This is a genomic window from Paenibacillus sp. FSL W8-1187 (assembly GCF_037965485.1).
Classification (GTDB): domain Bacteria; phylum Bacillota; class Bacilli; order Paenibacillales; family Paenibacillaceae; genus Paenibacillus_O; species Paenibacillus_O pasadenensis.
Genome location: NZ_CP150181.1, coordinates 4,345,646 through 4,401,404, shown reverse-complemented (window position 1 = coordinate 4,401,404; position 55,759 = coordinate 4,345,646). Strand labels below are relative to the sequence as shown.

At 63.3% G+C, this 55,759-nt stretch carries 55 protein-coding genes and 5 tRNA genes (2 of these 60 cut by a window edge); 51 read left to right on the top strand and 9 right to left on the bottom strand.

Features of this window, described 5'->3' with window-relative positions; all coding sequences use genetic code 11:
* Together NYE40_RS19055 and NYE40_RS19050 are read left to right on the top strand one after the other, a co-directional pair.
* Positions 1 to 536, top strand: the 3' portion of a protein-coding gene (locus NYE40_RS19055; protein ID WP_339278792.1) for a UDP-glucose--hexose-1-phosphate uridylyltransferase. 1,120 nt of this gene lie to the left of the window's left edge; only the last 536 of its 1,656 coding nucleotides appear in the window; its start codon lies off the left edge, out of view; its stop codon occupies positions 534 to 536.
* 357 nt (positions 537 to 893) lie between these two features.
* On the top strand, positions 894 to 1,328 hold the full coding sequence (locus NYE40_RS19050) for a hypothetical protein (protein ID WP_228551670.1): 435 nt from the start codon (positions 894 to 896) through the stop codon (positions 1,326 to 1,328).
* Positions 1,329 to 1,459: 131 nt separating this feature from the next.
* Here NYE40_RS19050 and NYE40_RS19045 read toward each other — a convergent pair whose 3' ends face one another.
* Entirely contained in the window at positions 1,460 to 1,690 is a 231-nt protein-coding gene (locus NYE40_RS19045; RefSeq protein ID WP_028598517.1) for a DUF1128 domain-containing protein, read from the bottom strand.
* A 178-nt stretch (positions 1,691 to 1,868) separates the two neighbouring features.
* Here NYE40_RS19045 and yyaC point away from each other — a divergent pair, with 178 nt between their 5' ends.
* The 8 genes from yyaC (at position 1,869) to NYE40_RS19005 (ending at position 11,475) form a co-directional block, all read left to right on the top strand.
* Complete coding sequence (gene yyaC, locus NYE40_RS19040; RefSeq protein WP_052333134.1) at positions 1,869 to 2,453, top strand: spore protease YyaC; 585 nt, start codon at positions 1,869 to 1,871, stop codon at positions 2,451 to 2,453.
* 37 nt (positions 2,454 to 2,490) lie between these two features.
* A complete protein-coding gene (locus tag NYE40_RS19035) occupies positions 2,491 to 3,321 on the top strand; it encodes an alpha/beta hydrolase (protein ID WP_028598516.1) in 831 nt (276 codons plus the stop codon).
* Positions 3,322 to 3,372: 51 nt separating this feature from the next.
* Positions 3,373 to 4,020: a DUF6483 family protein gene (locus tag NYE40_RS19030; RefSeq protein ID WP_028598515.1), complete on the top strand. Its 648-nt coding sequence runs from the start codon at positions 3,373 to 3,375 to the stop codon at positions 4,018 to 4,020.
* A 111-nt stretch (positions 4,021 to 4,131) separates the two neighbouring features.
* Positions 4,132 to 5,337 (top strand): SAM-dependent methyltransferase, encoded by a 1,206-nt coding sequence (locus tag NYE40_RS19025; RefSeq protein WP_028598514.1) that lies wholly within the window; start codon positions 4,132 to 4,134, stop codon positions 5,335 to 5,337.
* Positions 5,338 to 5,421: 84 nt separating this feature from the next.
* Entirely contained in the window at positions 5,422 to 7,152 is a 1,731-nt protein-coding gene (locus tag NYE40_RS19020) for a GGDEF domain-containing protein (RefSeq protein WP_084137059.1), read from the top strand.
* A gap of 125 nt (positions 7,153 to 7,277) precedes the next feature.
* Complete coding sequence (locus tag NYE40_RS19015; RefSeq protein WP_028598512.1) at positions 7,278 to 8,360, top strand: HD-GYP domain-containing protein; 1,083 nt, start codon at positions 7,278 to 7,280, stop codon at positions 8,358 to 8,360.
* Positions 8,361 to 8,390: 30 nt separating this feature from the next.
* Positions 8,391 to 9,305 carry a hypothetical protein gene (locus tag NYE40_RS19010; RefSeq protein ID WP_028598511.1) on the top strand — a complete coding sequence of 305 codons (915 nt, stop codon included), beginning with the start codon at positions 8,391 to 8,393 and terminating at the stop codon, positions 9,303 to 9,305.
* Positions 9,306 to 9,849: 544 nt separating this feature from the next.
* Entirely contained in the window at positions 9,850 to 11,475 is a 1,626-nt protein-coding gene (locus tag NYE40_RS19005) for an O-antigen ligase family protein (protein WP_028598510.1), read from the top strand.
* A 48-nt stretch (positions 11,476 to 11,523) separates the two neighbouring features.
* Here NYE40_RS19005 and NYE40_RS19000 read toward each other — a convergent pair whose 3' ends face one another.
* Positions 11,524 to 11,835 carry a hypothetical protein gene (locus NYE40_RS19000; protein WP_028598509.1) on the bottom strand — a complete coding sequence of 104 codons (312 nt, stop codon included), beginning with the start codon at positions 11,833 to 11,835 and terminating at the stop codon, positions 11,524 to 11,526.
* Between the two features lie 148 nt (positions 11,836 to 11,983).
* Positions 11,984 to 12,448 carry a cupredoxin domain-containing protein gene (locus NYE40_RS18995; RefSeq protein WP_028598508.1) on the bottom strand — a complete coding sequence of 155 codons (465 nt, stop codon included), beginning with the start codon at positions 12,446 to 12,448 and terminating at the stop codon, positions 11,984 to 11,986.
* A gap of 178 nt (positions 12,449 to 12,626) precedes the next feature.
* On the opposite strand from NYE40_RS18995, the gene NYE40_RS18990 reads away from it, so the two are divergent.
* The 4 genes from NYE40_RS18990 (at position 12,627) to NYE40_RS18975 (ending at position 16,832) form a co-directional block, all read left to right on the top strand.
* Positions 12,627 to 13,235 (top strand): DedA family protein, encoded by a 609-nt coding sequence (locus NYE40_RS18990; RefSeq protein ID WP_028598507.1) that lies wholly within the window; start codon positions 12,627 to 12,629, stop codon positions 13,233 to 13,235.
* A gap of 66 nt (positions 13,236 to 13,301) precedes the next feature.
* A complete protein-coding gene (locus tag NYE40_RS18985; RefSeq protein ID WP_028598506.1) occupies positions 13,302 to 13,868 on the top strand; it encodes a thioredoxin family protein in 567 nt (188 codons plus the stop codon).
* 8 nt (positions 13,869 to 13,876) lie between these two features.
* A complete protein-coding gene (locus NYE40_RS18980; protein ID WP_052333135.1) occupies positions 13,877 to 14,512 on the top strand; it encodes an MBL fold metallo-hydrolase in 636 nt (211 codons plus the stop codon).
* 73 nt (positions 14,513 to 14,585) lie between these two features.
* The gene (locus tag NYE40_RS18975) at positions 14,586 to 16,832 is read left to right on the top strand and encodes a Tex family protein (RefSeq protein WP_339278791.1); all 2,247 of its coding nucleotides are present in this window, start codon (positions 14,586 to 14,588) and stop codon (positions 16,830 to 16,832) included.
* Positions 16,833 to 16,922: 90 nt separating this feature from the next.
* Here NYE40_RS18975 and cmpA read toward each other — a convergent pair whose 3' ends face one another.
* A complete protein-coding gene (gene cmpA, locus NYE40_RS18970; RefSeq protein ID WP_101808076.1) occupies positions 16,923 to 17,069 on the bottom strand; it encodes a cortex morphogenetic protein CmpA in 147 nt (48 codons plus the stop codon).
* Between the two features lie 73 nt (positions 17,070 to 17,142).
* Entirely contained in the window at positions 17,143 to 17,496 is a 354-nt protein-coding gene (locus NYE40_RS18965; RefSeq protein WP_028598503.1) for a hypothetical protein, read from the bottom strand.
* Positions 17,497 to 17,592: 96 nt separating this feature from the next.
* Between NYE40_RS18965 and NYE40_RS18960 the strand changes: the two genes are divergently transcribed.
* The 6 genes from NYE40_RS18960 to NYE40_RS18935 all read left to right on the top strand — a co-directional run bounded on the left by NYE40_RS18960 (position 17,593) and on the right by NYE40_RS18935 (position 18,708).
* Complete coding sequence (locus tag NYE40_RS18960; RefSeq protein WP_028598502.1) at positions 17,593 to 18,069, top strand: SprT family protein; 477 nt, start codon at positions 17,593 to 17,595, stop codon at positions 18,067 to 18,069.
* 31 nt (positions 18,070 to 18,100) lie between these two features.
* Positions 18,101 to 18,176, top strand: a tRNA-Asn gene (locus NYE40_RS18955).
* A 5-nt stretch (positions 18,177 to 18,181) separates the two neighbouring features.
* Positions 18,182 to 18,272, top strand: a tRNA-Ser gene (locus NYE40_RS18950).
* 161 nt (positions 18,273 to 18,433) lie between these two features.
* Positions 18,434 to 18,508: transfer RNA gene (locus NYE40_RS18945), tRNA-Glu, on the top strand.
* A gap of 9 nt (positions 18,509 to 18,517) precedes the next feature.
* Positions 18,518 to 18,593, top strand: a tRNA-Lys gene (locus NYE40_RS18940).
* 29 nt (positions 18,594 to 18,622) lie between these two features.
* A tRNA-Leu gene (locus NYE40_RS18935) sits at positions 18,623 to 18,708 on the top strand.
* 130 nt (positions 18,709 to 18,838) lie between these two features.
* Here the strand turns inward: NYE40_RS18935 and NYE40_RS18930 are convergent.
* The gene (locus NYE40_RS18930) at positions 18,839 to 19,267 is read right to left on the bottom strand and encodes a DUF4183 domain-containing protein (RefSeq protein WP_028600464.1); all 429 of its coding nucleotides are present in this window, start codon (positions 19,265 to 19,267) and stop codon (positions 18,839 to 18,841) included.
* Positions 19,268 to 19,493: 226 nt separating this feature from the next.
* Here NYE40_RS18930 and NYE40_RS18925 point away from each other — a divergent pair, with 226 nt between their 5' ends.
* From NYE40_RS18925 to NYE40_RS18865, 13 genes are all read left to right on the top strand, one after another.
* Positions 19,494 to 19,736 (top strand): hypothetical protein, encoded by a 243-nt coding sequence (locus NYE40_RS18925; RefSeq protein ID WP_244912728.1) that lies wholly within the window; start codon positions 19,494 to 19,496, stop codon positions 19,734 to 19,736.
* A 481-nt stretch (positions 19,737 to 20,217) separates the two neighbouring features.
* Positions 20,218 to 21,174 (top strand): ABC transporter permease subunit, encoded by a 957-nt coding sequence (locus tag NYE40_RS18920; RefSeq protein WP_028600466.1) that lies wholly within the window; start codon positions 20,218 to 20,220, stop codon positions 21,172 to 21,174.
* 51 nt (positions 21,175 to 21,225) lie between these two features.
* Positions 21,226 to 22,113: a carbohydrate ABC transporter permease gene (locus NYE40_RS18915; protein ID WP_339280077.1), complete on the top strand. Its 888-nt coding sequence runs from the start codon at positions 21,226 to 21,228 to the stop codon at positions 22,111 to 22,113.
* Positions 22,114 to 22,240: 127 nt separating this feature from the next.
* Complete coding sequence (locus tag NYE40_RS18910; protein WP_339278790.1) at positions 22,241 to 23,944, top strand: extracellular solute-binding protein; 1,704 nt, start codon at positions 22,241 to 22,243, stop codon at positions 23,942 to 23,944.
* A gap of 115 nt (positions 23,945 to 24,059) precedes the next feature.
* Positions 24,060 to 24,848: a response regulator gene (locus NYE40_RS18905; RefSeq protein WP_339278789.1), complete on the top strand. Its 789-nt coding sequence runs from the start codon at positions 24,060 to 24,062 to the stop codon at positions 24,846 to 24,848.
* Between the two features lie 8 nt (positions 24,849 to 24,856).
* Entirely contained in the window at positions 24,857 to 26,671 is a 1,815-nt protein-coding gene (locus NYE40_RS18900; RefSeq protein WP_339278788.1) for a sensor histidine kinase, read from the top strand.
* 81 nt (positions 26,672 to 26,752) lie between these two features.
* Entirely contained in the window at positions 26,753 to 27,823 is a 1,071-nt protein-coding gene (locus NYE40_RS18895; RefSeq protein WP_028600470.1) for a M42 family metallopeptidase, read from the top strand.
* A gap of 541 nt (positions 27,824 to 28,364) precedes the next feature.
* Entirely contained in the window at positions 28,365 to 30,125 is a 1,761-nt protein-coding gene (locus NYE40_RS18890) for an ABC transporter substrate-binding protein (RefSeq protein ID WP_339278787.1), read from the top strand.
* Positions 30,126 to 30,338: 213 nt separating this feature from the next.
* Positions 30,339 to 31,307 (top strand): ABC transporter permease, encoded by a 969-nt coding sequence (locus NYE40_RS18885; RefSeq protein WP_153784158.1) that lies wholly within the window; start codon positions 30,339 to 30,341, stop codon positions 31,305 to 31,307.
* Positions 31,304 to 32,275 carry an ABC transporter permease gene (locus NYE40_RS18880; protein WP_153784157.1) on the top strand — a complete coding sequence of 324 codons (972 nt, stop codon included), beginning with the start codon at positions 31,304 to 31,306 and terminating at the stop codon, positions 32,273 to 32,275. Before NYE40_RS18885 ends, NYE40_RS18880 begins: the two co-directional genes overlap by 4 nt.
* Complete coding sequence (locus tag NYE40_RS18875) at positions 32,242 to 33,279, top strand: ABC transporter ATP-binding protein (RefSeq protein WP_339278786.1); 1,038 nt, start codon at positions 32,242 to 32,244, stop codon at positions 33,277 to 33,279. The genes NYE40_RS18880 and NYE40_RS18875 overlap by 34 nt, the downstream gene beginning before the upstream one ends.
* Positions 33,276 to 34,304 carry a dipeptide ABC transporter ATP-binding protein gene (locus tag NYE40_RS18870; RefSeq protein ID WP_339278785.1) on the top strand — a complete coding sequence of 343 codons (1,029 nt, stop codon included), beginning with the start codon at positions 33,276 to 33,278 and terminating at the stop codon, positions 34,302 to 34,304. Before NYE40_RS18875 ends, NYE40_RS18870 begins: the two co-directional genes overlap by 4 nt.
* A 189-nt stretch (positions 34,305 to 34,493) precedes the next feature.
* Positions 34,494 to 34,895 (top strand): DUF2500 domain-containing protein, encoded by a 402-nt coding sequence (locus NYE40_RS18865; RefSeq protein ID WP_180968393.1) that lies wholly within the window; start codon positions 34,494 to 34,496, stop codon positions 34,893 to 34,895.
* A gap of 301 nt (positions 34,896 to 35,196) precedes the next feature.
* On the opposite strand, the gene NYE40_RS18860 is transcribed toward NYE40_RS18865, so the two are convergent.
* From NYE40_RS18860 to NYE40_RS18850, 3 genes are all read right to left on the bottom strand, one after another.
* Positions 35,197 to 36,183 carry a lipoate--protein ligase gene (locus NYE40_RS18860; RefSeq protein ID WP_101808069.1) on the bottom strand — a complete coding sequence of 329 codons (987 nt, stop codon included), beginning with the start codon at positions 36,181 to 36,183 and terminating at the stop codon, positions 35,197 to 35,199.
* A gap of 138 nt (positions 36,184 to 36,321) precedes the next feature.
* On the bottom strand, positions 36,322 to 36,552 hold the full coding sequence (locus NYE40_RS18855; protein ID WP_028600476.1) for a hypothetical protein: 231 nt from the start codon (positions 36,550 to 36,552) through the stop codon (positions 36,322 to 36,324).
* 292 nt (positions 36,553 to 36,844) lie between these two features.
* Positions 36,845 to 37,741, bottom strand: coding sequence for a phosphatidylinositol-specific phospholipase C/glycerophosphodiester phosphodiesterase family protein (locus NYE40_RS18850; protein WP_052333601.1), 897 nt, complete (start codon positions 37,739 to 37,741; stop codon positions 36,845 to 36,847).
* Positions 37,742 to 37,902: 161 nt separating this feature from the next.
* Here NYE40_RS18850 and NYE40_RS18845 point away from each other — a divergent pair, with 161 nt between their 5' ends.
* From NYE40_RS18845 to NYE40_RS18760, 18 genes are all read left to right on the top strand, one after another.
* Entirely contained in the window at positions 37,903 to 38,340 is a 438-nt protein-coding gene (locus NYE40_RS18845) for a GtrA family protein (RefSeq protein ID WP_101808068.1), read from the top strand.
* A 479-nt stretch (positions 38,341 to 38,819) separates the two neighbouring features.
* The gene (locus NYE40_RS18840) at positions 38,820 to 39,122 is read left to right on the top strand and encodes a hypothetical protein (protein ID WP_101808067.1); all 303 of its coding nucleotides are present in this window, start codon (positions 38,820 to 38,822) and stop codon (positions 39,120 to 39,122) included.
* Between the two features lie 115 nt (positions 39,123 to 39,237).
* Positions 39,238 to 40,011 carry a Wzz/FepE/Etk N-terminal domain-containing protein gene (locus NYE40_RS18835; RefSeq protein ID WP_043111925.1) on the top strand — a complete coding sequence of 258 codons (774 nt, stop codon included), beginning with the start codon at positions 39,238 to 39,240 and terminating at the stop codon, positions 40,009 to 40,011.
* Positions 39,992 to 40,690, top strand: coding sequence for a CpsD/CapB family tyrosine-protein kinase (locus tag NYE40_RS18830; RefSeq protein ID WP_028600479.1), 699 nt, complete (start codon positions 39,992 to 39,994; stop codon positions 40,688 to 40,690). The genes NYE40_RS18835 and NYE40_RS18830 overlap by 20 nt, the downstream gene beginning before the upstream one ends.
* 92 nt (positions 40,691 to 40,782) lie before the next feature.
* Positions 40,783 to 41,697, top strand: coding sequence for a UTP--glucose-1-phosphate uridylyltransferase GalU (gene galU / locus NYE40_RS18825; protein ID WP_043111928.1), 915 nt, complete (start codon positions 40,783 to 40,785; stop codon positions 41,695 to 41,697).
* Between the two features lies 1 nt (position 41,698).
* Positions 41,699 to 42,598 (top strand): glycosyltransferase, encoded by a 900-nt coding sequence (locus tag NYE40_RS18820; protein ID WP_028600480.1) that lies wholly within the window; start codon positions 41,699 to 41,701, stop codon positions 42,596 to 42,598.
* Positions 42,599 to 42,690: 92 nt separating this feature from the next.
* Positions 42,691 to 44,115: an oligosaccharide flippase family protein gene (locus NYE40_RS18815; protein WP_101808066.1), complete on the top strand. Its 1,425-nt coding sequence runs from the start codon at positions 42,691 to 42,693 to the stop codon at positions 44,113 to 44,115.
* A gap of 5 nt (positions 44,116 to 44,120) precedes the next feature.
* Positions 44,121 to 45,110: a polysaccharide pyruvyl transferase family protein gene (locus NYE40_RS18810; RefSeq protein WP_101808065.1), complete on the top strand. Its 990-nt coding sequence runs from the start codon at positions 44,121 to 44,123 to the stop codon at positions 45,108 to 45,110.
* A 104-nt stretch (positions 45,111 to 45,214) separates the two neighbouring features.
* Complete coding sequence (locus NYE40_RS18805) at positions 45,215 to 45,862, top strand: sugar transferase (protein ID WP_052333616.1); 648 nt, start codon at positions 45,215 to 45,217, stop codon at positions 45,860 to 45,862.
* Between the two features lie 28 nt (positions 45,863 to 45,890).
* Positions 45,891 to 46,823, top strand: a complete 933-nt coding sequence (locus NYE40_RS18800) for a GDP-L-fucose synthase (protein WP_339278784.1) — start codon at positions 45,891 to 45,893, stop codon at positions 46,821 to 46,823.
* A gap of 43 nt (positions 46,824 to 46,866) precedes the next feature.
* Entirely contained in the window at positions 46,867 to 47,862 is a 996-nt protein-coding gene (gene gmd, locus NYE40_RS18795; protein ID WP_339278783.1) for a GDP-mannose 4,6-dehydratase, read from the top strand.
* A gap of 4 nt (positions 47,863 to 47,866) precedes the next feature.
* Positions 47,867 to 49,240 (top strand): hypothetical protein, encoded by a 1,374-nt coding sequence (locus NYE40_RS18790; RefSeq protein WP_339278782.1) that lies wholly within the window; start codon positions 47,867 to 47,869, stop codon positions 49,238 to 49,240.
* Positions 49,241 to 49,256: 16 nt separating this feature from the next.
* Entirely contained in the window at positions 49,257 to 50,405 is a 1,149-nt protein-coding gene (locus NYE40_RS18785) for a glycosyltransferase (RefSeq protein WP_052333604.1), read from the top strand.
* Between the two features lie 27 nt (positions 50,406 to 50,432).
* Positions 50,433 to 51,653 (top strand): glycosyltransferase, encoded by a 1,221-nt coding sequence (locus NYE40_RS18780; protein ID WP_339278781.1) that lies wholly within the window; start codon positions 50,433 to 50,435, stop codon positions 51,651 to 51,653.
* A complete protein-coding gene (locus NYE40_RS18775) occupies positions 51,650 to 52,306 on the top strand; it encodes a WcaF family extracellular polysaccharide biosynthesis acetyltransferase (protein ID WP_101808063.1) in 657 nt (218 codons plus the stop codon). Before NYE40_RS18780 ends, NYE40_RS18775 begins: the two co-directional genes overlap by 4 nt.
* Positions 52,307 to 52,375: 69 nt before the next feature.
* Complete coding sequence (locus tag NYE40_RS18770; protein WP_339278780.1) at positions 52,376 to 53,746, top strand: glycosyltransferase family 4 protein; 1,371 nt, start codon at positions 52,376 to 52,378, stop codon at positions 53,744 to 53,746.
* Positions 53,746 to 55,122: a sugar phosphate nucleotidyltransferase gene (locus NYE40_RS18765; protein WP_339280076.1), complete on the top strand. Its 1,377-nt coding sequence runs from the start codon at positions 53,746 to 53,748 to the stop codon at positions 55,120 to 55,122. Before NYE40_RS18770 ends, NYE40_RS18765 begins: the two co-directional genes overlap by 1 nt.
* Before the next feature lie 97 nt (positions 55,123 to 55,219).
* Positions 55,220 to 55,759, top strand: partial view of a hypothetical protein gene (locus NYE40_RS18760; protein WP_339278779.1) — the 5' end (the start) only. The gene runs 672 nt beyond the window's last position; 540 of the gene's 1,212 nt are visible here — the first part of the coding sequence; it begins with the start codon at positions 55,220 to 55,222; its stop codon lies off the right edge, out of view.

Sequence of the window (55,759 nt, the reverse complement as noted above, 5' to 3'; positions counted from 1 at the left end):
AGGCGGAGGTGCTGGCGTCCAGCGTCCAGAACGGCGAGCGGGTGCCGCACAACACGATCACCCCGGTCGCCCGCAGAGGAGCGGACGGCTCCTACGAGCTCGACCTCGTGCTGCGCAACAATCGCACGAGCGAGCGGCATCCGGAGGGCATTTTCCATCCTCATCGCGAGCTGCATCATCTCAAAAAGGAGAACATCGGCCTGATCGAGGTGATGGGACTGGCCGTGCTGCCCGGCCGGCTGAAGCAGGAGATGGAGCTGCTCGCCTCCTGTCTGGACGGCTCGGCCTCGTGGGAGCAGGCGCTGGCGGAAGGACCGCCGACGATGGGGCAGCATTGGCTCTGGCTGGAGGAGCTGCAGGCTTCGGCCGGCGGCGCGGCGCTGGAGCGCGGAGAGGCGCTGCGGCTCGTGGAGGCTTCGGCTGGCGACAAGTTCCTGCAGGTGCTACGGGATGCGGGAGTGTACAAGCAGACCGGAGAAGGACGGGAAGCGTTCGGACGCTTCCTGGCCTCGGCCGGCCTCGTGCCGGCTGGTTGACCGAAGCGGCGGCGCAGGGTCGGAGCCGGAGCAAAAGCATCAGGACGAAGCCCGGGGGCGGGAGAGCCTCCGGGCTTCGTCTTTTTTGCATTCCGATCGAGGCGCATTCTGTCGAATCTGCATGAATGTGAACAAAATTTCTGGTCGAAATTTACCGATGTTCATAGATTGATCAAAAATGGCGTCATCAAGAGGTCGATTGTAAAAATAAATTAAAAAATCAATTGTAGAACGTTCGTTTCTATGGTATTTTTTTATATATAAACGTTAATAAATTGACTATTATCACGTTCGACATGTTAATGTGGAGGGGAAGCGAAAACGATGCAAATTATGCCGCTTGAGGATTTTCTGAAATTGGACTCGGACGAACAGGTCGAGAAGCTGAAGCGCTGGAAGGCGGACTACACGCTCAAGGATATCCGCGAAGCCTGGAACTTCAAGCATTCCGCCCAGTACTACATGCTGCTCAAGAAGCTGCGCATCTACGAGCGCGTCGTCAACAAATCGGACAAGTTCTACCCGGACCAGCTGAACGGCAGCCAGGCTCCGGCGGGAGAGCGGACGAGCTTCTCCTACCCGGCCCGCGAGCAGAAGCTGCCGGCCGATCAGTTCGGCTACCAGCTGAACGTGACGCTGACGGGACCGGAGCTCGCCGACAAGCTGGAGCGCCTCGCGGCCTTCCTGCGCGGCGAGCAGAAGAGCGTATCCGTACGCCTCTCCGTGGAAGCGGCTGCCGAGGAGGCCGGCGCCTCCGAAGAGGGCCAGGAAGAAGAGCAGACGGCCGTCTAAGCCGGATCGCATCGCGCCATGAAACGCCAAACAAGGTACCCGCTGCTGCGCGCGGGTACCTTGTTTTGATGTCGGGCCTTTCCGGCGCGGGGCCGGATGAAGGGCGGGGACGGCGCTGCCGGCGCCGGCCGTCAGCCGACTCTGCGGAGCTTGCCGAGCTCGGAGACGAGCGCCTCCACCTCGGAGATGCTGAACGACGGCTTGGAGGCGACGACCTCGTACAGGTCGCGGATGTCCTCGTAGCGGTCGATGGAGAAGGAAGAGGCCTGCATCGCGGCGGCCGTCGCCATGCGGAGCTTCTCCTTGATCGCCTCGATCATGAATTCGACGTTTTGCTGGGTAGGCTCGTTGAGATCTGGCATAGGTTCCTCCTGTGGACTTGCTCTGCTTTCGGTCCATTGTATCATGAATGCCGGCCGCTCGCCGAGAGCTCGTTGAATCTGCTCCCGCACATCCGTTACAATGAAGCGAGACGGGCGGGTCAGGGAGCGGACGGCGGCATCAGGCGGCGCTCACCCCGCGTTAATGAGGGTGCGGATAATGAATCGTGAACCAAAAACGAACCGGATGGAAGATTCGGCCAAATGGGCTCGCGTGGACAAGGCCGGGCTGCAGACGTTTTTCGAGGCGGTGGCGGCCAAGTTCCCGGCTCGGGAGGACGTCGTTTTCCTCTGCATCGGCAGCGACCGCTCCACGGGAGATTCGCTCGGGCCGCTGGCCGGCTCGCTGCTGGCGGAGCTCGGCTTTCCGCGCGTGCTGGGCACGCTGGAGCATCCTTGCGACTCGGAGCAGGTCGGGCCGATCCTCGCGACGCTGCAGGAGGCGAGCTGCGTCGTAGCGATCGACGCCTGCCTCGGGAGGGCCGAGTCGACCGGACTGTATCTGGTGCGCAGCGGGCCGCTGCAGCCGGGCCAGGCGATCGGCCAGCATCTGCCGCCGGTCGGCGATTACAGCGTGGCGGCGGTCGTCAACACGCAGGGACATAAGCCGTATTGGATCATTCAGACGACGAGCCTGTACCGGGTGCTCGGCATGGCCCGCACGATCGCGGATGCGGCGGCGGCGGCCTGGCCGGGGGAGGACCGCGCGCCGGCAGGTTTGATGCCCGGCTCGCCGCGGCAATAAGGACGACTACATGCACGACGAAAGGATGAGGATGTCGATGTCGAACCGAACGCTCGCCAACCGCAGGCTTACGCTTCAAGGAGGCGCCGATCTGGCCTACCGCGACAACGGAAGAGGCGGCGAGGCCGGAACCGCGCTTGTGCTGCTGCACGGATTTTGCGGCAGCTCCGCCTATTGGGAGCCGCTGCTGCCGCTGCTCGAGCCGCATGGAAGGGTCATCGCGCTCGATCTGCGCGGGCATGGCCAGTCATCCGCCGCCGGCGAGGACATCATCGGCATGGAGACGCTCGCCGACGATGTCGCGGAGCTGCTGGAGTCGCTTGAGGTTGGCCCGGCGGTCGTGCTCGGCCATTCGATGGGAGGCTACGCCGCGCTCGCGCTGGCCGAGCGGCATCCGCAGCTGCTCGCAGGACTCGGCCTGATCCACTCGACGCCGCTGCCGGACAGCCCCGAAGCCCGCGAGGGCCGGGACAAGGCCGCGGCCGCGCTGGCTGCGGACGGCATCGTGCCGTTCGTGGACGGGCTCGTGCCGAAGCTGTTCGCGCCCGGAGCGGACGGCAGCCTGCTGGACAAGGCCAAGGAGATCGGCTACGGCACGGCCGCGTCCGCAGCCGCCGCGGCGGCGCGCGGCATGAAGGCTCGCCCCGACCGCAGCTCCGTGCTGCAGTCGCTGGAAGCGCCGCTGCTGCTCGTCGCGGGCAGCGAGGACGGCGTCGTGCCGCCGGCCAAGGCATTTGCCGCCGAGGCGCCCCGGACGCGCAAGGAAACGCTGGACGGAGCGGGACATATGAGCATGATGGAGCAGCCGGAGCGGCTGGCCGGACTTATCCGGGACTGGCTCGGCTTCTTGCCGGGGCAGAGCCGCTAGCGGGCGGTCCGGCCGGCAGTCGTCGCGAGGCATCATCGGAGGAGGGATCGCATGTTCCAGAGGGATTACATCATGCGGATGATCGAGGGCATGGCGCAAGTATCGGCGACGATCCTCGGCCTGCGCAAGGCCGGCAAGCAGGAGGAGGCGCTGCAGGTCGTCGAGGAGCTGCTCGACCGGCAGTTCGGCATGAACGGCAGGCTGCTCAAAAGCTTGTCCGAGGACGATCTCGTCCGCATGCTGTCCCGTTCCGGCGATCCGGACCCGTCCCTGCTGCTCGGACTCGGGCTGCTGCTGCGGGAAGAAGCGTCCGTACAGGACGACCTCGGCCACGAAAGCGCCGCGTTCCATACGCGGCTGAGGGCGCTGCATCTGCTGCTGCGAGCCTCTTCGTACGGCGCGGAGCCGAGCCCGGACGGCGACGCCGAGCGGCTGCTCGGGGAGCTGTCCGCCTATGAGCTGCCCCCGGACAGCAAGCGCCGGATCGCCGCTTGGCGCGAGGAGCAGGGGCGGTACGATCGCGCCGAGGATTTGTGGTACGAGCTGCACGAGGACGGCCGGCTGGAGCCGGGCGAGCTCGGTCGTTTTTACGGCCGGCTGCAGCATCTGACGGATGAGAGCCTGGAGCGGGGCGGACTGAGCCGCCAGGAGCTGCTGGAGGCGGCGAAGCCTTGGCTCGCCGAGACCGGCAAGGAATAGAATGCGACCGAGCGCCGGCAAGCGGCGCGGACGGCGGAAGCGGCCCCAGCCGGCAGATGCGGCTCGGGGCCTTGCTTTTCGCTGCGGGAACGAAAGGAGCCGAATGCAGGGATGATGAAAGAAGAGTGGGAACAGGCGCTGGAGGAGGCGGTCGGACAGGAGGCGCTGCTGCAGGCGACGTTCAGCGGAGCGAAGGGCTCGGCCGAGGAAGAAGGCGGCCTGCCTCCTCGCACGGTCGTGCGGCCGGTGCGGCTGAAGGCGGGACTGCGCTACCAGTTCGAAAAGCACTACCCGACGAAGGTGCTGCATGAGAACGTCGAGCCCGGCGACGCCGCCGGCCGCATGGCCGGACTGCTGCGCGCCGGCTACCGGCAGGCGCTCGTCAAGACCAAGGAGGCCGATCTGCAGGTCTTGATCTCCAAAAAAGGAAAAGCCGCGCTGCTGCGCAAGCCGCCGACCGGCAAGGCGGCGGCCGACGCTCCGTCGCATGACCGGATGAAGAAGCGGGTGCTGACGGAGGGCGAGGCGCCGGCGTTCCTGCAGGAGCTGGGCATCCTGACCCGCGAGGGCAAGGTGAAGGCGGACAAGCAGGACAAGTACCGCCAGATCAACCGTTTCCTCGAGATGGTGCAGGACGTGGCGGCAGAGCTGCCGACGGGGCGCGAGCTGACGATCGTCGACTTCGGCTGCGGCAAATCGTATCTCACGTTCGCCCTCTACCATCTGCTGGCCGTCGAGCAGAAGCGGCCGCTGCGCGTCATCGGGCTCGATCTGAAGGAGGATGTCATCTCGTTCTGCTCGGCGCTGGCGGAGCGGCTCGGCTACGACAGGCTGTCGTTCCAGGTCGGCGACATCGGCCAGTTCGGAGGGCTCGAGCAAGCCGACATGGTCGTCACGCTGCATGCCTGCGATACGGCGACCGACGCCGCCTTGGCCAAAGCGGTCGGCTGGGACGCCTCGGTCATCCTCTCGGTGCCCTGCTGCCAGCATGAGGCGTTCCGCCAGATCCGGAGCGAGCCGCTCGCGCCGCTGCTCGACCACGGCCTGCTCAAGGAGCGCTTCGCCGCGCTCGCCACCGATGCGGCTCGCGCTTCGCTGCTGGAGGCGGCCGGCTATCGGACCCAGGTGCTCGAGTTCATCGATCCGGAGCATACGCCCAAAAACCTGCTCATCCGCGCCGTCCGCCGCCGGGAGTCGGGCTCTGCCGCCGAGCATCGCCTCCGGAAGTGGGAGGAGTACCGCCGCTACCGCGACTCGCTGAGCCTTGATCCCGCTCTCGAGAGGATGCTCCGCAGTGCCGGAAGGCTCCCGGAATAAACGGCCGGACGTTGCCAGGCACCTGGAATCGGCCCTTCTCCCAAGCGTCAATCCGTGCTGGAATTGCCTCGATCCTGTGCTATAATGGAAGACAATGGAACGATGCAGGGATGGGTGAAGGGCTTGGAATCATGGATTTGGATTGATTTCAGTGTGTCTGTCTTCATGCTCGGCCTGTTTTTTTATATTTTTATTCATAATCCAATAACACGCCTGCATAAGGCGTATTTGGTTTTTCACTTTTTCATGCTCCTCTGGCCTCTCTCACAGTTTCTCCTCCAAACGACGACGATCGTCCAATACCAATTGCTTTTCCGTTCGATCTCTTACGCGGGGCTGTCGCTGCAAGGGCTCGGCTGGCTCGTCTTCGTCTGCTTCCTGACGGGACGCTCCTATCTCCTGACCCGGCGGACGCTTGCGCTGCTGGCCGGTCCGACCGCGCTGCTCGCAGCGCTCGTGCTGGCCGAGCCTCGGCAGTTCTTCCTCTTCTCCGGGGACGGCGCGGGCGCGGTGCAGCGGTTCGGTCCGCTGTCCTGGGCGCTGCTGGCCCAGCTCATGCTGATGGCGGGACTGTCGATCGCCTGCATCCTCTCGGCGCTGCGCGCAGGAACGACGCTTCGCCATCGCAAGCAGGTCGGGATGGCTCTCAAGGGGCTGCTGCTGTTCCTGCTTTTCGGCTGGCTGGACCTGCTCGTCAACGTCGTCTACGACAGCCGCTTTCCCGATATCTCCGGCATCTCCTCGGTCGGGCTCGCGCTGACCGCCCTCTATTTCTGCGTCTCCATCGACCGCTACCGCGTGTTCGACATCGTGCGCATCGCCCAGCAGGACATCGCCGATTCGATGTCGGCCGGCCTGCTCGTGCTCGACGCGGAAGGCACGGTGCTGGAGGCCAACCGCTCGCTGCAGCGTTATCTGTCCGTGCAGAGCGGGGACCGCTTCGATCTGGGCGCTTTTTTGCGCTCGCAAAAAAGGTCTTCCGGAGAAACGGCGGCGGAGCTCGGCCGAGCCGGCGAGGCGGTGGCGGAGCCGATCCTGCAGGAGCTGGTGCTGAGCGCCTCCGACCTGCCCGGCGCGCCTTTGCTCCACGTCCAGGTGCACGCTTCTCCGATTGTGTCGGGGGAGCGCGAGCTGCTGGGGCGGGTCGTCACGTTCCAGGACGTCTCGGAGATCCGCCAGCTCGTCGAGGAGAAGCATCGGCAGAACGAGATGCTGCAGCTCCGCAACCGCGAGCTGGTCCAGATCCAGGAGGAGCTGTTCCGGGCCAATCTCAAGCTGGAGGAGATGGCGACGACGGACAGCCTGACCGGCTGCTACAACCGCCGCTTTCTCATGCAGCGGCTGGAGCAGGAGGTGGTGGCGAACGTCCGGTACCGGATTCCGTTCGCGATCATCCTGTTCGACATCGACCATTTCAAAGGCATCAACGACCGTCACGGGCATCTCGTCGGGGACGAGGTGCTGCTGGAGACGGCGACGGCCGTCAAGGGCATGCTGCGTCGCTCCGACGTGCTCGCCCGTTATGGCGGAGAGGAATTCGCGGTTTATCTCCCCCACACGACCCGCCTGCAGGCCGAGCGCCTCGCCGAACGGCTCAAGATCGGGGTAGAGGCGAACCGGGTCGCTACGGGACGGCCGGGACTGACGCTGTCGATTACGATCAGCCTCGGCGTCTTGTCGGTCGAAAACGAGAGTCCGCTCGGAATCAAGGACCCGAAGGCCTATTTGCGGGAATTGTTCGAGGAAGCGGACGCCGCGCTATACGAGGCGAAGGGCAACGGGCGCAACTGCATGGTCGGAAGGAGAAGGGCCTAGGTATACTTCGGGACGTTCGACCCCCTCAAAGGAATGACAACTCTTCGAACCATTTGGTAGAATAGAAGGAAAATCCCGTATGTCAGCTCAATTCCGGCTGGACCAAAAGAAAGTGGAGCCCAAGCATGAGAAAAGTACAACTCGACCGCATCCAGCCCGGCGCGACGCTGGCCAAGCCGATCTTCCGCGAGGACGGCAACGTGCTGCTGGGGGCGGGCATGCCGCTGAGCGAGCGGTTCATCCAGCGGCTGCGCGATCTTGGCGTCGACATCGTCTATATCGAGGACGAGCTTACCGCAGGCATCGAGCCGAACGAGACGCTGCGCGAGGAGACCCGCCGCAAGGCGGCCGCGGCGATGCACAAGCTGGTCGCCGACCAGATGAGCCAGTCCGCCGTCAAGGGGCGGGCGGCACGGCCGGAGCTAGGCCGCGTCTTCCGGTCGGTATTCAGCGAGATCCTGAACGATGTCATGCGCCGAGAGGACGTGTTCGCCGGGCTGAGCGAGATCAACACCCACGACTCCTATCTATTCCAGCATTCGATCAACGTGGCGGTGCTGGCTGGCATCATCGGCATCGCCAAGGGCTACAACCGCAATCAGCTGGAGGAGCTCGGCATCGGCGCGCTGCTGTTCGACATCGGCATGACCAAGGTTCCCCGCGCCATCCTGGACAAAAAGGGACCGCTCACGGCCGAGGAGCGCAAGGTCATGGAGCGCCATGCGGTCGACGGCTACGATCTGCTCCGGAAGGAGCATGATCTGTCCCTGCTGTCGGCTCACTGCGCCCTGCAGCATCACGAGCGCTACGACGGCAGCGGCTATCCCCGCGGCCTGCGTGGCGGCGAGATCCACGAATACGCGCAGATCGTCGCCATCGCCGACGTGTTCGACGCGCTCACCTCGTCGCGGTCGTACCGCAAGCGCTATACCCCGTCGGAGGCGATCGAGTTCCTGTTCGCGGCCGGCAACACGTATTTCGACCTGGAGCTGGTGCGGCTGTTCTGCAGCCATATTTCCATGTACCCGGTGTCGACGACCGTGCTGCTCAGCACAGGCCAGATCGGAGTCGTCGCGCGCAATTTCCAGGTGGCTGTCCATCGTCCGGTCATCCGGATCATCCGCGAGGCTGGAGGCAGAGTGCCGGCCGAGCCTTACGAGATCGATCTGCGGGACCAGCTTCATGTGACGATCGTTCGCGAGATTTAGCTTGGCCACTAAGGATTGGGGAGGATCAAGATGATGCAGCCTGATTCAACGGCTCCCGCTCAAGCAGCAGAAGAGCCGGCAGCCGTACTTGCCGGAGACAGCCTGGAGACGACGCTCATACCCGCGCTGCTCCTCGGCAGCCGCACGCTCGTCGAGCAGCGGCAGCTGTCGGCGGTCGGCACGCTTACTCTGCTCGAAGGGGACTTGATCGAGATCGAGGCGGAAGGGCCCGAGCGGTTCCGTCTCGGCGAATCCGTCTGGCTGACGGTGGAGTCGCCGTCCGGCAGCTACCGCATGGCTACGCGCGTGATCGGCCGGCGCGCCAAGTCGCTCGCGCTGCTGTTCCCCTACGAGCGCTATCGGATCATGGACGAGAAGCGCATCCATCCGCGGGTCGAGGTGAACTGTCCCGGCCGCCTGCTCCTGGACGACGAGCGGCTGAAGCGCGAGCCGACGAGAGCGGATCTGCTCCGCTACAGATGGTCCGACGAGCTGCGGCATGAAGGTCTCGACGAGGCGCTGCTGGAGAAGCTCGTGCGCCTCATGGACGAGGAGGATCTGCATCTGCTCGAGGAGGAGGAGCGGTGCCGGCGGGAAAAGGCCGCGCGCGCCGAGATCGTCGTCTCCAACATCAGCCTGGAGGGCGTCGGCTTCCGCGCTGCGGGAGGCATGGAGCTGGAATGCCACGGCACCGTAGGCGCCGTGCTGGATCTCGGCTTCGAGCTGAGCTGCACGCTCGAGATTCTGTGGCGGCAGGACGCCGCAGGCGTGCTCAGCTACGGCGCGCGGATGAGCGGCTTCACCGCCGAGGGAGCGCGCCAGCTGAGGGCGTTCGTGCTTCACGAGCAGATGAAGCAGTATTATCAGGTGCGCCGCGGACTGGCGGCGGACGATGGCGCAGCCGCCGGTCTCGAAGCCGCGCCGGGCGAGGACGCGGAGCACTGACCGGCTTCGTCCGCGCGAATGGCGCGGCGGAGAGCGGCAGGCCAGGCGGGAAGCGCGGGCTTGCCCTGATGAGCGTGTTGGTTTTAATGCCGAAATAGCGAAACCGGAGAGCGTGCTCTCCGGCTTTTTTCGCTTTTCGCAATGGGACTGCCCCGTGCGCCGAAGCAAGGGAAGAAGGTCCCTTGCACGCGGGCTGGCCGGGGCCGATCGCCGAAGCAAGGGAAGAAGTTCCCTTGCTCGCTCGTCGGCGGGGTGACTCCTTTCATGTGGGAGCCATCCTTCATCGCTTGTTCGGCCGTCCCCTTAGCCAAGTGCGGCCGTCTAAGTCGCGCTCCGGCAGGCTAGAATGCTACCAAAGGCCGCGGCGATCGCCTGTTGGATCAACTAGGCGGCAGGTGCCGACTGAGCGGCGGAGGAGGGGCGGCAATTGGCGGATGGCATGGAGGCGGGAGAAGCGGATTCGAAGAGGGCGAGGGCGACGCTTCTCTTGGCTAGAGGTCCCCTTGCTCGTGCGAGGAGAACAGGTCGTAGAGCGGGAGCCAGAATGGTAGCAGGGAGAGCGGATACGGGACTTCGGCTCGCGCGCGCGGCGGGACTGGCGCGCATCTTGGAGTCGCAGCGCTGGCGCGACGAGCTGTTCCATCGGCTCGCGCGCGCGGCGGGACTGGCGCTGCTGCTGAGCGCGGCTTTTCGCCGCTCCGGCTGGTTTTTCGATCGCGACGGGCATGGCTTCGTGGCGCTGCTGGCGGCATTCGGGCTTGCCGCTTTTTTACGAGGAGACCCGGGAGGATGGCGCTTGGCGCAAGGGAGCAGGGGCGGCAGGCTGCCGCTCGCCGCGGCTTGCTGCATCGGACTCGCGCTGCTCTATGCGGCGCGTAGCCTCGGATCGCCGGTCTCCGTCCAAGGCAGCGTGGAAGAAGCGCTGCGCTGGCTTTCTTTCGGCTCGTTGGCCCTCGTGCTGGCGGCATGGCAACGGAAAGAGCGTCGGCCCGAATCGGCCGTATCCGCCACGGCCTGGGCGCTGCAAGGCTTTTCCGCCTTCGCGGCGGCAAGCTCGCTGGCCGCCTGGTGCGGCTGGATCGTCGGCCCTGACTTCATGCTGCGCACCGCCGACGGACGCTTGAGCGCCACGGGCGCCAGGCTCGCCGGCTACCTGCAGTACAGCAATGCGCTCGGCGCCTTCGCCGCCGCGCTGCTGGCGTGGCAATGGCTCGTTCTCGCGCGGAGCGGCTCGCCCCGGCTTCGCCGCAGCGCCGCTTGGCTGGCTCCGCCCTGCCTCGCCGTGCTGCTGCTGAGCGAGTCGAGAGGAGCGCTGCTGGCGCTGCTGGCGGCGGCGGTTCCGGGCTTGCTGCTGGCGCGCCGCTTGTCCAGCCGTGCGGAGCCGGGACCCGGCCGTTCCGCGCTCCGCGCGGAGCGGCTGCGCTGGCTCCTCGCGGCCTGGAGCAGCTTGCCGGGAGCAGCTGCGCTGGTCGCGATCGCCCGCTTCCGCGAGCGGTCGACGGAGGCGGCGCTCGCCCAGGACGCGGCCGTCTGGCTCGCCCTGCTGGCGGCTTCGGCAGCAGGCGCCTTCTGGATCAAGCGTACGATGGCGGCCTCAAGCGAGCGCTTGTCCCAGCCCGCTACGGCGGCGGCAGCTGGGCCTGCGGCCGTCCTGCACGCCGGCATCCGTTCCGCCGCCGTCCTGCTGCTCGGCGCCGCCGCGGCGCTCAGCCTGAGCCGCGGCGGCGGCTGGGACCGGTTCGATCCCGCCGAACCGACCTCGGCGGCGACCGGAGCGTCGCGTCTGCTGCTCTATCGCGGCGGCTGGGCCGCCGCCCGCGAATCCTGGCTGCTCGGCTACGGCGCCCGGGCGTGGGAGCTGCTGCGGGGCTCGTTCCAGTCGGCGCCGTATGCGGCCGGGGAAGTGCATAGCGGCTACCTCGACATGCTGCTGACCGCCGGGGCTCCCGGCCTCGCGCTGCTGCTGGCGCTCGGCGCTGCGCTGCTCGCGGCCGCAGGCGCGAAAGGCGCGCTCGGCGCCGTGCCGGCGGCCTCGCTGCTGCTGCATGCGGCGATCGACGTGGACATGTGCTACGGCGCCTACTGGCTGCTGCTGCTTGTCCTGTCGGCCGCAGGCGCGTCCCTCGCTCCGCCCGCGTCCGCTGCCCGGACAGAAGGCGGAGACGGCTAGGAGGCGCCGGCGTGGACGGGAGCGGGCCGCCGCGCAGGGCGGCGGCGCTCAGCCGCCGAAAGCATCCCGGAACGCCAAGCGCAGCCGCTCCGGCTCGACCTCCCACAGCTCGGCGATGTCGCCGCAGACGTTCTCGTCCCACCAATCGCACAGCTTTTTGCGGTTGTCGTGATTTTCGTGGACGAAGATCAGGTTGAGGCCCACTTTTTTCGTGTACAGCTTCTCCGCCTGCTCCATCTTCTCCTTGGGGATGAACGTCTTGAGCCGCTTGGCGGTCCGGTACAGCTCGTTGCTGCAGGCGCGCCGGATCTTGCGGGCCGTCGGCAGCTCGGCCGCGTGCTTCGTCTTGTGGCTGTTCATGGAGCCCACTCCTTTCGTTCTCCATCTATATGCCGGGACGGCTGCCTCGGTGCGGGGAAGGACGGGAGGCGCGCGCGCCTTCAAGCCGCAAGGAAAAGAGCCTTTCTTCTCGCTTCGGGAGAAGGAAGGCTCTTTCGTTTTTTTTCGCTTACTGGACGTGAATGTAGCCGACCATCGGGCCGCTGTGCTTGAGATCGGTGTGGATCTGGCATTCGATCGGGTACACGCCGGCCTTGGAGGCGACGAAGCTCACCTCGGTCGTCTCGCCTTTCTTGACCTCTCCGCTGACGCCGAGCCCCTTGATGGTGAAAGGATGGGAGGCTCCGTTCACGCCGCTGATGCGCAGCGTGACCTTCTCGCCCTTGGGCACGATGATCGTGGCCGGGCTCCATTGGTACACCTCGAGCTCCTCGCCGCCGCGCGTCGTCGTCTTGAATTCTCCCGTCACCATCTCATAGACATGTCCCGTATCCGGCTGCTGCGCGGCGGCCGAGGCGGGGAGCGGATCCCCCTGCTTCGGGTAGAGCTGCCAGCAAGCGAGCGCCAGGACGGCGATGGCGAGCGCGAGACCGGCCGTCCTTAGTTGGCGTTTCGTAATGATGATCGCTTTCATGCTTCGTCTCCCTTCTTGTCCGGTGCTGTCCTATTTTTATGCGGGGGACGGTCTGTCCATGCCAGCGGAAACGGGCCGATCCATCTATGGCATCTCTTGACAGCCCTATGATAGAATACCGATGACAGAAGCGGCTCGGACGAAAGCCGCGAGAGATGGAAATGAAGGAGTGGAGCGCATGCATCTGCTGCATGATCTGGTGGACAAGCTGCTCGGCATCGTCGAGCAGCTCGGTTATTTCGGCATCATCCTCGGCCTGGCGATGGAGGTCATCCCGAGCGAGATCGTGCTCGGCTACGCCGGCTACATGGTCTCGACCGGCAGCATGACGTTTTGGCTGGCGGTGCTGTGCGGCACGGTCGGCGCGGTCGTCCAGCAGTGGATCCTCTATGCGATCGGCCTGTACGGAGGACGGCCCTTCCTCGACAAGTACGGCAAGTACATCAAGATCAAGCCGAAGCATATCGACGCGGCGGAGCGCTGGTTCGACCGCTACGGTCCGGGCATGGTGTTCACCGCCCGTTTCGTGCCCGTCATGCGCCAGGTGATCTCGATTCCGGCCGGCATGGCCCGGATGTCGCTGACCCGGTTCACCGTGCTGACGGCGATCGCCTCGCTGCCGTGGGCGATCCTGTTCGTGACGATCGGGCGCAGCCTCGGCAGCAACTGGGGCCAGATCAAGGAAAAGGCGGCCCCGTACACGATTCCGGCGATCCTCGTCGCGCTCGCGGTCATGATCGTTTATGCGCTTTTCAAGTACCAGCGCTCGCGCGGACGGACCGTCTGATTGAGCAGGCGAGCCGCCATTTGATACAATGAATGCAATCGATCCATAACCCAAGGAGTGATTCCGATGGCACGCAGCGTAGCCAGCAAGCTGAACCAAGGCATCAGCCCCCGGCAGTTCCGGGACGGCATGACGAAAAACAAGGATGCTTTCGACGACTGGTACGACAAGTTCGAATGGCCGAGCGAGGACGATCGGGAATTTTTCGAGCAGCTGAACAACCGCGACGACCTGCGCGTGCTCATCCTGATGGCCGAATGGTGCGGCGACGTCGTGCGCAACATCCCGGTCGTGTTCCGCGCGCTCGAGAATAGCGGCGTTCCGGTGGAGGTGCTCGTCATGGAGGAGCATCTGGACACGATGGACGAGTTCCTGACGATGGGCGGACGCTCCGTGCCGGTCGTCATCGTGGCGGATACCGGCGGCCATGTGCTCGGCACGTGGGGACCGCGTCCGGAGCATGTGCAGGAGGCGATGAGGGCGTTCAAGCGGGACAATCCGGACCGCGAGGCGCCCGACTACCAGGAGAAGCTGTCGCTGACGCGGCAGGAGATGGGACGCCGGTACGGAGAAGGAACCGGCTATCAGGCGGTCATCGTCCGGGAGCTGCGCGAGCTCCTCTCCTCGTTCTGATGGCGGCGATGAAGATCGTCCCGTTCGTGCTCGGACCGATCCAGACGAACGGCTATCTGCTCGTCAACGAGGAAACGAACCGGGCCGTCGTCATCGACCCCGGCATGAACCCGAAGCCGCTCTTGAACCGCATCGCGCAGGATTCCATCCAGCTCGAAGCGATCCTGCTCACCCATGCCCATCTCGACCATATGGGCGGGGTGGACGAGGTGCGCAAGGCTTGCGGCTGTCCGGTCTACATCCATGACCTGGAGGCGGACTGGCTGACCGATCCGGCGCTCAACGGCTCCTTGCGCTGGAGCCATATGACGCCGCCGCTGACGACCGATCCGGCCGAATATGCGCTCGAAGAAGGCATGCGGCTGAAGCTCGCGGGCTTCGAGTTCCGCGTGCTGCACACGCCGGGCCACAGCCCGGGCAGCGTCAGCTTCCTGCACGGCAAGAACCTGTTCTCGGGCGACGTGCTGTTCCGCGAGTCGGTCGGCCGCACCGATCTGCCCGGCGGACGAGAGGCGGATCTGTTCAACTCGATCCGGGGCAAGCTGTACCGGCTCGACCCGGACGTGACCGTCTACAACGGCCACGGGCCGAAGACGACGATCGGCCACGAGATGGCCCATAATCCGTACGTACGGCTGGGATGACCGGCCATCCGCTCCCGTCCTGCGGCGCCCGCCGCCGGCGGGAGCGGTTCATTTTTGGACAGGAGGAATCGGCATGGCGGAGCAACAAGCAGGCGTGAAGGAAGCCGAGGGCGAGCGGACGGCGGCGCAGGCGGCGGAGGAGCAGGAGCGGATCGTGCGCGGCATCGCCCAGGAGCTGGGCTTGCCGCTCGGCAAGGTCAAGTCGGCGGTGTCGCTGCTGGACGAGGGCAATACGATTCCGTTCATCGCGCGCTACCGCAAGGAAATGACCGGCGAGCTCGACGAGAACGAGCTGCGCGGCATCGAGGAGAAGCTGGCCTACCGGCGCAATCTGGAGGACCGCAAGCGCGAGGTGCTGCGGCTGATCGGCGAGCAGGGCAAGCTGACGCCGGAGCTGGCGCAGGCGATCTCCGCCGCGTCCAAGCTGCAGGAGGTCGAGGATCTGTACCGGCCGTACCGGCAAAAGCGCAAGACGCGCGCTTCCGTCGCGCGGGAGCGGGGGCTGCAGCCGCTGGCCGACTGGCTGCTCTCGCAGCCGCGCCAGGGCGAGCCGCTCGCCGAGGCGCGCAAGTACGTCACGGGCGAGGCCGGCGCGCAGACGCCGGAGGAAGCGCTCCAAGGCGCGATGGACATCGTCGCCGAGAGCATCGCCGACGACGCCCGCATCCGCGCCTGGGCGCGCAAGTTCACCGCGGAGCAGGGCGTCATCCGCTCCGAGGTCCGGCAAGCGGGAGCGGAATCGGTGTACGAGATGTACTACGACTATCAGGAGCCGCTGCGCAAGCTGCCGCCTCACCGCACGCTCGCGATCAACCGCGGCGAGCGCGAGGAGGTGCTGCGCGTCTGGCTGGACGTTCCGGCAGCGCGCATCCATGACCATATCCTCCGCCATACGCTCCGCCAGGGCGTCGCGCCGGCGATTCGGGACGTGCTGGCCGCCGTCGTCGAGGACGCGTACAAGCGGCTCATCGCGCCGTCGATCGAGCGCGAGGTGCGCGCGGAGCTGACGGAGCGGGCGGAGGAGCACGCGATCGGCATCTTCTCCGCCAATCTGCGCAGCCTGCTGCTGCAGCCGCCGGTGCGCGGCCATGTCGTGCTCGGCGTCGATCCGGCGTACCGCACCGGCTGCAAGCTGGCGGTCGTCGACGCCACCGGCAAGCTGCTGGAGGTGGCGGTCGCCTATCCGACGCCGCCGAACAACAAGGTCGCCGAGGCGGAGCGGCTCATCGGCTCGCTGATCGACCGCCACGGCGTCACGCTCCTCGTCATCGGCAACGGCACCGCCTCGCGCGAGACGGAGAGCTTCATCGCCGCGCTCATCCGCGGCCGCGTCGCTGCCGGCAAGCCGGGCGCCGAGGCGCTCCGCTACATCATCGTCAACGAGGCCGGAGCGAGCGTCTACTCCGCCTCCAAGCTCGCCGCCGAGGAATTCCCCAAGCTCGATGTCGCGGAGCGCAGCGCGGTATCGATCGCACGCCGGCTCCAGGATCCGCTGGCGGAGCTCGTCAAGATCGAGCCCAAGGCGATCGGCGTCGGCCAGTATCAGCACGACGTCAGCCAGAAGCGGCTCGGCGAGACGCTCGGCGGCGTCGTCGAATCGGCGGTCAACCACGTCGGCGTCGACGTCAACACCGCCTCGGCGTCGCTGCTCTCCTATGTGGCGGGCATCAATGCGACGACGGCCAAAAACATCGTCAAGCATCGGGAAGAGACCGGGGTCTTCTCCTCCCGCAAGGAGCTGCAGAAGGTGCCGCGGCTCGGCGCGAAGACGTACGAGCAGTGCATCGGCTTCATCCGCATCCCCGAGGCGGAAAACCCGCTTGACCGCACGCCGATCCATCCGGAGTCGTACGGCGTCGTCGACCGGCTGTTCAAGCAGCTCGGCCTGTCGCTCGGCGAGGTCGGCGGCGAGACGGCCCGGCAGCGGCTGGCGGCTGCCGACATCCCGGCGCTCGCGTCGGCGATCGGCGTCGGCGAGCCGACGCTGCGCGACATCGTAGACAGCCTCATGCGGCCGGGGCGCGATCCGCGCGAGGAGCTCGCGGCGCCGGTGTTCCATCAGGACGTGCTGGCGATCGAGGACCTGCAGCCGGGCATGGAGCTGCAGGGCACGGTGCGCAACGTGATCGACTTCGGCGCTTTTGTCGACATCGGCATCAAGAACGACGGCCTCGTGCATATCTCTCAGCTGAGCCGCAAGTTCGTCAAGCATCCGATGGACGTCGTGTCGGTCGGCGACGTCGTCACCGTCTGGGTGCTGAATGTCGATCTCAAAAAAGGCCGCGTCGGCCTGACGATGCGCGGTCCGAACCCTTCCTGAAAAGACGAAAGGCCTCTCCTCCGACTCGGGCAGTCGGGGGAGAGGCCTTTGGCTTGCTTGCAGGCGGCGAACCGCGTCCGGGCCGGCGCGTCAGCCGTCCTGGCGGACCGCTTCCTCGTCCGGCTTGGCGGCCTGCTTCGTCCGATAATAGAACCAGCAATCGTTCAGCAGGCGCACCTGCCGGAGATCCTTCTTCTGGAAGGCGCGCATCAGTTGGCTGCTCAGCCATTGCGGCATCCGCATCGTCCTCCTTCTGCCGTTCGTGATCTACACAGCATATGGAGGAAAAGGCGATCAGGTGCAGGTCCAATCAGTCTTCGTACTCTTCCTCGTACCATTGCTCCAGCTGCGCGAGCAGCGCGCGGATCTCGGTCAGCAGCGAGATGAGCGGGTAGGACTTCTCCGGAATTTCCTTGAAGGAGCGCTCGAGCTGCTCCAGATGCTCGAGCCCGCTCTGCGTCGGCAAGCCGCGCTCATGCAGCTCGGAGGGGGAGAACTCGGCGATGCAGCGTGCGAGCGGCGGCACCTCGGCAGCCGTCAGCTTGTCGAGCTCCTTGTGCAGCCGCAGATTGAGCGCGGACAGCTGATAGGCGTGCGTATCGGGCATTTCCACCAGGGAGAGCTGGCCTCCAAGCTGGAACAGAACATACTTCATCGTAGGCATGGCGAAACATCGGGCTCCTCTCGCGGTCGATCATTCGTCTACTTGACAGTGTAGCCCAGGATCCCTTTACAATTCAAGGGGAAGGAGGGGACGGGCATGGACGATCGGGAGCTGCAGGCATGGGTGGAGCGCGTCTCGCTGGAGACGTTCGGACTTCCGTTCCGCCACCGGGCCGCCTTCAACCGGAGGCTGTCCTCTACCGGGGGACGCTACTTCATGAAGTCGCATCATATCGAGATCAGCGCGAGGCAGCTCGAGGCTTACGGGGCGGAGGAGACGGAGAAGATCATCAAGCATGAGCTGTGCCACTACCATCTGCATCTGCTCGGACGCGGCTATCGTCATCGCGATCCCGAGTTCAAGGCCTGGCTGGAGCGCTCCGGCGGGTCCCGCTACTGCAAGCCGCTGCCGGACAAAGCCCGTAAAACGCTGCCCTATCGGTACAAGCTCGTCTGCGGAGCTTGCCGCATGGAATATCTCCGCAAGCGCAAGGTCGACCCGGCCCGCTATGTCTGCGGACGATGCCGGGGCCGGCTATCCCTTTACGCGCTTGACACAGCCGGAAGGCCATGATAAATTATGGTCAGGCTTGTTTTGTAAACGTTCCCTGATAGCTCAGTTGGTAGAGCACTCGACTGTTAATCGAGTTGTCACAGGTTCGAGTCCTGTTCGGGGAGCCATTCATGGAGAGATACCCAAGTGGCTCAAGGGGACCCTCTGCTAAGGGGTTAGACTGCGTAAGTGGTGCGAGGGTTCGAATCCCTCTCTCTCCGCCATCTGTTTCATCCAGGAAGGACCGGCAGCGGTCTTTTTTCTTTTTTGTTTTTCGGCAGTGGAGCGCTAAAATGGTTTTATAAAAAAAGCTTGCGTTATCCTGCGGCTTGTGATAAGATCATTCATGTTGCTTCGAGGAACTGGGTTCCGGACAAGCTATCGCGGCCCGTTGGTCAAGGGGTTAAGACACCTCCCTTTCACGGAGGTAACAGGGGTTCGAATCCCCTACGGGTCACCATCTTTTTTAGAGCCATTAGCTCAGTTGGTAGAGCACCTGACTTTTAATCAGGGTGTCGAAGGTTCGAGTCCTTCATGGCTCACCAGTTTTGTTTCCCCTCGTTTTACCTAACGTGCGGTAGTGGTGGAATGGCAGACACGCTATCTTGAGGGGGTAGTGGGCGTACGCCCGTGGAGGTTCGAGTCCTCTCTACCGCACCATACTTCGTCAATCCAACCCTTACTTCGTAAGGGTTTTTTGTTTTCCCGCAATCCGCGGCAAAGAGGCCCCCGTCTCCTAAAGGAAACGAGGGCCTCTTCGGCTTGTCTGGGCGCGCAGCGCGGACCGGCTTCAGCTCGTGATCGTCGAATTGACGATGAGCGAAGGCACCGACGTGCTGGTGGAGGTCGTGCCGTCGTAGGAATGGAATTCCAGAATGACCGGAGTGCCGGGGACGATGTCGGCGGATGCGATCACGACCGTCGTCGGCGACGTCGTCGTGAGCGCTCCTTGCTGCAGCATGCCGTTGACATACACATTGACATAACCGCCGGCAGAGACGACGGGAAGGCTGCCCGTCGGCACGGGGTCTCCTGCATCGTCGAAGAAGCTTTCGGCCGGAATGGTCACCGTGCCGGCTCCGGCGTCGATCATCGGGGCGGTCACCGCCGTGTTGAAGCGGGTTACGGCATCGTCGACAGCCGTGACGGTCGTCGTATCCACGGTGCCGCTCACTGTGCTCGTCACGACGAGGTACGGCTTGATCAGGGAGGGAGGCATGAGAGGATCCTCTCCTTTCCGAGTTGATTCTATAAGATATGAATCCCGCCAGGGGAAAGTGATAGATTCGGGCCCGTTGCGAGCGGATCGGGAAGCTCTGCGGCGAGGTGCGGCCAGCGAGAGCCGGCAGCTCTCCAGCTGGATCGGCGTTCCGGGCGACGGCAGGTCGCGGACGAGCAGCGTGAGTCGGCCCGGCTCGACCGAATAGGCGCGCGGCGGCTGCGGCATGCCGTTGATGTACAGCTGCTGCCAGGTGACCGCGCTCGGAGCGGGGATGTCGCCGATGCCGCCCGCTCCTGGCCCGTATCGCCGGCTGACGCCGTCCGAGCGGGCCAGGAACCCGAAGCGCTCGGCTACGATCGTACGCCGTGCGGCCGCCCGGGACCGGCTCGGCTTGCGCCTGACGGCTCGCGGCTCGCTCCGCCTTTTCCCGGCCTCTCGGCAGCGGCAGGCTCTGCGTCCGGGCTGATCCGTTCGAAGGGGCCGGCCTCTAGTTTTGCGTAGCGCCTCGCTTCCGCCTCTGCGGCGCTTCTTCAGCCTGCTGCACGGCGCCGATCGCGGGGCTCGCAGCAAGGGCTCGCTTTTTCCTCGTTTCGTCATATCTGCTCTCCGCCTTTGCCAAAAGTATATGAGGCGCGGAGCCGGATCGAAACGGCGCTGCCTCCGCTTTGGGCATTTCCGAAGCGGACTCCATTGGAATGGGAGACCGGAATGTGAGGTATGTTAACCTTTTGGCCGGTCTGACGAAAGGCGATGTCAGGTGTAAGCGAAATCAAAATGGTTGGATAACGCATACATTTTTTGTAAGGGTTCACAAATTGCGATCATCTCAATCAAATATGTGATGGAAACTAACATTTCTTTGATTTCTATCATTTTTCGTTGAATGGGCCAGTAGAAGCGCTGTCACGCCCATCCTACAATTAGAAGCGGGGGGAGGAACAATCAACATGGCTCAACTACAAACGGAATTGAACCCGGCGCAACGGCCGAAAAAGAAAACGGTCCTGACCCGCTTCTTCGGACAATGGGACCTGCAGCTGATGGTCATTCCCGCGCTGCTGCTCATTTTCGTCTTCAGCTACATCCCGATGTACGGCGTTATCACGGCCTTTCAGGACTACAACATCTTCAAGGGCATCACAGGCAGCCCGTTCGTCGGTTGGAAGCATTTCGAGCGCTTCTTCAACGATCCGAACTTCACGCGCGTCATGCGCAACACGCTTGTCATCAGCGGGCTTAAGCTCGCCGTCGGCTTCCCGGCCCCGATCCTGCTCGCCCTGCTCCTCAACGAGGTGCGCAACCGCTTCTTCAAGCGAATCGTGCAGACGGTCAGCTACCTGCCGCATTTCCTTTCCTGGGTCATCGTATCCGGCCTCGCCATCTCCATCCTGTCCACGGAGAACGGCAGCCTCAATATGCTCCTGCAATCGCTCAACCTGATCGACGAGCCGCTCAGCTGGCTGAGCATGCCGGAATACTTCTGGACGATCCTCGTCACGACGGGCGTCTGGAAAGAAATCGGCTTCGGCTCCATCGTCTACCTGGCCGCCATCGCCGGTGTCGATCCAAGCCTGTACGAAGCCGCCTCGATGGACGGGGCCAGCCGCTTCAAGCAGATTTTCCTGGTCACGCTCCCGTCGATCATGCCGGTTGTCGTCATCTTCTTCATCCTGGCGGTTGGCAACCTGCTCAGCGCAGGCTTCGAGGATATCCTCCTGCTCGGCAAGGACCCGATTCTGCGGAATGTGTCCGATGTTCTGGATACGTACGTGTACCGGATGGGCATCGAGTCCCAGCGGTTCTCCTATGCGACTGCCGTCGGCCTGTTCAAGGCGATCATCAGCGTAGGGCTGCTGACGCTGGCCAATCTGTTCGCGAGACGTTCCGGCAACAGCCTCTGGTAATCGACACCAAGAATCAGGCCCTTTAAGGAGGAAGCTGCGTTGAAAATCAGGATGAGCAGCGGCGACCGCGTGTTGACCGCCTTCGTCTATCTCTTTCTGGCCCTGCTGGCCCTATCGACATTCTATCCGTTCTGGAACGCGCTCGTCGTCTCCTTGAACAAAGGCATGGATACCGCGCTCGGCGGAATCACCGTCTGGCCGCGTTCCTTCACCTTGGAAAACTACGAAATCGTCTTCCAGGACAAGCGCATCATCCACGCCTTCGGCGTCTCCGTGCTGCGTACGATCATCGGCACCGCCTCCGCGATTCTGTGCACGGCGATCTTCGCCTACGGCATGACCCGAAGCGAGCTGATGGGCCGCAAGTTCTACATGGTCGCCTGCCTGATCACCATGTACTTCAGCGGCGGACTGATCCCGTCCTTCCTGCTGATCCGCCAGCTCGGCCTGTTCGACTCCTTTTGGGTGTTCATCATCCCGTCGCTCATCAGCGTCTGGAACATGATCGTCTTCCGCACCTTCTTCCTCGGTCTCCCGGCCGGTCTGGACGAGTCGGCGAAGATCGACGGCTGCGGCTATTGGGGCACTTTCTTCCGGATCGTGCTGCCGCTCTCCGGACCCGTCATCGCGACACTGTCGCTGTTCACGGCGGTCGCCCATTGGAACGACTGGTTCATGCCGAGCATCTACATCAACAACGAGAACCTGATTCCGATCCAAACGAAGCTGCAGCAGATCCTCAACTCCAACATCATGACCGAGCAGATGCAGCAGCTCGACTCGGCGGCGCAGGCCCGCCTGTCGGCGATGAAGAGCATCACGAGCAAGTCGCTCTCGATGGCGACGATGATGGTGGCGACGCTGCCGATCATCATGGTCTATCCGTTCGTGCAGCGCTACTTCGTCAAGGGCGTTCTGGTCGGTTCTGTCAAGGGCTGATTCGGAGACTTCAGCCCGCATCGGCCGCAAGCACGTACTCTTGGTTTTTAGGCGCGGCGGTCCGCCGAGCGGATGGTCGCGCGTTCAAACATAGCAATCCTTTTATTATTAGAGCTGAGAAAAGGGGATGAACGAGTTGGGCAAATGGAACAAAAACGCGTTCAAAGGCATGGCTCTGGCATTGGCGGCAGCGACTGCGCTGGCCGGCTGTTCGGGCGGAAACAACGGCAACAACGGTGCGGGCAACAGCGGCGCGGCCGAAAATGCAGGCACTCCGAGCGCCTCTCCGGCAGCCTCCGCCGCGCCTGAGGCCGGCGCGGCCTGGACGGTCGGGAGCGAGCCGCTCGAGTACAGCATGTACGGCCATTATGATTGGTACACGATGCCGACATGGGGCGCCGACGAGTCGTCCAAGTGGATCAAGGACAACATGAAGGTCAACGTGACAGCGATCCAGTCGGGCGGCAATGCGGCCCAGAAGCTCAACACGATGATCGCCTCCGGAACGCTTCCCGACGTCATCTGGATGGACCGCGGCGCGGATGTCGAGAAGCTGCGCGCGGCCGACATGCTCGTACCGTTCGACGACTACCTCGACAAATACCCGAACTTCAAAAAATGGGTCGGCGAAGAAGCGATCAACATGCTCCGCTCGAGCGACGGCAAAATCTATCAGTTCCCGAACTGGTACACGTCGCAGCCGATCGGCAACGCCGGCTACGTCGTCAACAAAAAATACTACGAGGCGCTCGGCTCGCCGAAGCTGGAGACGACGGACGACTTCTACAACTATCTGAAAGCCGTCAAGGAGAAATTCCCGAACGTGACGCCGTTCAACCCGGACCTGGCGGTCGATGGACAAGGGCTGGACGTTCTGTACAGCGCCTTCAAAGAAGATGCCAACCTCGCCTCCATCTCCAACCGGGTGGCGATCAGCGGCGACAAGCTGACATCAATTTTCAAGGACGACGTCTTCCGCGAGTCCATGCTGTATGCCTCCAAGCTGTTCCGTGAGAAGCTGATGAGCGCGGATTCCATGACCCAGACGAAGGATCAGGTCAAGGAGAAGGCCTACACGGGAGGAGCGGCCGTCTTCGCCGGCGCAAGCCCGACCGAGTATGGATCCGTTGGCGATGCCGAGCTGAAGAAGAAGGACCCGAACGACGGCTACTTCATGGTCTGGCCGATCCACAAGGAAGGCCTCGACAAGAACAAGATCTTCCCGGGCACGTTCACGCGTCTTGGCTGGAACGTCAGCGTCATCACGAAATCCGCCAAGGATCCGGAAAAGATCTTCGCGTTCCTCGACTGGCTGACCGGTCCTGAAGGCACCCGTACGCTGATCTGGGGACCAGAGGGCAAATACTGGGATGGCCATGACGAGGACGGCTCGCCTAAGTTCACGGAAGCCTACGTCAAGGACGTGGAAGGCCGCACCAAAACGATGGACGCCACCGTCAACCTGCAATGGGTCGGCAACTCCGTCTTCATCGACAAGTCCAAGATGAAATTCGAGTCGACGCTGCCGGAAGCCGAGCAGACTTGGGAGTCGAAGTACCAAAGCACGATTACGTGGCCGACGCAGAAGGACGCGACGGAGTTCATCAACCTCGCGCCTGCGGCCGACTCCGAGGAGGGCATCATCCAGACGAGCGTAGAAGAGATCTGGGATGAGGCTCGCGCCAAGGCGCTGTATGCGAAGAGCGACGAAGAAGTGCTGTCGATCCTCGACAAAGCCGACAAAGATGCCATGGCGATCGGTTATCAGCAGCTGCTTGACTTCAAGACGCAAAAATGGCAAGAAAACAAAACGAAAATGGCGGGCAACTAAGAAGCGACTGTATTCCGGATCCGCTCGCGCTATACTAGAGGAAAGTCCGCCGTCCCGGCCGGGACGGCGGTTTTTCTTTCATGGAACAGGACCGAAACGCGAAGGAGGGGGCTCCGTGAAGTATAAGGTTCTTCTTGTCGACGACGAGGAGCTGGACTTGAAGGGGATGCTCGCATTCATTCCGTGGGAGCAGCTCGGGCTGGAGGTCGTAGGAGCCGTGCACAACGGTTATGACGCTTATGCGATTCTGGAGCGGGAGCGGATCGACATCTTGGTGACCGATGTCCATATGCCGAGAATGAACGGGCTGGAGCTGGCGGAGAAGGCGCTTTCTTTATATTCTTCCTTGCGGGTCATCTTCGTGAGCGGGTATCAGGATTTCCACTATGTAAAGCAGGCGCTGCAGCTCCGCGCCTGGGGGTATGTGCTCAAGCCGATGGACGACTCGGAGCTCGAAGCGGCGCTGCTGAAACTCGTGCAGCAGCTCGACGGGGAGAAGGAGGCGCTGGCGGCCGCTTCTGCGGCGGCCTCCGACGCCAAGGAAGAGGCTCGGCCTTCCGGAGCGGCCGGCAAGGGAAGCTCCAAAAACGCCAAGCTCATCATCGAGATGACGGCGTTCATCGAGGAGCATCTGCATGAAAATCTGACGCTGAAGCTGCTGGCGGACGAATTTTCCTTTTCGCCCAATTATCTCGGCGCGCTGTTCAAGGAAGAGACGGGAGTGAACTTCAGCGAGCATCTCATCGATCGGCGCATGCGCAAGGCCGGGGAGCTGCTGCGCGAGACGAGGCTGCGCATCTACGAGATCGCCGACAAGGTCGGCTATCGGTACATGCCGTATTTCAGCCGTCAGTTCAAGGAAACGTTCGGGGTCACGCCCAACGAATATCGAAGAATGGGATGAGCGGCGCTATGGATCGGAAAAAGAACTACATCCCGTTCGGCATCAAGCTTTTCGCATCCTATATGCTGCTGACGATCGTGCCGCTGGCGATTCTCGGCTATGTCGCCAACATGGTCCTGTCGGAATCGGTTCGTTCCCAGACGGAGAGCAGCCTGCGCGGCACGCTGCGGCAGATGGAGGACAACATTCAGTACAAGGTCGGAGATACGAAGCGGCTGAGCGACGCGCTGTATTACGACACGACGCTCGCCCGGTCGATCCGTCATGCGGAAGCCGGCTGGGTCAGCTATGAAGCGACCAAAAAAGTGCTGATGCCCAAGTTTTGGGCGACGCTCGATTCGACGAACCGCCAAATGCGGCTCAGCGTCTATTTGAAGAACGAATCGATCTCGGAGGTGTATTATACCGCCGATCCCGGGACGGATATTGTCGCGGTCAAGAACCGCTTTTACGAGATGCTGCATCTGAGCCGCATCGAGAACGAATCCTGGTATCGCATGTTCCCGGAGGAGAAATACGGCTCTACGCTCGTCTGGATGCAGGTGGGCGACGACGCTGAGCATGGCCGCATCTCGCTGCTTCGGCGGCTCGTCGATACGAGCCAGGCGACCGGCTTGCGGGAGGTCGGCATGATTCGCATCAGCGTCTTTCTGAGCGATCTGTTCGAAAGCGTGGATGCGAGCAAGCTGATCCGCGGCAGCGCCTTGCAGATCGAGACGAAGGACAAGCAGATTATGTTCGCCTCAGGGCCGCGAGAAGAAGCTTCGTCCACCTGGAAGGGCATGCCGGCGGATCGTCATCTGATCATTCAGGACCATCTGCCGGATCTGAGCTACAATCTCGTGGCGGCGATCCCGATCGACGTACTGGAATCGGGCTCCCGCAAGATCACCTGGATTACGATGCTTGTCTGCGTGCTGAGCGCGATCGTCATCGCTGCGGTCGCGTTGACGGTGACGAGAGCGTTCATGAAGCGGATCAACAAGATCATCCATATCCTGCAAGCGTTCAGCCAAGGCAGCTACAGCAAGCGCATCCGCTACCGCGGCCAGGACGAGTTCGCGCAGATCGCCGACTCGCTCAATGCGCTCGGGGCCAGGACCGACAATCTGATCCAGGAGGTCTATCTGACCAACCTGCGCAAGAAGGAGGCGGAGCTCGAGTCGCTGCAGGCCCAGATCAATCCGCATTTTCTCTATAATACGCTGTCCTCGATCAGCCGGCTGGCCAAGTTCGGCGAGGTGGAGAAGCAGCATCGGATGATCATGAACCTGGCGAAGTTCTACCGCATGTCGCTCAACGAAGGCAAGACGATCATCCCCGCGGGCAACGAGCTTGAGCAAATCCAGGCGTACCTGGCCATTCAGCAGGTCAAGTACGGCGACCGGGTAAGCGTGACGTATGAGTGGGACGCGGAGGTGAACCGCTTCATGATGACGAAGCTGCTGCTGCAGCCGTTCGTCGAGAACGCGCTGGAGCATGCGTGGAAGGGCGACCGGATCGAGCTGGCGATCGGCGCCAAGCTGCTCCGCGAGGATAGCGGCTTATGTCTCGAATTCTGGGTCCGCGACGACGGGATCGGCATGCCTCGGGAGCGGGTGGAGGAGCTGTTCTCCGACCGCCAGCCCGTGCGGCGCGGCTACGGCATCCGCAACGTCCACGAGCGCATCCAGCTGTATTATGGAGCTCCTTACGGCGTTCGCATCGAGAGCGATCCGGCTTGCGGCGGCACTCTCGTCCGCATCCGCATCCCGGCGCGCCGAGGCATGGAAGGGGCGTCCGCCTCGGTGGACGAGCTGCTTGAGGGACAGGCGGGCGGCTGAGCGGACCCGCTCGAACGGTTTTGGCATCCATCCTGGCATGCGCTATACTGGAATCATTCGGGTAGCAGGAGGTCAAGCAGGATGAATCAGGAAACGATGGAGCTGTTCCGCACGATTACCGAGATGAGGGCCGTGCCGGGACAGGAGCTGGAGCTGCGCCGGTTCGTGGAGGCTGAGCTCAAGCGGCATACGGACGAGCTTGTCCACGACCGCCTCGGAAGCGTCTTCGGCGTCTTTCGCGGCGACGAGCAGGGGCCGCGCATCATGGTGGCCGGCCATATGGACGAGGTCGGCCTGATGGTGACGGCGATCACCGAGAGCGGCATGCTGAAGTTCGTGACGCTAGGCGGCTGGAACGCCCAGACGATGCTGGCGCAGCGCATGGAGGTCGTCACGGACGACGGGCCGGTCATCGGCGTCATCGGCTCGACGCCGCCGCATCTGCTCGACGATGCCGCGCGCAGCAAGGTCGTCGACATCAAGTCGATGTACCTCGATGTCGGCGCGGACAACCGCGAGGACGCGATGTCCATGGGCATCCGTCCCGGCCAGGCGATCGTGCCGGTATGTCCATTCACGCCGATGGCCAATCCGAAGAAGATCATGGCGAAGGCCTGGGACAACCGCTACGGCGTCGGCCTGGCGCTGGAGCTGGCTCAGGAGCTCAAGGGCGCCGAGCATCCCAATGTGATCTATACGGGCGCTACCGTTCAGGAGGAGGTCGGCCTGCGCGGAGCGCGGACCGCGGCCAATCTCGTGCAGCCGGACCTGTTCCTGGCGCTCGACGCGAGTCCGGCGGCCGACTCCACCGGCGACCGGACCGCGATGGGCCAGCTTGGCAAAGGCGCGCTGCTGCGCGTCCAGGATCCGGGCATGATCACCCACCGCGGCTTGGTCGAGCTCATCCGGGATACGGCGGAGACGGAGGGCATCCGGTACCAGTACTACTTCTCGCAGGGCGGCACGGATGCCGGACAGGTGCATCTGTCGGGCATCGGCGTTCCGTCCGCGGTCATAGGCTTGCCGGCCCGCTATATCCATACCGCCGCCGCCATCATGCATGTCGACGACTACGACGCGGCCAAGCAGCTGCTGTTCCGGCTGGTCCGCAAGCTCGACCGAAGCACGTTCGAGACGATTCTGTCCCGGTAAGGGAGAGGCGTCGGGCTAGCGCGAAAGACCCCTGAGGAGGGGTCTTTTTTCATGGAACGGGTCCGCTTTTTGTCCTAAAAGGAGAAGCCCGGCGAGGGACGGACTTCACCTTAATGGGATATGGTGGCAATTATGGAGGGATAATTACAACATCAAGTTAACGTATTGCTTTTATATTGCGTTAAAGCGTTGCATTAAAAAACAACAAAATTATACGAAAAATAATGGCTTTTTGCTTCAATTTGTACTGTGTCCAGCATTCGTTTCAAATCGAAATAAAAGCGTCAGATTTCCTGACATTTTGTTTGAATATCCCGAAAATCGAATACTTATCTCACATTCTCACTTCATTGATAATGGCCTCTAAACCTAACAACGGTCTAACTGAAAGCGCTGCCCGATGAAAAAAGATTCTATGCATATTTATGCGATCAATAAAATTTTAATTATTTTCAGACATATCTATATTCTAACGTTAAAAAAGGTGCTACAATGAGACCGGAAAAACACAGTTTTGGCTAGAGCCAAGGAGGAATGTGGAGTGGCAGCTTCATCGTTTAAGTGGAAAGCCATGATTGCCAGCTTGTCCGTTATGGGGGTCATCGCCGCAGGCTGCGGCAACAATGACAACGGCACGAACACCGCCGGAAACACAAATACACCGGCGACGAACACCGCGAACGAGGGAGCGGCGTCCCCGGCTCCGTCGGCTGAGCCTTCCGGCCCGGTCAAGGGCGGCACGCTGACGATCGGTACGTTCTCCGACATCGTCAACGCGAACCCGATTTACATCGCAGATACCTCTTCCGGCGATGCCGCGTACTTCATGTTCTCCAACCTGCTCGACTACGATGCGGGCGGCAACGTCGTCGCCGAGCCTTGGTCCCTGCTCGAAGCTCTTCCGGAAATTTCGGCAGACAGCCTGACGTACACGCTGAAGCTGAAGGCGAACGCCAAGTGGAGCGACGGCCAGCCGGTGACGGCGGACGACATCGCGTTCACGTTCAACACGATCAAGGATCCGGCCGCGGCTGCCCCTGGCATCAGCACCTTCGACAAAGTGGACAAGGTTGAAGTCATCGATCCGCAAACGGCCAAAATTACGATGAAGACCGTTTACGCTCCATTCCTGAACGCGCTCGTAACCAACGTCGTTCCTTCTCATATCCTGAAGGACGTGCCGGCAGCCGAGCTGCAAAGCAATCCTTACGGCACCGATCCGGCCAAGACCGTCACGAACGGACCTTGGAAATGGACGGAATGGAACCAGAAGCAATACCTGTCGTTCGAAAAGGACGCCAACTACTGGGCGAAGGACGTCAACGACGTCAACATCGACAAGATCATCTACAAAATCTATGCGGACCAAAACACGACGGTGCAAGCGGCCATCAAAGGCGATGTCGACATGGTCGGCGGCATTCCGGTTACCCAAGTCGAAGCCGTCAAGGCGAAAGAGAACCTTACCGTCGAGCTGGAGCCAGGTCCGCTGTACGAGTACATGAGCTTCAACTTCAACAAGATGAACTGGGGCGGCAAGGAGTCTCCGTTCACGGGCGAAAAGACGCGTCAAGCGATCGCTTATGCGATCAACCGCCAAGGCGTGCTTGAAAACATCCTCAAAGGCACCGGCAAGGCGCTCAACGCTCCATTCCTGCCAGGCACATGGGCGGATCCGGGCAGCGACGCGGTCAATTATGACTACAATGTCGAAAAAGCGAAGCAGCTGCTGGCCGAAGACGGCTGGAAAGACAGCAACAACGACGGCACGGTCGACAAGGACGGCTTCGAGTTCAAATTCGAGCTGCAGTACAACTCCGGCAACAGCCGCCGCGAAGCGGTATCCGCCGTCATCCAGCAGAACCTGGCTGATATCGGCATCGGCGTAACGACCAAGGGCATCGACTTCTCGTCCTGGATCGAGCAGAACATCACGCCGGGCAAATACCAGGCCGCGCTGCAAGCCTGGTCGCTCAACAGCCCGGATCCGGACAGCGAATCGATCTTCTCGTCCAAGTACTTCCCGCCGAACGGCCAAAACTCCGGCTGGTACAAAAACGAGACGCTGGACAAGCTGTGGGTTGACGGCTACTCCACGACGGATCAAGAGAAGCGCAAAGAGATCTACAAGCAGGTCGCACAGCAGATCTCCACGAACCTGCCTTATGTCTTCCTGTATCAATACGGTACTCCGTCGGTCTACAACAAACGTGTCGTCTTTGGCGACGCTAAGCCGGTGCCAGCGCTCGCTTACGGCGAATACTTCGGCATCAACAAATGGTCGCTGGAAGAAAAGAAATAAGACCCTGTTAGCCTGAGATTCAACCGATAAAGGGGGAAGGGCATTGTCCTTCCTCCTTTATCCTTTCTCCACTTGGAACCCAGCCTTCCCTCGCGATGGGAAGACGGTTTTGCCCTGAGCATAACCGGTCCCGAACGCCTGCTGTCCGGTTCTGCCCGGCGCAAAGCCGCTCATCCGCAACTCAAGCATCCAGCACACAAGGAGGATCCACTTATGGGCGAGTATATGATCCGGCGGACGCTGCAGTCTGTCGTCGTGCTCTTTCTGATCTCCATCTTCACGTTCGGTCTGATCCATGCCGCTCCAGGCGGTCCCACTCAGATCTTCCTCTCCCCCGGCCTGTCGCCGGAAGCAGGCCAGATCCGAGCGGAGCAGCTCGGCCTCAACGATTCGCTGCCGGAGCAATATTTCCGCTGGCTCGGCAACATTCTGACCGGCGATCTCGGCTCGACGTTCAAGAACAACATCCCGGTCGGGGACATTCTGTGGCCGACGGTCAAAAATTCGGTCATCCTGATGGGAGCGACCTGGATCATGACGCTGCTGATCGCCATCCCGTGGGGCATCTATAATAGTACGAAAGAATACGGACTGTCTGACCAGAGCGCTTCCTTCATCTCCTATGTCGGCTTCGCGATGCCGACGTTCTGGTTCGGCATCATCCTACAGAGCTATGTCTCCATCAAGCTAGACTTGCTTCCGCTATCGGACATGTATACGATCGGCAAAGAAGGCAACATTCCCGATCTGCTGATGCATATGGTGCTGCCGGTCTCGGTGCTCACGATTGTCTCGCTGGCCGGCTACCTCAAGTATTCCCGCTCCAGCATGCTAGAGGTGCTGCAGCAGGACTATATCCGCACTGCCCGTGCCAAGGGCGTCAAGGAGAATAAAGTCATCTTCCGGCACGCGCTGCGCAACGCGCTCATTCCGCTCATCACGCTTGTCGGCCTCGATTTGCCGATGCTGGTTGGCGGCGCCGCGGTGGCGGAGGCGGTATTCAACTGGCCGGGCATGGGCCAGCTGTTCGTCCAAATGGCCGTTGCGCGTGAATACTCCGTCCTGATGGCGATCACGCTGCTCGGCGCCGTATTCGTCGTCATCGGCAACCTGATTGCAGACATCCTGTACGCGGCCGCCGATCCGCGCGTGCAGCTATCCAAAGGAGGGAAAGCGGCATGAGCGCACATCTGCAGCCAGCATCCAACGTGGAAGCTCCCGTCAACGCCGCTCCGCTCTCGGAAAAGCCGATCGGTCCTTGGCGTCTCGCCTGGAGCAAATTCAGGCGCAACCCGTTCGCCATGGGCGGCCTGGTCGTCATGCTTCTGTTCATCGTAGCAGCCGTCGCCGCTCCCTGGATCGCTCCGTATGATCCAGCCCGCCAAAATCTGCTGAACGCCAACTTGCGCCCGTTCACCGGCGACCATGTCCTCGGCACGGACGAGCTGGGCCGCGACATTTTCTCGCGGATCATCTTCAGCGGACGCATCTCGCTGACGATCGGCTTCGCCGTCGCAGCCGTCGCCGTCATCATCGGCTCCATTATCGGCGCCATCTCCGGCTACTTCGGCGGCTGGATTGATATTATCCTGATGCGCATCGTCGACGTCATGTACTCCGTTCCGACGCTGTTCCTGAACATCCTGATCGGAGCCATCTTCGGCACGAACTTCATGCTGATGATCATGATCCTGTCGTTCACGAGCTGGATGGGCGTGGCGCGGCTCGTCCGCGGCAACTTCCTGCAGCTGCGCGAGATGCAGTACGTCGAGGCTGCCAAGTCGATCGGCGTCAGCAGCTGGGGCATCATTTTCCGCCATCTGCTGCGCAACTCTAGCTTCCCGATCATCGTCAATGCGACGCTTATGGTCGGCGGCGCGATCCTGGCGGAATCCGCGCTGTCATATCTCGGACTCGGCATCCAGCCGCCAGACACGAGCTGGGGCATGATGCTGAGCAACGCGCAGGAGTTCATGCTGCTTGATCCGATGCAAGGCGTCTACCCGGGCATGTGCATCTTTATCGTCGTTCTGGCTGTAAACTTCATCGGCGACGGCATTCGCGACGCGATGGACCCTCGTCAAAAAGCACAACTTTCTCCAAGGAGGCTGGACCAATGGCGCGCAAAATTCTCGAAGTCAACGAAATGAGTGCCGGCTTCCTCGTGAACAAGGAGATCGTGAAAGCGACCGACCGCATCTCCTTCAACGTGGAAGAGGGAAAGACGCTGTGCATCGTCGGCGAGAGCGGAAGCGGCAAAAGCGTCACTTCCCTCGCCATCATGCGCTTGATCGACTATGCAGGAGGAGCGATCCTCGAGGGCGACATCTCGTTCAACGGCGAATCGCTGTCGGCGAAGGAGCAGGAGGAGATGCGCCGCATTCGCGGCAACCAGATCGCGATGATCTTCCAGGATCCGATGAGCGCGCTCAATCCGGTGTTCACGGTCGGCGACCAGATCGCCGAGAGCCTGCGCCTCCATCAGAACAAATCCGACAAGGATGCGATGAAGGAAGCGGTGGAGCTGCTGCGCCAGGTCGGCATCCCGTCTCCGGAGGTCCGCGCCAAGCAGTACCCGCATGAGCTGTCCGGCGGCATGTGCCAGCGTGTCGTCATCGCCATCGCCCTGGCGTGCCGGCCGCAGCTGCTCATCGCCGACGAGCCGACGACCGCGCTCGACGTGACGGTGCAGGCGCAGATTTTGGACCTGCTCCAGAACCTGCAAAAAGAGACGGGCATGGCGATCATCCTCATCACCCACGACATGGGCGTGGCGGCGGAAGTCGCCGACCGCATCGTCGTCATGTACGCCGGAGGCATCATGGAAGAGGGCTCCGTGGAGGAAATCTTCTCGAAGCCCAGCCATCCGTACACGGTCGGCCTGCTGAAGTCGATTCCCGGCTTCGAGGCGAATGACGGCAACGAGCTGTACACGATCAAAGGCACGATTCCGCGCATCAACCAGCTGCCGACCGGCTGCCGCTTCCATCCTCGCTGCGAGCATGCGATGGACATCTGCCGCAAGCAGGAGCCGGGCTTCTTCCAGATCGGACAGGACCATAAGGCCGCTTGCTGGCTGTTCGAGGAGCATGCCGCCGAGTCGAAGGTTTCGCCGGCGAGAGCGGCGATCGAGCACGGGGAGGTAAGGGTATGAGCAAGCAGCTGTCGAACGAGACGCTCATTGAGATCAAGCACATCAAGAAATACTTCCCGATCAAAAAAGGGCTGCTCAGCCGCGTCGTCGGCCAAGTAAAGGCGGTCGACGATATTTCCCTGGAAATCAAGAAGGGAGAGACGTTCGGCCTCGTCGGCGAGTCCGGCTGCGGCAAATCGACGCTCGGCCGTGTCATCCTGCGCCTGCAGAGCGCGACAGACGGCGAAGTCATCTACAACGGCCAGAACATCCACGCCCTCGGCAGCTCGAAGCTGCGCGACCTTCGCCAGGATCTGCAGATCATCTTCCAGGATCCGTTCGGCTCCTTGAACCCGCGCTTCCTCGTCAGCGACATCATCGGCGAGCCGCTCAAGGTGCATACGAACATGACGGCCGCGCAGATCGACGCCCGCGTCGTCGAGCTGATGGAGCTGGTCGGTCTTGACGCCTCCCGCCGCAATCGCTATCCGCATGAGTTTTCGGGCGGCCAGCGCCAGCGCGTCGGCATCGCGCGCTCGATCGCGCTCAATCCGAAGTTCATCGTCGCGGACGAGGCGGTGAGCGCCCTGGACGTTTCGGTCCAGTCCCAAGTGCTCAATCTGCTGGCCCGACTGCAAAAGGAGCTGGGCCTGACGTTCCTGTTCATCGCCCACGGCCTGAACGTCGTCCGCCACATTTCCGACCGGGTCGGCGTCATGTATTTGGGCAAGCTGGCCGAGGTCGGACCGACGGAGGAGCTGTACAACCAGCCGCTGCATCCGTATACGGCGGCGCTGCTTTCCTCGATTCCGCGTCCGAATCCGGCGCTCAAGCGCGAGCGCATCATCCTTAAGGGCGACGTGCCTTCTCCGGCCAATCCCCCGAGCGGCTGCCGCTTCCATCCACGCTGCCCGATGGCGCAGGATCGCTGCAAGGCGGAGGAGCCGCTGCTCGCCGAAGCGCTGCCGGGCCGTCAGGTCGCCTGCCACTTCCCGCTCGTCGAGGACGGCGCGCTGGAGCGGCTGGCCGCGAGAACTCTCGGCTGATCCATCGAATCGACAAGCTGTTCCTCCAAACCGGCCTGGCCGGCTTGGAGGAACGGCTTTTTTTGACGACAGCGGCTCGGAAAGGGTTCGGATGAGGACGAGTCCGGCCAATCCCTTCGAATAAGCGTCCCGCTCCGACATAAAATGGGACTAAGGAGCCTAAGGTCAGTCATCGGGGAGGGAACGCGAGTGGGAACCGATTCGGGCATCGATTCGATCTTTACGACGGCGGGAACGAGCTTGACGATTCTGATCGCGGTCATCGCGGTCATCATCGGAGCGGGGCTGATCCGCTCGTACGCCAGCTGGAGCCGCAACAGCGCGCAGCCGCTGCTCTCGGTCAAGGCGGCGGTCGTCAGCAAGCGCTCGCGCGTGCGAAGCCAGCAGCCGTACGAGGAAGGGCAGCCGCAGCAGACGAAGACCGATTATTACGCGACGTTCGAGGTGGAAAGCGGAGACCGGATGGAGTTCGCGATCAGCGGACGCGATTACGGCCAGCTGGCCGAAGGCGATATCGGCAAGCTGTCGTTTCGCGGCAGCCGCTTCCAGGGCTTCGAACGCGACAACAACCGCGTCATTCAGTTCGGCTGAAGGCAAGCGGAGCTTGCGCGGCGATTCCGCCGAATATCGTCTTGACCCGGAGGCCGAGCACGGCGCCCGCACCGGATAGAGCCGGATTTCCTCTTGAGGAAATCCGGCATTTTGGCGTGGTTTTCTTTTTCAGGCGAATCCGGAGTTGACTCTCCTGCAAAAGGAGGGTGTACAGCAAGGCAAGGAAAGGAGGAGGGCGCATGCTTGGGGGGGAGCGAAATGGCGGAGGAGAGCGGCGTGACGGTCGACGTATTGAAGATCAGTCGACATGGGAGCTTGCTGGCGTATGGACAAGCTTCTGTCAGAACAGCAGCTGCAGGAATTCGTCCAGCTCGACCGGGCCAAGATAAGGGACGAGATCGACGCCGGCGAGCGCTTCGCGTACCGCTTCGGGCTCATAGCGGATGCCGGACAGCAGCTCCTCCAGCTCGGCGACCTCGGCGATGCCGAAAAAGTCGCCGTAGATCGAGGCTTGCTCGATGCGGCCCGAGGCTACGTTGAGCCGGACGTCGTACGTGCCGGCGGACAGGCGCTTGACTTGCCGCATGTTGAACGCCGGCGAGCGGCCGTAATTCCAGTCCCAGCTGCGATACCGCTCGTCCGCGAGCTTGCGGACGCCTTCCCAGTCGGCTGCGGAGAGCTCGTACGTCTCCGGCGTACGGCCCTCGTACAGCGCCGAGAGCAGGCGGGAGCGGAATTGCTCGACCGACATCGGTTCCTGCAGGAACTCGGAGATGTTGGCGACGCGGCTGCGGACCGATTTGGTCGACTTGGACTTGAACTTCTCCGGATTGACCTTGAGCGCGGAGGCGACATGGGAAATGTCGGATTGGAACAGCAGCGTGCCGTGCGTATACATGCGGCCGCGCGTTGCGAACTGCGCGTTGCCGGATATTTTGCGCTCGCCGACCTGGATGTCGTTGCGTCCGCTCAGCTCGGCCTCGACGCCCATCGAGCGCAGCGCCTCGATGACTGGAGCGGTAAACTTGCGGTAGTTGCGGAACGACTCGCCGTCGTCCTTGGTGATGAAGCTGTAGTTGAGATTGCCGTGATCGTGGTAGACGGCGCCTCCGCCGGAAAGACGGCGCACGACATGGATGCCCTGCTCCTTGACGTACTCCTCGTTGATTTCCTCGAGCGTGTTCTGGTTTTTGCCGATGATGATGGACGGCTCGTTGATGTAGAACAGGAGGTAGTCGTTGTCGGCGGGAAGATGGCGCAGGATGTATTCCTCCAAGGCGAGGTTGAGGGACGGATCGTGCATGTCCCGATTCGAGACGAACAGCATGGCGGCTTCTCCTCCATTGGATAGGATGCTTGCGATGAGAACAATGTACCATATCGGGCAAGCGATTCCCAATTCGGGCAGCAGCAGAAAAAGCCCCGCTCCACGTCATGCGGAGCGGGGCAGGCCTGAGCCATCCGATCAATAAAGCGAGATCGTCAGCGTATCCTTTTCGTTGTACGTATGAAGCGTCGCTTCGCTGCCGGTAATTTCCACGCTGATCAGCGAACGGAGGCTGTTCTTCAGCGAATTCTTGCCGGTAAACAGCTTGCGGTTCATGACCTCGCCCAGTTTATCCAGCGCTTTTTTATTGTTTTGTTCCGTTACATAAACGGGAATTTTTTTGTTTTGAAAGGAAATGAGCGTTCTCATCGCTTTTCACTCCAATTCTTTTCGAGTTGGTCCTGCTTTTATCGGTCTTTCCTCGTCGTTCTTGGTTGTTCTTATTGTAACCAAGCAAGATTAAGAGATTCTTAAAAAAGCGTTATGAAATGGTTACAAAGGCATTGACATGGACGTTTGCAAGCATAAATAGCATGCAATTCGTCTCTTTCATAAAGTAAGTATAATCAAACTTGACAACAGTTGCAACCTCTGATACAAATTTCTTCCCTACAAGGTTTTCTGGATCGAATCCGTCATTCCTGCTTGCGTACGCAAGAGATCAGGAATTTCTTTTGGGCAGCTGGATTCGGGACTGCTCCAGGCGCCCGTACGTCATCGAATCGCTGTAAATGCCATGCACGCCGATCGCCGCCAGATCGCGGATGATCGTCTCGTCGTTGACGGTATGCGCATAGACCGGCACGCGCATGGAAGCGAGCTTGGCGATGAACGGAGCGGACTTCAGGGCGCGGTCCTGCGCCATCGTGATAGCGTCCACCTTCGGTTCCGCGAGGACGAAGTCGAGCACCTGACGCTCGCTGTCCTGCGATTGGTACAACGTATATATATAGGAAGGAAAAGCATGGATGCTTTCCACCCAGCGAAGCATGTCCCGGCTGTAAAGCTGCGGAATGACGCGCTCCAGCACGCCCTCCTTGCCGCTTGCGGCGCGCATCATCGCCTCGAACTGCTGCCGCACTTCTTCCTCGCTCGTTCCTTTCGTATCGGTGACGATCCATAGATCGGGATGGTTTTGCAGCAGCTCGACGATCTGCTCAAAGCTCATCGCGTGGTATCGGCCGTAGATCGGCAAGGAGAGCAAGGGCTCCAGCGGAGCCGGGCGGTCCATCTGCTCGCGGGGGATGACCTGCTTGAAGCGGTCGTACAAATAGTTGCCCCAATCGTGGCGGCTGAGCAAAAAGCCGTCTGTCGTCAGCTGCAGATCGACCTCGAAAACGCGATAGCCGCGTGCATAATTTTGCTCGAAGGCTTCGCGCGAATTTGTAAAGAACAGCTGATCCACCGACCCCATCGCATGAGCGACCAAGGACTGGCTCGTCCAGGCCGGCGGCGGCTCCCGCCAATCCAGCAGGGCGGGCCGGCTGCCGGACAGCAGGGGCAGAGCGGCTGCGGCGAGCGCGATTCCAATCGCAGCCCGCTTTAATCGTTCGAACATGATTTCTCTTTCCTCGCTCTCTCGGAATGCAATCCTATCTATTATATAATCCGAAGCCTTGATTTTCGATCTTTTTCCAGCATTCGGAAGGCGCTTGACGCAAGCCCTTGCGTTGGCTTACGGTTAAAGGCGGAACGTCACTCGGAGTCGGGAAGGAAAGAATGATGGGAACTCTAGTCAAATACGGGCTGACCGGCGTCATGAACACGCTGGTCGATTACGGCGTATTCGCTTTGCTGCATGCGCTGCTCGGCGTCAATTACCTGATCGCCCAGACGGCAAGCTTCGCATGCGGGACAATCAACAGTTATGTGGTGAACCGCAGCTGGACCTTTGGTCGCAGAGGCCGGGCCCAAAAAGCCGAAATGCTTAAATTCCTTGCCGTAAACGGTCTAATGTTCGGATTATCGACCTCCATTTTAGTGCTTTGCGAGGAATGGCTCGGCTGGAATGCGCTGATCGGCAAAGCGATTTCGATCATTGCCGCTACTGGAATCGGATTCATCCTGAATCGGCTGTGGGTATTTCGAGAATCGGGGCCAGCGGACGAGGCGACCAAAGTCGCGAGCCTTGTCGAATCGGAGCCGGGAAAGAGCTGATCCGGGAAAATCGACGGGGAAGCTGATTCGCAAGTCCTTGTCCTGCCGCCGGCCCGGCAAGGCCATGTCAGCTGATCCGTCACCGTCAAAGACCGAAAAAGCCGCTCTGCGAGCGAGATTTTCGGTCTTTTTCACGTTGACCGGATCATGAGTCCGAAGTCATTGGCGCTGGCGAAGCGAACGTTTTCTAGGAATAGGAAAGGGAGCGCATACATGGCAGTGGAAGCGGAAACAAATCTGAATATTCATGCGGGGCTTCCAGCCGGAAGTAGGAGAGGAGGCGTGAAAACCGGGCATGAAAATGAACAGGAAAGACTAATCCGAAACATGCCTTTCTTCCCTCAACCAGTTGCTACTATTTGTGTCATAATCGTTACGAACAAGCTATCCCCTGTCGGATGCTTGTCCGTAAAGCGAAGCGGTTTCTGACGGCTGTTGTCTGATCCATGCGAAGTCTGATGATTCGGGGAGGAACCGATATGGCGCTTCAAAAGCAGGCGGAAGAGGGATCGCTGACTGCGAAGCGGGAGAGGCTGCGCGCTTTTTTCGATCGCCTGGCGCTGGACGAGACGCTGGGGGCGAACGGACCGAGAGCCTCCGTCCGGGCGGACCGTGCGCTCGCTTCGGCCGGCGCGGGCTCGCCTGCGGATGCGGCCGGGCTGCTGACCGGACTGTTGCGGGAACGCGGCATCGCCGATTGCGTCGAGCAGCTGGTGGAGCATGTGCTGCGCGGAGGCAGCGTCGAGGCGTTCCTTCAGAGAGCGGACGATAAGCGAAGATAGAGCAGACAAAGGAGAAGGATCCGATGGATGCTATTTTTTTTCCTTGAAAGTTCTCGTTTCGAATAATTAAAACTATTTAATAACTCGTTTAGAATTCTCATTTGGAGGGGACATCTTGGAACTCAACCACTACCTGTTCATTATCCGCAAGCGCCTCTGGATGATCGCGGCCATCGTCGTCATCAGCGGCTCGCTCGCGGCGACCTACTCTTACTGGTATGCGAAGCCGCAGTACGAAGCCTCGGCCAAGCTGCTCGTCGGCCAGGTAAAGGATGGCGGAGGGCTGATGTCCAGTCTGGATCTGAATCTCATCAACAGCAATATCCAGCTCATCAAAACCTACAAGGAAATCATCAAGACGCCGCGCATCATGCAAATCGTCGCCGAGGAATATCCTCAGCTGCATCAGACGGCCGGCGAGCTCGCCGGCAAGGTGACCGTCAGCTCGGTCAACGACACGCAGGTCATGTCGGTCACGGCCAGGGACGGCAGCTATGAGAGCGCGGCGCGGATCGTGAACGCCGTCTCCGTCGTGTTCTCCAACGAGATTCCGAAGCTGCTGCAGGTCGACAACGTCTCGATCCTCAATCAGGCGGATCCGCAGGCGGTGGCCGCCCCGGTCGCCCCGAACGCGAAGCTCAACATCGCGATGGCGCTGGCGCTCTCGCTGCTCGCGGCGCTGGGCCTGGCGTTCCTGCTGGAGTATCTGGACGATACGATCAAGACCGAGGAGGATGTCGCGGAGGTGCTCGGGCTTCCGGTGCTGACCGTCATTCCGAAATTCAAGGACAGCGAGGCGCTGCCGCCAGCCGGCACGCATCGGGACAAGAAACCGTTGCCGGCCGCGGGCCGAGTAGGGAGGAAAAGCAATGTCACGCTCGACGCGTAGCTGGAGCCTGATCGCCCAGAACAATCCGAAATCGCCGATCTCCGAGTCGTACCGCATGCTGCGGACGGGGGTCGAATATGCCGGCGTCGACGAGCCGGTCGACCTGCTCATGGTCACTTCCTGCCGAGCCGGAGAAGGAAAAAGCACGACATCGGCCAATGTGGCGGTGACATTCGCGCAGACCGGACAGAAGGTGCTGCTCATCGACGCGGACATGCGCAAGCCGTCGCAGCATCATATCTTCGGACTGTCGAACCGCGCGGGACTGACCTCCGTGCTGCAGGGAAGATGCAGCCTCGCCCAAGGCATCCAGGAAACGTCGGTGGAAGGACTCGACGTGCTGACCGCCGGCCAGACGCCGCCCAATCCGTCGGAGATGCTCGGCTCCAAGGCGATGACGTCGCTGCTGGAGCTGGCCAAGGGCAGCTACGACCGGGTCGTCATCGATACGCCGCCGATCATGGCGGTGACCGACGCGCAGATCGTCGCCGGCAAATGCGACGGCGTGCTGCTCGTCATCGACTCCGGCAAGGTGAAGAGCGATATCGCCCGCAAGGCGAAGGCGGTGCTGGAGCAGGCCGGCTCGCGGCTGCTCGGCGTCGTGCTCAACAACGTGGACCGCTCGAGCGGTAGCGGCTATTACTATTACTACTACGGCGGGGAAGAGCAGCAGGGCTGAAGCCGAGGCTGTCCGCGGACAGACCGGCCCGGACCGGAGCAGGGCGGGCCGAGCGTCAACCACCAATTCGATCCAAAGAAGGGATGAGGGGCATGCAAAAAGTAAGGAAAGCGATTATCCCTGCCGCAGGGCTCGGAACGAGGTTCCTGCCCGCGACGAAGGCGATGCCGAAGGAAATGCTGCCGATCGTCGACAAGCCGACCATCCAGTACATCGTGGAGGAAGCGATCGAATCCGGCATCGAGGACATCATCGTCGTCACCGGCAAGGGCAAGCGGGCGATCGAGGATCATTTCGACATCGCCTTCGAGCTCGAGCATACGCTGGCGGAGAAGGGCAAGCTCGACATCCTCGAAAAGGTGCGCCGCTCCTCCAACGTCGAGATCCACTACATCCGCCAGAAGGAAGCGAAGGGGCTCGGCCATGCCGTCTGGTGCGCCCGCAACTTCATCGGCGACGAGCCGTTCGCGGTGCTGCTCGGCGACGACATCGTGCAGTCGGACATCCCGTGCACGAAGCAGCTCATCGAGCAGTACGAGCGCTCCGGCAAGTCGGTCATCGGCGTGCAGACGGTCGGCGTCGACCAGACGCATCGCTACGGCATCGTCGATCCGATCGGCCATATCGAAGTGCCGCAGAGCCGGCTGCACGGCGTCAGCCGCTTCGTCGAGAAGCCCGCTCCGGGCGAGGCGCCGTCGAATCTGGCGATCATGGGCCGGTACGTGCTGACGCCGGAGATCTTCGACTTTCTCGGGAGGCAGGAGGTCGGCGCAGGCGGAGAAATCCAGCTGACCGACGCGATCCAGCGGCTCAACGAGAGCCAGGGCGTATTTGCCTACGACTTCGAAGGCATCCGCTATGACGTGGGGGAAAAGCTCGGCTTCATCCTGACGTCGCTGGAGTTCGCGATACGCAACCCTGAGCTGCGCCATCCGCTGCTGTCGGAGATGAGCGAGATGCTCGAGCGCGAGCTCGGCCGGGGCCTGATGGCGGCGCGGGGCGAGTAGCATGAAGGTGACTGTTGCGATCTGCACGCACAACCGTGCAAAAGACACGCGAGAGGCGGTGGAAAGCGTGCTCGCCCAGCAGGTCGACGAGTCGCAGTACGAGGTGCTCGTCATCGACAACCGCTCGACCGACGGCACGGCGGATGCGATCCGCGGCATCCAGGAACGACCCGGCGTCGGCCCGGAGCGGGTGCGCTGCATCCGTGAGGACAAGCTCGGCCTGTCGGCCGCGCGCAATCGGGCGATCCGCGAGGCGAGGGGCGAGTACATCCTGTTCCTCGACGACGACGCGGTGGCGAGGCCGGGCTGGATGGGCGCGATCGTCGACGTGTTCGAGCGGGACCCGGCGATCGGCTGCGTCGGCGGACGCATCGACCCGGTGTGGGAGGGCGGAGAGCCGGACTGGCTGCCGGAGGCGTTCAAGACGCTCTACACGGTGCTGGACTTCGCGCCGCGCGTCGTCGAAATGGAGGCGCCGCGCATCCCGTTCGGAGCGAACGTCGCGTTTCGGGCCGCGCTGTTCCGGGAGCATGAGCCGTTCCGCGAGGATCTCGGCCGCGTCGGCAGCAGCCTGCTGTCCAACGAGGAAAGCGAGCTGATCGGCCGCATCCGCCGGAGCAGCACCGTCTACTACACGCCGCATGCGGCCGTCGACCATAAAATCGACCGCAGCCGCATTAGCCGCAAGTGGTTCCTGCGCCGGGTGTACTGGCAAGGCATCAGCGACGCCGCGCGCGGAGGCCGGGGAGCGGCCTACATGCTAAAGCAGGCGCTCAAGATCGGCCCGTCGGCGCTGCTGCTGCTGCTCTCGCTGCCGAATCCGCAGAAGCAGATGGTGCAGCTGCGGCGCATCCAGTACAGCAACGGCTATATTGCCGGGAGGCTCGGCTGGTTCAAGTAAGGAGCGGACGGCTGCGGCGGCGCGCGGCCGGGCGAGCTGACGCTCTTATGGTCGCATAATGAATAATTTTTAGTGAAAAAGGAGAATCGCTCATGAGTCTGGACCCGATCCGGCCGGAAATCGCGCTCCCGGCGCAGCCGCCATCCCGGCGGCGGGGCCGGATCGGCCGCCTGGCCGGCGCGCTCCGCGGCAAAGGCGCGCTGGCGACGATCGCCCGCACGAGCGGCGTCAACCTGCTCATCCTGCTGCTCGGCACGCTGAGCTCCATCCTGACGGCCCGCCTGCTCGGAGCGGAGGGCAAGGGCGAGCTGGCGGCGATCCTGTTCTGGCCGGCCTTCCTCGCCGGGCTGACCGGCTTCGGGCTGCCGACGTCGCTGATCTACCAGGTGAAGCGCGGCGCGGCGCTGCGGGAGGCGGCGGCGCTCGCCTTCTCGCTGCTGCTTCCGGTCAGCCTGCTGACCGGCACGCTCGCCTGGTTCCTGCTGCCGCAGTGGATGGACGGCTATAGCGCCGAGGCGATCGCGGCGGCCCGCTTTTACGCCGCGCTCGCCGTGCCGATGGCGCTGGCGGCGAACCTGATCGCCGCCGCCGCCCAGAGCCGCGCGAGGTTCGGCGTGTACAACGGCCTCCGGCTGTACGTGCCGCTGCTCAACCTCGCCGGACTGGCGGCGCTGTGGGCGGCGGGAGCGCTGACGCTGACCGCCGCCGCCTCGGTCTATCTGGCGACGACCGGCGCGGTCATCGCGGCGGCGCTGTACGCCTTGCGCGACGAGCTCGGCTTGGCGCCGCTGCGGCAAGCGTGGAGCCGGCGCGTCGCCGGTCCGCTGCTCGGCTACGGCAGCCGCGTGTACGGCACCGACCTGCTCGGCACGCTGTACGGCCAGTTCGACAAGCTGATCATCCTGGCGCTGCTGGCGCCGCGCGACTTTGGCGTCTACTCCGTCATCTACGCGCTGTCCCGCATGTTCAACGTCGTGCAGACGGCGATCACGAGCGTCGTATTCCCGAAGGTGACGGGCGAGAGCAAGGAGGTCGTCATCGCCTCGGTCAGCCGGGCGTTCCGGCTGTCGATGGCGCTCATGACGCTCGCGGTCGTGCCGGCGATGTGGATCGGCGGCCGCCTGATCGGCCTCGTGTTCGGCCCGGACTTCGCCGGCTCGAGCGCCGCGTTCTACCTGCTGTCGATCGAGTGCATCGTCGGCGGCGGCTCCTGGATCCTCGCCTCGGCGTTCAACGCGATGGGACGGCCGGGCATGGTGCTCGTGCGGCAGCTGGTCGCACTCGCCGCGACGATCGGGCTGTTCTTCGCCTTCGTCCCGCTCTGGGGACTGGAAGGACTGGCGCTCGCGCTGCTCGGCGGCGCGTTCATCCGGATGGCGTTCTCGATCGCCTCGATGAAGCTGCTGTTCGGCGTCCCGATCCGCCGCATCCTGTCCGGCAGCGAGGACCTGAAGTTTCTGAAGGCTCGAATCCAAGCAAGAAAAAAGGCGGCATCCGCCGCCGAAGGGGGAGCATGAGACGCATGGGCAAGACCGAGATCGAATCGCCGCTCGCGGCGGGCCGCCTGGGCCTGCATCCGATGGAGCAGCTCAAGGAGAGGCTGTCGCTCATTACGAAGAGCATCCCGAAGGGCTCGGAAATCATCTACATCGACTACCCGGTCTACAGCAACATCGGCGACATCCTCATCATGAAAGGAACCGAGGCCTTCTTCCAGGCGCATGGCATCCGCGTGAAGGCCCGCTACAGCGTCGCCGACTTCCCGGACGATCTGCGCGTGCCGCCCGGCGTCATCCTCGTGCTGCAGGGCGGCGGCAACTTCGGCGACCTGTACGCCAAGCATCAGCTGCTGCGCGAGAGCGTCGTGGAGCGCTATCCGGGCAACCGGATCGTCGTGCTGCCGCAGACGATCTTTTACAAGAGCGAGCTGAACTTCGGCCGCACGGCCAGCATCCTGAACCGCCATCCCGACCTGCATCTGTACGTCCGGGACTCGCTCTCGTACGAGATGGCGAGCAAGAAGTTCAAAAACGTGCAGGTCTACCTGTCGCCCGACATGGCCCATCAGCTGTATCCGATCGCCGCGCCGGAGCATCCGACGAAGGACACGCTGTTCTTCCTGCGGACGGACGTCGAGAAGACGCCCGAGCAGGAGAAGCTGGAGCGGAAGGCCGGCGGCTCGGAGAGCAAGGACTGGCAGCATCTCTACCATCCGGCGGAGCGGAAAGGCATCGTGCTGATCATGAAGCTGTACCGCTTCACGGCAGCCCGGGGGCTGCTGCAGCGCGTCTGGTACCGCTACTCGCAGCATCTGGTGGACAAGGCGGTCAGGCAGTTCGGCTCCTACCGCATGATCGTCACCTCCCGGCTGCACGGCCACATCCTCGCCAGCCTGATGGATCTGCCCCATGTCGTCCTCGACAACTCCTACGGCAAGAACATGAGCTATTACCAGGCTTGGACGAGGGATGTGCCGGGAGCGGAGCTGTCGACGGCTGAGCAGGCGAACTGATCGGGGAACGACGGGCGAACGGACCGGCGGGCGGCCGCCGGTCGAACGAATCCAAGGAAAGGGGAGCGGTTCACTTGGCATATCCAGACCGAAGCGAGGAAATGATGGCGGCGGGAGGCGGATGTCCGGCCCAGGCGCGGCAGATCGCTTTGTACGAAGGCATGAAGCGGGCGGTTGACGTCGGCTGCTCGCTGATCGGCCTCGTGCTGCTCAGTCCGGTGTTCGTGCTGATCGGCTTGCTGATCAAGCTCGAGGATCCGAAGGGAAGCGTCTTTTTCTACCAGACGCGCGTCGGCAAGGACGGCAAGCCGTTTCGCATGTTCAAGTTCCGCTCGATGGTCTCGAACGCGGAGGAGCGGCTGAAGGAGCTGCTCGCGCAGAACGAGGTCCAGGGCGCGATGTTCAAGATGAAGAACGATCCCCGCATCACGCGGGTCGGCCGCTTCATCCGCAAGACGAGCATCGACGAGCTGCCGCAGCTGGTCAACGTGCTGCAGGGCAGCATGTCGCTCGTCGGCCCGCGGCCGCCGCTGCCGCGCGAGGTCGCGGAGTATACGCCTTACGACCGCCAGCGGCTCGACGTCACGCCCGGCTGCACCGGGCTGTGGCAGGTGAGCGGGCGCAGCAGCCTGACGTTCGAGCAGATGGTCGAGCTCGACCTGCAGTATGTGCGCGAGCGCTCGCTCGGCATGGACGCGCGCATCCTGCTGCGGACCGTGCGGGTGCTGCTCGGCAGCAAGGACGCGTTTTAATCCCATCAGCAAAAAGGAGCGGAAGGACATGGACAAGCAATCGGCCATCTACGTCGCCGGCCATCGCGGACTGGCGGGCTCGGCCATCTGGCGGGCGCTCGAGTCCAGAGGCTTCGCCAATCGGATCGGCCGCACGAGCCGCGAGCTCGACCTGCGCGACGCGGGGGCGGTCGAGGCGTTTTTCGCCTCGGCGGGAATCGAGTACGTCTTCCTCGCCGCCGCCAAGGTCGGCGGCATCGTCGCCAACAACGACTACTGCGGCGATTTCATCCGCGACAACCTGCTCATCCAGACGAACGTCATCGACGCGGCGCGTCGGCATGGCGTGAAGAAGCTGCTGTTCCTCGGCTCGACCTGCATCTATCCGAAGCTGGCGCCGCAGCCGCTGCAGGAGGACAGCCTGCTGCGCGGCGACCTCGAGCCGACGAACGAGGCGTACGCGATCGCCAAGATCGCCGGCATCAAGATGTGCCAGGCGTACAACCGCCAGTACGGCACGACGTTCATCTCGGCGATGCCGACGAATCTATACGGTCCGAACGACAACTTCGACCTGGAGACGAGCCATGTGCTGCCGGCGCTGCTGCGCAAGATCCACGAGGCGAAGGAATCCGGAGCGCCGGAGGTGCAGATCTGGGGCACCGGCACGCCGCGCCGCGAGTTCCTGCACGCGGACGATCTGGCGGACGCCTGCCTGCATCTGATGGAGCATTATGACGGCAGCGACATCGTCAACATCGGCGTCGGGGAGGACATCGCGATCCGCGAGCTGGCCGAGCTGATCGCCGGCGTCGTCGGCTACGAGGGCCGGCTGGCGTTCGACGCCTCCCGCCCCGACGGCACGCCGCGCAAGCTCGTCGATACGAGCCGCATCAACGGCCTCGGCTGGCGCGCCTCCACCGCGCTTGCGGACGGCATCCGCCAGGTGTACTCCGGCTATCGGCAAGCGGCGCTGGCTTAGCTTTTCAACCAAAAATCTATCATCCAATAGGGGGATGCGGCATATGAAAAAAGCGCTCATCACAGGGGTAACCGGTCAAGACGGATCGTATCTGGCGGAGTTCCTGCTCGGCCAAGGGTATCAGGTGTACGGCATGCGCCGGCGCACGAGCACGCCGAACTACGAGAACGTCGAGCACATCAAGAACCGCATCAACTGGGTGTCCGGCGACCTGACCGACCTCGCCTCGCTGATCGAGGCGGTGCGCGTCTCCGATCCGGACGAGGTGTACAACCTGGCCGCGCAATCGTTCGTAGCCGCATCCTGGCCGCAGCCGCTGGCGACCGGCCATCTGACGGCGATCAGCGTGACGAACATGCTCGAGGCGGTGCGCATCGTCAAGCCGAGCGCGCGCTTCTACCAGGCGTCGAGCAGCGAGATGTTCGGCAAGGTCGTCGAGACGCCGCAGAAGGAGACGACGCCGTTTTATCCGCGCAGCCCGTACGGCGTAGCCAAGGTGTACGGCCACTGGATCACGGTCAACTACCGCGAGAGCTTCGGCATGTTCGCCTGCTCCGGCATCCTGTTCAACCACGAATCGCCGCGCCGCGGCATCGAGTTCGTGACGCGCAAGGTGAGCGACGGCGTCGCCCGCATCAAGCTCGGCCTGCAGAAGGAGCTGCGCATGGGCAACCTCGACGCGCTGCGCGACTGGGGCTTCGCCGGCGACTACATCAAGGCGATGTGGCTCATGCTGCAGCAGGACGAGCCGGACGACTTCGTCATCTCGACCGGCGAGATGCACACGGTGCGCGAGCTGCTGGACGTCGCATTCTCCCATGTCGGCCTCGACTACCGCGACTACGTCGTCATCGATCCCGAGTTCCAGCGGCCGGCGGAGGTCGACCTGCTGCTCGGAGACTGCACCAAGGCGAAGGAGAAGCTCGGCTGGACGCTCGAGGTCGGCTTCGAGCAGCTCGTCAAGATGATGGTCGACGAGGACCTGAAGCGCGTCCAGCACGAGGCGTCCTACCTGCACGCGATGAGCGTGAACGCCTAGCGCCATGGCCATGGCAAGCTCGCAGCCGCTGCAGCCCGCTTTCCGCCGGAGCGGCCGCTTGAGGGGGACGTCGCTGGAGGACTGGGCGCGCCGGGGGCTGATCGCCTACTTCATCTTCGCCTCGATGGCCTATTTGCCGGAGGCGCTCAACGATATCGCGAGCATGCGCGTCTCCTACGCCAAGTTCGCGATCGGCGAGCCGCTGTTCGGACCGAGCCTCCGGTACGTCAAGGACATCCTGATGGTCGCGCTGCTCGGGCTGTTCTTCTGGATCGACATGCGCAGGCAAGAGCGCTACCGTCTGGCCGCGCACTACCTGCCTGTGATCCTGCTCCTCCTGTACGGCACCGCCGTGCTCGCCTATCGGGAGTCGACGGTCAACCTCTATCAGGTCGCGGCCGGAGGCCGCTCGCTGCTGCTGATCCTGTTCTGCGTCAAAGCGATCGGGCTGATGCGCGGCCGGCCGGAGTTCATCCGCGCGCTCGCCCGCTGCATCGGCTGGCTGCTGCTGGTCGAGTTCATCGTGCTGGCGATCCAGTACGCGCTGTTCACCAGCCGGTTCGGCGTCGTGAATCCGTTCTCGCTGCGGCTGATCGGCACGTTCGGCGGCATCTCGCTCGCCGGCTACCTGGCGCTCGGCAGCGCGATGATCCTGTACGCCGCCCGGCCGCGGCTCGGCCGGGTCCAGCGGAGGCTGGGGCCGCTCCTGCAGCTGCTCGCGCTCGGCGTCGCCGGCATGTCCGGCACGCGCTCGGCGATCATCGGCTGCTTCCTGATCGTGTTTTTCCTGCTCGTCGAAAAGGTGCTTCTCGGAAGGAAGCGCCCCGGATCGGCGTACTTGACGCCGGCGATCATCTGCTTCTCGCTGCTCGCCCTCACGGGCGGCGTGCAGGCGGCGACGCTGATGGCCGACCGCGGCAGCATCGTCGAGGCGCAGGTGGAGGGCGGACGGATCGACATGCTGACCGGCTTCTTCACTTCGAATCCGCTGAGCGTCGTGCTGTTCGGCGACGGCATCGGCTACGGCACGAATGCCGGCGTCAACCTGAACAAGCAGCTCGAGGTCGAGCTCGACCACCAGATCATGGACGGCACGTTCAACTCGATCCTGACCCAGTACGGCCTGCTGTCGCTGTCGCTGCTGCTGGCGGCGGCGATCGCGGCCGCGCCGGGCCTGCTGCGCAAGCTGCGGAGCCGCAGCCTGCAGCTGTACGTGTTCGTCGTCGTCAACTTCGTCCTCTGCATCTCGACGAACATCCTGGAGCAGTTCGTCTATCTGTTCCTGCTGGCGGCCTGCTGGGCCGTGCTGACGGACGGCGAGCCGAGCCGCTCCGCCTCCGGAGCGCTCGGCCGGACAGCCGCTTCGATGCCAACCTGAAGGGAGAAATGACGCCATGAAGCCGCTTGTACTGCTCACCGACGCCTATGGCGGACACGGCGGCATCGCCAAGTTCAACCGCGACCTGCTCGGCGCCGTCTGCTCCAGTCCGCAGGTCGAGCGGGCGACGGCGATCCCCCGCATCATGCCTTATCCGCCGGGAGAGCTCCCGCCGAAGCTCGACTACGTGACGGCCGGCCTGAACAGCAAGCCCCGCTATCTGAAAACGGTGCTCGGCTCGCTGCTGGGACGGGCGAGAGGCAGCGATGTCATCCTCTGCGGGCATATCAATCTGCTGCCGTTCGCGGCGCTCGCCAAAAAAATGACCGGCGCCAAGCTGGCGCTCATCATCCACGGCATCGACGCCTGGGACCCGGTGACGCGCGGCGGCACCGGCTGGGCGCTGAGCCAGCTGGACGCCGTCATCTCGGTCAGCCGGCTGACGCTGGACCGCTTCTGCGGCTGGACGGGCCTGGCCGGCATTCCGTCCTACGTGCTGCCGAACTCGTTCGAGCCGGGACAGTTCACGCCGGGTCCGCGGCCGGCTTATCTCATGGAGCGCTACGGGCTGCAGCCGCAGGACCGGATCGTCATGACGCTGGGACGGCTCGCGGGCCAGGATCGGCGCAAGGGCTTCGACGAGGTGCTCGAGGCGCTGCCGACGCTGAGGCGGCAGGTGCCTCGCCTGCGCTATCTGATCGTGGGCGACGGCAGCGACCGCGCGCGGCTGGAGGCGAAGGCCGCCGCCCTCGGCGTGGATGATGCCGTCGTGTTCACGGGCTTGATCGCAGAGGAGGAAAAGGCCGACCACTACCGGCTTGCCGACGGCTTCGCGATGCCGAGCCACGGCGAAGGCTTCGGCATCGTGCTGCTGGAGGCGATGGCCTGCGGCGTGCCGGCGCTGGCCTCGAGCAAGGACGGCAGCAGCGAGGCGCTGATGCACGGCAAGCTCGGCGAGCTGATCGATCCGGCCGATCCGGAGCAGGTGCAGGGGGGCATCCTGCGCCTGCTGTCCAAGCCGCGCGGGGAAGTGCCCGAAGGACTCGGCCATTTCAGCTACGCGAACTATACGGCAAGACTGCATGACATCCTGCAGCGGATCGGCGGCGATGCGGCCGTTCCCGCAGGGGGCTCCTTGCGCAGCACGGGCAAGCTGTCCGGCTGACCATTTTGAGAACAGGGAAGTGAAGGCATGAACATCCTGCATGTGATCGCCAATCTGGCGCCCCGCTACGGCGGCCCGGCAAAGGCCGGAATGGAGATGGCGGCGGCCCTCGCGGCGCGCGGCCACGACGTGACGATCTTCACGACCAACCAGGACGGAAGCGGCGTGCTGGAGGTGCCGACCGACCGGACGATCCGCAAGAACGGCGTGGACATCCGGTACTTCCCGGTCATCCAGCCGAAGTTCTGGCGCACCTCGCCGGCGATGGCGGCCGCGCTGAAAAAGGAGATGCCGCGCTTCGACATCGTGCATATCCACTCGCTCTATCTGTTCCACGGGATGGCTGCCGGCCACTACGCCCGCAAGCACGGGGTGCCGTACATCGTCCGTCCGCACGGGACGCTCGATCCGGTCATGCATGCCCGCCATCGCTATCGCAAGAAAATCATGGAGACGCTGTTCGAGGACCGCAACATCCGCCGCGCCGACGCGCTGCACTACACGACCGAGGAAGAGCTGCTGCTCGCCGAGCCGTACGTGCACGGAAGCTCCGGCTTCGTCGTCCCGAACGGCATCAACTCCTCCGACTACCGCGAGCTGCCGCCCAAAGGAACGTTCCGCTCCCGCTACAAGCTGCTGGAAGGCAAGAGGATGCTGCTGTTTTTCAGCCGCATCAACTTCAAGAAGGGGCTCGACGTGCTGGTCGAGGCGTTCCGCGACATCCATCGTCGCCATCCCGATACGGTGCTCGTGCTGACCGGACCGGATGACGAGAATTACGGCCAGAAGGTGCGCGACTGGCTGAAGGCGGCATCCTTGAGCGAGTTCGCGATCTTCACCGGCATGCTGACCGGGACGGACAAGCTCGCCGTGCTGCGCGACGCCGACCTGTTCCTGCTGCCTTCGTACTCGGAGAACTTCGGCATCGCCGTCGTCGAGGCGATGGCCTGCGGCGTGCCGGTCGTCATCTCCGACAAGGTCAACATCTGGCGCGAGGTCGTCGCCGAAGGGGCGGGGCTGGCGACGCCGGTCGACCCGATCCGGGTCGCGGACGCGGCCTGCCAGCTGCTGGACGATCCCGAGCTGCGGGAGCGGATGGGCGAGCGCGGCCGCGCGATGGCCTCGCAGTATTACGAGTGGTCGCAGGTCGCCGCGCAGCTGGAGCAGGAATATCGCAGGCTCGCCGGAGAGGCCGGCCGGGCCGGAAGCGGGCGCGGCGCTCAAGCCGGCCTGACCTGGGGCTCATGAGCGCGAACCGCATCCGGCTCGACCGGTACGACCAGAGCGGGTACTCGCGCGGACGGAGCGGGGCGGTCGTGCTGCTCTGGTGGCTCGTGCAGGGCAGCCTGTTCCGCTACTCGCTGCATCCGATGTACGGCTGGCGGCGCTTCCTGCTGCGGCTGTTCGGCGCGCGGATCGGGCGCGGCGTGCAGGTGCGGGCGACGGCGCGCTTCACCTACCCGTGGAAAGTGTCGATCGGCGACTGGTCGTGGATCGGCGACGAAGCGGAGTTCTACAGCCTCGACCGGATCGAGGTCGGCGCCCACTGCGTCGTCTCGCAGCGCAGCTATCTGTGCACCGGCTCCCATGACATCGAGGATCCTCGCTTCGGCCTGGTGACGCGGCCGATCGTCCTCCGCGACGGCGCCTGGGTCGCGAGCGACGCGTTCGTCTATCCCGGCGTGACGGTCGGCGTCATGGGCGTCGTCGCCGCCCGCAGCACGGTCACCCGTCCGGTGCCGGACGGCGAGGTGCATGCCGGCACGCCGGCGGCGTTCGTGAAGCGCCGGATCGTCAAGGACGGCGCGGAAGGCGCGGGAGGCGCGGGAGTCGCGGAAGGCGAGGCCATGACGGACGGCGGACTCCAGAAGGACCGCCGTGCAGGACGGAACGCCGGTTGACAATCGGCATCAAGCGAGGGAGACCGGCCGCAGCGCCGGCGAGCCCGCACGAAAGGAGGCCAAAGGGCGATGAGCAAGCCGCGCATCGTGTTCGTCATCAATTATTTTTATCCCGACTATGCCTCGACCGGGCAGATCCTCACCGAGCTGTGCCTGCATCTGCAGCATGACTTCGACATTACGGTCATCGCGCAGCAGCCGGGCTACGCCGGGGAGAAAAAGGACGCCAAGGCGCCGCGCTACGCCGAGGACCGGCTGGAGAACATCTCGATCCTGCGCATCCGCCTGCCGGAGGTGGACAAGCGCAGCAAGGCGAGCCGCCTGCGCTACATCTCGGCCTACTTCCTGCATGCGGTGCGGCTGCTGCTGCGGCAGCGCAAGGCGGACTTCGTCTACACGATCTCGCAGCCGCCGGTGCTCGGCGGCCTGATCGGCACGATCGGCAAGCTGGCGCTGCGCTCCAGGCACATCTACAACATCCAGGACTTCAACCCCGAGCAGGCGCAGGCGGTCGGATTCATGAACCATCCGCTCCTGCAGCGGACGGCGCTCCTGCTCGACAAGCTGAACTGCCGCCTGGCGGACCACGTCATCCTCGTCGGCCAGGATATGAAGGAGACGCTCGTCCGCCGCTTCGGCGGCAAGAACGTGCCCCCGCACTCGGTCATCAACAACTGGACCGACGAGCAGGACATCGTGCCGCTGAAACGCGACGATCCCGGCGTGGCGGCGTTCCTGAAGCGGCACGGGCTGGAGGACAAGTTCGTCGTCATGTACTCCGGCAACCTCGGGCTCTACTACGATCTCGAGAACCTGATCCGCATCGCGCCGCAGTTCCGCGAGCTGTCCGACCTGATGTTCGTGTTCATCGGCGAAGGCGCGGTCAAGCCGCTCATGGAGCAGTTCGCGCGCGAGCAGGGGCTGACGAACGTCCTGTTCCTCCCCTACCAGCCGAAGGACCAGCTCCGCTACTCGCTCGGCGCGGCCGACGTGCATCTGGTCGTCAACCAGAAGGGCATCAAGGGCGTGTCGGTGCCGAGCAAGATCTACGGCGTCATGGCGGCGGGCAAGGCGGTCATGGGCGTGCTGGAGGAAGGCAGCGAGGCGCATCGCCTCATCCGGGACAGCGGCTGCGGCACGTCGACCGAGCCCCAGCGCTACGGCGACGCCGCGCGCCAGCTGATGGCGCTGTACAGCCTCGGCCGCGCCGGCCTTGCCGAGCGGGGGCTGCAGGGGCGCGACTATCTGGAGCGCCATCTGCGCCGCAGCCTGTCGCTCGAGAAGTACCGCGAGCTGCTGCTGTCGCTGCATGCCGGCGGCGGCCGCGGCCGCAAAATTCCGTCCGGCCGCGCGGCGGCGGCGGTCGGACGGCCGCAAGCAGAGGCGGGAGCCGCCGCGCGCGTTCTTACCCATTCCAATCTGAAAGGCGGAGATCGATGATGAAGCTCGTCCTGTTGTCCGGAGGCTCCGGCAAGCGGCTGTGGCCGCTTTCCAACGACCTGAGGTCGAAGCAGTTCCTGAAGGTGCTTGAAGACGGCGAAGGCTCCCGCGTCTCCATGGTCCAGCGCGTCTGGGGCCAGATCGAGGAGGCGGGCTTCGCCGGCTCCGGCTACATCGCGACCGGCGCCACGCAGACGGAGCTGATCCGCGGCCAGCTCGGCCCGGACGTGCCGCTCATCGTAGAGCCCGCGCGGCGGGATACGTTCCCGGCGATCGCGCTGGCGGCGGCGTACCTGTTCTCCGTGGAGAAAGTCGATCCCGGCGAGACGGTGGCGGTGCTGCCCGTCGACCCGTACGTCGAGGACCGCTTCTTCCAGACGGTGGCGAGCCTGGACGGCGTGCTGCGGGACAGCGGCGCCGACCTCGCGCTGATCGGCGTCAAGCCGACCTATCCTTCGGAAAAGTACGGCTACATCGTGCCGGAGGCGGGAGGGGACGCTCCGTGCGCAGGCGGGACGCTGCGCGTCGGCGGCTTCCGCGAGAAGCCGTCCGAGGCGGCGGCGCAGGAGCTGATCGCGAGCGGCGCGCTGTGGAATTGCGGCGTGTTCGCCTTCAAGCTCGACTACATGCTGAACATCATGGCGGCCAAGGGCATCCCGCTTGCCTACGACCGGCTCGCCGCCGATTACGAGAGCCTGGAGAGCATCAGCTTCGACTACGAGGTCGTGGAGCGGGCGCAGAGCATCGCGGCGGTGTCCTATGACGGGTATTGGAAGGACCTCGGCACCTGGAACACGCTCACCGAGGAGATGAAGGACGCGCGCATGGGGCGCGGCATCGTCAGCGGCGACTGCAGGAACACGCATCTCGTCAACGAGACGGACATCCCGGTCACGGTGATCGGCCTCTCCAACGTCGTCGTCGCGGCCAGCCCCGACGGCATCCTCGTCGCCGAGAAAGGCGCCAGCACGCGGCTGAAGGAGTTCATCGGCCACGACCAGCGCCCGATGTACGAGGAGCGCCGCTGGGGCTGGGTACGCGTGCTCGACGACCGCAGCTACGACGACGGCACCGCCGTGCTGACCAAGCGCGTCGGCATCGACAGCGGCGCCAGCATCGGCTACCGGCTGCATCAGCACCGCGAGGAGGTGTGGACGGTCGTGAAGGGCTCGGGCGAGTTCATCTGCAACGGCACTTATATGAAGATTCGCGCGGGCAACGTCGTCCACATCCCGATGAAGACGCTGCACGGCGTCCGGGCGGCGGACGATCTGGAGTTCATCTCCGTGCAGACCGGCCCGAAGCATCTCGAGAACTCGATCATGGAGCTGTACGAGAGCTGGGAGGAGATCGAGCGCAACTGCCTGCGGGCGTAAGCCTTCCCGGCGCCCGTCCGCTCCGCAAGCGCCCCCCGGGCGCTGCAGGCAGCGCCAGCATCAGCAGATCCGCATCTGGCAAAGGAGGCCGCGAGGCATGGCAGCAGCGCTGTCGATCGTCTATTACGTTTCGGATTACGGCCACGGCCACGCCTCGCGTTCTGTCGCCATCATCCGCGAGCTGCTGCGCCAGGCTGACGCTCTCGGCCGGCCGCTGCAGCTGCATCTCGCCAGCGGCCGCACGCTGCCGTTCCTCCAGCGCTCGCTGGCCGGCGGCTTCGCCGACGCCGCGGCCCGTGCCGGCGGCCTGGAGCACCGGCTGCTGACGCGGCGCATCGACCCGGATCCGGGCTATGCGCTGCTGCCGGGCAGCCTGCAGGCCGACCCGCTGCGCCAGCGGGCGGCGGCGCTCGCTTATCTGGAGGCGCTGCCGCTGCGCATCCGCCGCGAGGCGGCCTGGCTCGGCTCGACCGGAGCGAGCCTGACCGTCTCGGACATCGTCGCGGAAGCGTTCCCTGCTGCGCGGCGGGCGGGCGTCCGCAGCGTCGGCTTGTCCAACTTCACCTGGTACACCGCCTATCAGGAGCTGCTGCCCGAGGAGCTGCTCGCGCCGCTGGCCCGGCCCTATCTGGACATG

Bases quoted from the DNA above. Each gene is read 5' to 3' on its own strand.
- NYE40_RS18860 (WP_101808069.1), bottom strand. From the start codon at position 36,183: ATGCTGTTCGTCTCGAATCGGGACATGCACGATCCGTCCCTCAACCTC.
- NYE40_RS18920 (WP_028600466.1), top strand. From the start codon at position 20,218: ATGGCTCAACTACAAACGGAATTGAACCCGGCGCAACGGCCGAAAAAG.
- NYE40_RS18775 (WP_101808063.1), top strand. From the start codon at position 51,650: ATGAGCGCGAACCGCATCCGGCTCGACCGGTACGACCAGAGCGGGTAC.
- NYE40_RS18870 (WP_339278785.1), top strand. From the start codon at position 33,276: ATGAGCAAGCAGCTGTCGAACGAGACGCTCATTGAGATCAAGCACATC.
- NYE40_RS18895 (WP_028600470.1), top strand. From the start codon at position 26,753: ATGAATCAGGAAACGATGGAGCTGTTCCGCACGATTACCGAGATGAGG.
- yyaC (WP_052333134.1), top strand. From the start codon at position 1,869: ATGAATCGTGAACCAAAAACGAACCGGATGGAAGATTCGGCCAAATGG.
- gmd (WP_339278783.1), top strand. From the start codon at position 46,867: ATGAAAAAAGCGCTCATCACAGGGGTAACCGGTCAAGACGGATCGTAT.
- NYE40_RS18845 (WP_101808068.1), top strand. From the start codon at position 37,903: ATGATGGGAACTCTAGTCAAATACGGGCTGACCGGCGTCATGAACACG.
- NYE40_RS18965 (WP_028598503.1), bottom strand. From the start codon at position 17,496: ATGCCTACGATGAAGTATGTTCTGTTCCAGCTTGGAGGCCAGCTCTCC.
- NYE40_RS18830 (WP_028600479.1), top strand. From the start codon at position 39,992: ATGTCACGCTCGACGCGTAGCTGGAGCCTGATCGCCCAGAACAATCCG.
- NYE40_RS18810 (WP_101808065.1), top strand. From the start codon at position 44,121: ATGGGCAAGACCGAGATCGAATCGCCGCTCGCGGCGGGCCGCCTGGGC.
- NYE40_RS18960 (WP_028598502.1), top strand. From the start codon at position 17,593: ATGGACGATCGGGAGCTGCAGGCATGGGTGGAGCGCGTCTCGCTGGAG.
- NYE40_RS19020 (WP_084137059.1), top strand. From the start codon at position 5,422: ATGGAAGACAATGGAACGATGCAGGGATGGGTGAAGGGCTTGGAATCA.
- NYE40_RS18880 (WP_153784157.1), top strand. From the start codon at position 31,304: ATGAGCGCACATCTGCAGCCAGCATCCAACGTGGAAGCTCCCGTCAAC.
- NYE40_RS18805 (WP_052333616.1), top strand. From the start codon at position 45,215: ATGGCGGCGGGAGGCGGATGTCCGGCCCAGGCGCGGCAGATCGCTTTG.
- NYE40_RS18930 (WP_028600464.1), bottom strand. From the start codon at position 19,267: ATGCCTCCCTCCCTGATCAAGCCGTACCTCGTCGTGACGAGCACAGTG.
- NYE40_RS18790 (WP_339278782.1), top strand. From the start codon at position 47,867: ATGGCCATGGCAAGCTCGCAGCCGCTGCAGCCCGCTTTCCGCCGGAGC.
- NYE40_RS19025 (WP_028598514.1), top strand. From the start codon at position 4,132: ATGATGAAAGAAGAGTGGGAACAGGCGCTGGAGGAGGCGGTCGGACAG.
- NYE40_RS18770 (WP_339278780.1), top strand. From the start codon at position 52,376: ATGAGCAAGCCGCGCATCGTGTTCGTCATCAATTATTTTTATCCCGAC.
- NYE40_RS18820 (WP_028600480.1), top strand. From the start codon at position 41,699: ATGAAGGTGACTGTTGCGATCTGCACGCACAACCGTGCAAAAGACACG.
- NYE40_RS18875 (WP_339278786.1), top strand. From the start codon at position 32,242: ATGGCGCGCAAAATTCTCGAAGTCAACGAAATGAGTGCCGGCTTCCTC.
- NYE40_RS19015 (WP_028598512.1), top strand. From the start codon at position 7,278: ATGAGAAAAGTACAACTCGACCGCATCCAGCCCGGCGCGACGCTGGCC.
- NYE40_RS18855 (WP_028600476.1), bottom strand. From the start codon at position 36,552: ATGAGAACGCTCATTTCCTTTCAAAACAAAAAAATTCCCGTTTATGTA.
- NYE40_RS18840 (WP_101808067.1), top strand. From the start codon at position 38,820: ATGGCGCTTCAAAAGCAGGCGGAAGAGGGATCGCTGACTGCGAAGCGG.
- NYE40_RS18910 (WP_339278790.1), top strand. From the start codon at position 22,241: ATGAACGAGTTGGGCAAATGGAACAAAAACGCGTTCAAAGGCATGGCT.
- NYE40_RS18815 (WP_101808066.1), top strand. From the start codon at position 42,691: ATGAGTCTGGACCCGATCCGGCCGGAAATCGCGCTCCCGGCGCAGCCG.
- NYE40_RS18985 (WP_028598506.1), top strand. From the start codon at position 13,302: ATGGCACGCAGCGTAGCCAGCAAGCTGAACCAAGGCATCAGCCCCCGG.
- NYE40_RS19010 (WP_028598511.1), top strand. From the start codon at position 8,391: ATGATGCAGCCTGATTCAACGGCTCCCGCTCAAGCAGCAGAAGAGCCG.
- NYE40_RS18850 (WP_052333601.1), bottom strand. From the start codon at position 37,741: ATGTTCGAACGATTAAAGCGGGCTGCGATTGGAATCGCGCTCGCCGCA.
- NYE40_RS18785 (WP_052333604.1), top strand. From the start codon at position 49,257: ATGAAGCCGCTTGTACTGCTCACCGACGCCTATGGCGGACACGGCGGC.
- NYE40_RS18900 (WP_339278788.1), top strand. From the start codon at position 24,857: ATGGATCGGAAAAAGAACTACATCCCGTTCGGCATCAAGCTTTTCGCA.
- NYE40_RS18975 (WP_339278791.1), top strand. From the start codon at position 14,586: ATGGCGGAGCAACAAGCAGGCGTGAAGGAAGCCGAGGGCGAGCGGACG.
- NYE40_RS18980 (WP_052333135.1), top strand. From the start codon at position 13,877: ATGAAGATCGTCCCGTTCGTGCTCGGACCGATCCAGACGAACGGCTAT.
- NYE40_RS18800 (WP_339278784.1), top strand. From the start codon at position 45,891: ATGGACAAGCAATCGGCCATCTACGTCGCCGGCCATCGCGGACTGGCG.
- NYE40_RS18990 (WP_028598507.1), top strand. From the start codon at position 12,627: ATGCATCTGCTGCATGATCTGGTGGACAAGCTGCTCGGCATCGTCGAG.
- NYE40_RS18925 (WP_244912728.1), top strand. From the start codon at position 19,494: ATGCCGTTGATGTACAGCTGCTGCCAGGTGACCGCGCTCGGAGCGGGG.
- NYE40_RS19005 (WP_028598510.1), top strand. From the start codon at position 9,850: ATGGTAGCAGGGAGAGCGGATACGGGACTTCGGCTCGCGCGCGCGGCG.
- NYE40_RS19000 (WP_028598509.1), bottom strand. From the start codon at position 11,835: ATGAACAGCCACAAGACGAAGCACGCGGCCGAGCTGCCGACGGCCCGC.
- NYE40_RS19045 (WP_028598517.1), bottom strand. From the start codon at position 1,690: ATGCCAGATCTCAACGAGCCTACCCAGCAAAACGTCGAATTCATGATC.
- NYE40_RS19030 (WP_028598515.1), top strand. From the start codon at position 3,373: ATGTTCCAGAGGGATTACATCATGCGGATGATCGAGGGCATGGCGCAA.
- NYE40_RS18885 (WP_153784158.1), top strand. From the start codon at position 30,339: ATGGGCGAGTATATGATCCGGCGGACGCTGCAGTCTGTCGTCGTGCTC.
- NYE40_RS18765 (WP_339280076.1), top strand. From the start codon at position 53,746: ATGAAGCTCGTCCTGTTGTCCGGAGGCTCCGGCAAGCGGCTGTGGCCG.
- NYE40_RS18995 (WP_028598508.1), bottom strand. From the start codon at position 12,448: ATGAAAGCGATCATCATTACGAAACGCCAACTAAGGACGGCCGGTCTC.
- galU (WP_043111928.1), top strand. From the start codon at position 40,783: ATGCAAAAAGTAAGGAAAGCGATTATCCCTGCCGCAGGGCTCGGAACG.
- NYE40_RS18915 (WP_339280077.1), top strand. From the start codon at position 21,226: ATGAGCAGCGGCGACCGCGTGTTGACCGCCTTCGTCTATCTCTTTCTG.
- NYE40_RS19035 (WP_028598516.1), top strand. From the start codon at position 2,491: ATGTCGAACCGAACGCTCGCCAACCGCAGGCTTACGCTTCAAGGAGGC.
- cmpA (WP_101808076.1), bottom strand. From the start codon at position 17,069: ATGCCGCAATGGCTGAGCAGCCAACTGATGCGCGCCTTCCAGAAGAAG.
- NYE40_RS18780 (WP_339278781.1), top strand. From the start codon at position 50,433: ATGAACATCCTGCATGTGATCGCCAATCTGGCGCCCCGCTACGGCGGC.